At 68.3% G+C, this 54,316-nt stretch carries 57 protein-coding genes and 1 tRNA gene (1 of these 58 only partly in view); 39 read left to right on the top strand and 19 right to left on the bottom strand.

From position 1 onward, the window contains the following. Positions 1 to 402 precede the first annotated feature (402 nt). From AC07PR_RS22820 to AC07PR_RS22755, 14 genes are all read left to right on the top strand, one after another. A complete protein-coding gene (locus tag AC07PR_RS22820) occupies positions 403 to 2,799 on the top strand; it encodes a TonB-dependent receptor (protein ID WP_495136666.1) in 2,397 nt (798 codons plus the stop codon). 278 nt (positions 2,800 to 3,077) lie between these two features. Beyond that, a complete protein-coding gene (locus AC07PR_RS22815; RefSeq protein ID WP_495136665.1) occupies positions 3,078 to 4,016 on the top strand; it encodes an N-acetylglucosamine kinase in 939 nt (312 codons plus the stop codon). After that, positions 4,013 to 4,861 (top strand): N-acetylmuramoyl-L-alanine amidase, encoded by an 849-nt coding sequence (locus AC07PR_RS22810; protein WP_377158555.1) that lies wholly within the window; start codon positions 4,013 to 4,015, stop codon positions 4,859 to 4,861. Before AC07PR_RS22815 ends, AC07PR_RS22810 begins: the two co-directional genes overlap by 4 nt. 45 nt (positions 4,862 to 4,906) lie before the next feature. Then, complete coding sequence (locus AC07PR_RS22805) at positions 4,907 to 5,911, top strand: ABC transporter permease subunit (protein ID WP_431101098.1); 1,005 nt, start codon at positions 4,907 to 4,909, stop codon at positions 5,909 to 5,911. An 87-nt stretch (positions 5,912 to 5,998) separates the two neighbouring features. After that, positions 5,999 to 6,910: an ABC transporter permease subunit gene (locus AC07PR_RS22800; protein WP_377158557.1), complete on the top strand. Its 912-nt coding sequence runs from the start codon at positions 5,999 to 6,001 to the stop codon at positions 6,908 to 6,910. Next, complete coding sequence (locus tag AC07PR_RS22795) at positions 6,910 to 7,854, top strand: ABC transporter ATP-binding protein (RefSeq protein ID WP_377158559.1); 945 nt, start codon at positions 6,910 to 6,912, stop codon at positions 7,852 to 7,854. Before AC07PR_RS22800 ends, AC07PR_RS22795 begins: the two co-directional genes overlap by 1 nt. After that, positions 7,851 to 8,837, top strand: a complete 987-nt coding sequence (locus tag AC07PR_RS22790) for a peptide ABC transporter ATP-binding protein (RefSeq protein WP_495136664.1) — start codon at positions 7,851 to 7,853, stop codon at positions 8,835 to 8,837. The genes AC07PR_RS22795 and AC07PR_RS22790 overlap by 4 nt, the downstream gene beginning before the upstream one ends. A 235-nt stretch (positions 8,838 to 9,072) precedes the next feature. Next, positions 9,073 to 9,324, top strand: coding sequence for a type II toxin-antitoxin system prevent-host-death family antitoxin (locus AC07PR_RS22785; protein WP_483108452.1), 252 nt, complete (start codon positions 9,073 to 9,075; stop codon positions 9,322 to 9,324). After that, positions 9,311 to 9,643, top strand: a complete 333-nt coding sequence (locus AC07PR_RS22780; protein ID WP_495136663.1) for a type II toxin-antitoxin system RelE family toxin — start codon at positions 9,311 to 9,313, stop codon at positions 9,641 to 9,643. Before AC07PR_RS22785 ends, AC07PR_RS22780 begins: the two co-directional genes overlap by 14 nt. A gap of 94 nt (positions 9,644 to 9,737) precedes the next feature. Beyond that, positions 9,738 to 11,336 carry an ABC transporter substrate-binding protein gene (locus AC07PR_RS22775; RefSeq protein ID WP_377158563.1) on the top strand — a complete coding sequence of 533 codons (1,599 nt, stop codon included), beginning with the start codon at positions 9,738 to 9,740 and terminating at the stop codon, positions 11,334 to 11,336. 105 nt (positions 11,337 to 11,441) lie between these two features. Further along, positions 11,442 to 12,341, top strand: a complete 900-nt coding sequence (locus AC07PR_RS22770) for a LysR family transcriptional regulator (protein ID WP_431101093.1) — start codon at positions 11,442 to 11,444, stop codon at positions 12,339 to 12,341. Between the two features lie 40 nt (positions 12,342 to 12,381). After that, positions 12,382 to 13,020 carry a M15 family metallopeptidase gene (locus tag AC07PR_RS22765; protein WP_495136662.1) on the top strand — a complete coding sequence of 213 codons (639 nt, stop codon included), beginning with the start codon at positions 12,382 to 12,384 and terminating at the stop codon, positions 13,018 to 13,020. A gap of 18 nt (positions 13,021 to 13,038) precedes the next feature. Further along, a complete protein-coding gene (locus AC07PR_RS22760; RefSeq protein WP_495136661.1) occupies positions 13,039 to 14,091 on the top strand; it encodes a S66 peptidase family protein in 1,053 nt (350 codons plus the stop codon). Positions 14,092 to 14,160: 69 nt separating this feature from the next. Continuing rightward, positions 14,161 to 14,790, top strand: coding sequence for a hypothetical protein (locus tag AC07PR_RS22755; RefSeq protein ID WP_495136660.1), 630 nt, complete (start codon positions 14,161 to 14,163; stop codon positions 14,788 to 14,790). A gap of 13 nt (positions 14,791 to 14,803) precedes the next feature. On the opposite strand, the gene dacB is transcribed toward AC07PR_RS22755, so the two are convergent. Then, on the bottom strand, positions 14,804 to 16,237 hold the full coding sequence (dacB, locus tag AC07PR_RS22750) for a D-alanyl-D-alanine carboxypeptidase/D-alanyl-D-alanine endopeptidase (RefSeq protein ID WP_495136659.1): 1,434 nt from the start codon (positions 16,235 to 16,237) through the stop codon (positions 14,804 to 14,806). Between the two features lie 236 nt (positions 16,238 to 16,473). Between dacB and AC07PR_RS22745 the strand changes: the two genes are divergently transcribed. Then, positions 16,474 to 19,335, top strand: a complete 2,862-nt coding sequence (locus tag AC07PR_RS22745) for a TonB-dependent receptor domain-containing protein (protein WP_377158572.1) — start codon at positions 16,474 to 16,476, stop codon at positions 19,333 to 19,335. Here AC07PR_RS22745 and AC07PR_RS22740 read toward each other — a convergent pair whose 3' ends face one another. Continuing rightward, positions 19,336 to 19,752, bottom strand: a complete 417-nt coding sequence (locus tag AC07PR_RS22740; protein ID WP_483108446.1) for a helix-turn-helix domain-containing protein — start codon at positions 19,750 to 19,752, stop codon at positions 19,336 to 19,338. Continuing rightward, on the bottom strand, positions 19,724 to 20,128 hold the full coding sequence (locus tag AC07PR_RS22735) for a type II toxin-antitoxin system RelE/ParE family toxin (RefSeq protein ID WP_495136658.1): 405 nt from the start codon (positions 20,126 to 20,128) through the stop codon (positions 19,724 to 19,726). Before AC07PR_RS22735 ends, AC07PR_RS22740 begins: the two co-directional genes overlap by 29 nt. A gap of 166 nt (positions 20,129 to 20,294) precedes the next feature. Here AC07PR_RS22735 and AC07PR_RS22730 point away from each other — a divergent pair, with 166 nt between their 5' ends. Further along, positions 20,295 to 20,624, top strand: coding sequence for a hypothetical protein (locus AC07PR_RS22730; protein WP_495136657.1), 330 nt, complete (start codon positions 20,295 to 20,297; stop codon positions 20,622 to 20,624). Continuing rightward, a complete protein-coding gene (locus tag AC07PR_RS22725; protein ID WP_377158578.1) occupies positions 20,614 to 21,093 on the top strand; it encodes a hypothetical protein in 480 nt (159 codons plus the stop codon). Before AC07PR_RS22730 ends, AC07PR_RS22725 begins: the two co-directional genes overlap by 11 nt. On the opposite strand, the gene AC07PR_RS22720 is transcribed toward AC07PR_RS22725, so the two are convergent. The 5 genes from AC07PR_RS22720 to AC07PR_RS22700 form a co-directional block, all read right to left on the bottom strand. Continuing rightward, positions 21,083 to 21,991, bottom strand: a complete 909-nt coding sequence (locus tag AC07PR_RS22720; protein WP_495136656.1) for a S66 peptidase family protein — start codon at positions 21,989 to 21,991, stop codon at positions 21,083 to 21,085. The genes AC07PR_RS22725 and AC07PR_RS22720 overlap by 11 nt on opposite strands. Positions 21,992 to 22,043: 52 nt before the next feature. Further along, entirely contained in the window at positions 22,044 to 23,300 is a 1,257-nt protein-coding gene (locus AC07PR_RS22715; protein WP_495136655.1) for a serine hydrolase, read from the bottom strand. Between the two features lie 9 nt (positions 23,301 to 23,309). After that, positions 23,310 to 24,617, bottom strand: a complete 1,308-nt coding sequence (locus AC07PR_RS22710; RefSeq protein ID WP_495136822.1) for a D-amino acid dehydrogenase — start codon at positions 24,615 to 24,617, stop codon at positions 23,310 to 23,312. Next, positions 24,614 to 25,927 (bottom strand): pentatricopeptide repeat-containing protein, encoded by a 1,314-nt coding sequence (locus AC07PR_RS22705; protein WP_495136654.1) that lies wholly within the window; start codon positions 25,925 to 25,927, stop codon positions 24,614 to 24,616. The genes AC07PR_RS22710 and AC07PR_RS22705 overlap by 4 nt, the downstream gene beginning before the upstream one ends. A gap of 127 nt (positions 25,928 to 26,054) precedes the next feature. After that, complete coding sequence (locus tag AC07PR_RS22700; RefSeq protein WP_377158590.1) at positions 26,055 to 27,248, bottom strand: amino acid aminotransferase; 1,194 nt, start codon at positions 27,246 to 27,248, stop codon at positions 26,055 to 26,057. A 149-nt stretch (positions 27,249 to 27,397) separates the two neighbouring features. On the opposite strand from AC07PR_RS22700, the gene AC07PR_RS22695 reads away from it, so the two are divergent. After that, the gene (locus AC07PR_RS22695; RefSeq protein ID WP_431101080.1) at positions 27,398 to 27,799 is read left to right on the top strand and encodes a PaaI family thioesterase; all 402 of its coding nucleotides are present in this window, start codon (positions 27,398 to 27,400) and stop codon (positions 27,797 to 27,799) included. 136 nt (positions 27,800 to 27,935) lie between these two features. On the opposite strand, the gene AC07PR_RS22690 is transcribed toward AC07PR_RS22695, so the two are convergent. Beyond that, positions 27,936 to 29,243, bottom strand: a complete 1,308-nt coding sequence (locus AC07PR_RS22690; RefSeq protein WP_495136653.1) for a glutamate carboxypeptidase — start codon at positions 29,241 to 29,243, stop codon at positions 27,936 to 27,938. Between the two features lie 174 nt (positions 29,244 to 29,417). Between AC07PR_RS22690 and AC07PR_RS22685 the strand changes: the two genes are divergently transcribed. Continuing rightward, complete coding sequence (locus AC07PR_RS22685) at positions 29,418 to 29,735, top strand: putative quinol monooxygenase (RefSeq protein WP_495136652.1); 318 nt, start codon at positions 29,418 to 29,420, stop codon at positions 29,733 to 29,735. A gap of 22 nt (positions 29,736 to 29,757) precedes the next feature. On the opposite strand, the gene AC07PR_RS22680 is transcribed toward AC07PR_RS22685, so the two are convergent. Genes AC07PR_RS22680 through AC07PR_RS22670 form a run of 3 tightly spaced genes read right to left on the bottom strand, consistent with a single transcriptional unit; the run spans position 29,758 to position 32,358 of the window. Further along, positions 29,758 to 30,897 (bottom strand): DUF2332 domain-containing protein, encoded by a 1,140-nt coding sequence (locus AC07PR_RS22680; RefSeq protein WP_495136651.1) that lies wholly within the window; start codon positions 30,895 to 30,897, stop codon positions 29,758 to 29,760. 42 nt (positions 30,898 to 30,939) lie between these two features. Then, a complete protein-coding gene (locus AC07PR_RS22675; RefSeq protein WP_377158597.1) occupies positions 30,940 to 31,437 on the bottom strand; it encodes a glutathione peroxidase in 498 nt (165 codons plus the stop codon). A 60-nt stretch (positions 31,438 to 31,497) separates the two neighbouring features. Further along, positions 31,498 to 32,358: a DMT family transporter gene (locus tag AC07PR_RS22670; protein ID WP_495136650.1), complete on the bottom strand. Its 861-nt coding sequence runs from the start codon at positions 32,356 to 32,358 to the stop codon at positions 31,498 to 31,500. A 230-nt stretch (positions 32,359 to 32,588) separates the two neighbouring features. Between AC07PR_RS22670 and AC07PR_RS22665 the strand changes: the two genes are divergently transcribed. After that, positions 32,589 to 33,530: a hypothetical protein gene (locus AC07PR_RS22665; RefSeq protein ID WP_483108436.1), complete on the top strand. Its 942-nt coding sequence runs from the start codon at positions 32,589 to 32,591 to the stop codon at positions 33,528 to 33,530. Between the two features lie 151 nt (positions 33,531 to 33,681). Here AC07PR_RS22665 and lplT read toward each other — a convergent pair whose 3' ends face one another. Beyond that, positions 33,682 to 34,959 (bottom strand): lysophospholipid transporter LplT, encoded by a 1,278-nt coding sequence (lplT, locus tag AC07PR_RS22660; protein WP_483108435.1) that lies wholly within the window; start codon positions 34,957 to 34,959, stop codon positions 33,682 to 33,684. 219 nt (positions 34,960 to 35,178) lie between these two features. On the opposite strand from lplT, the gene alr reads away from it, so the two are divergent. From alr to AC07PR_RS22630, 6 genes are all read left to right on the top strand, one after another. Beyond that, on the top strand, positions 35,179 to 36,282 hold the full coding sequence (alr, locus tag AC07PR_RS22655; protein ID WP_483108434.1) for an alanine racemase: 1,104 nt from the start codon (positions 35,179 to 35,181) through the stop codon (positions 36,280 to 36,282). A 31-nt stretch (positions 36,283 to 36,313) separates the two neighbouring features. Further along, positions 36,314 to 36,721 (top strand): alternative ribosome rescue aminoacyl-tRNA hydrolase ArfB, encoded by a 408-nt coding sequence (gene arfB / locus AC07PR_RS22650; protein WP_377158606.1) that lies wholly within the window; start codon positions 36,314 to 36,316, stop codon positions 36,719 to 36,721. 36 nt (positions 36,722 to 36,757) lie between these two features. Then, positions 36,758 to 37,525 carry a hypothetical protein gene (locus AC07PR_RS22645; protein WP_495136649.1) on the top strand — a complete coding sequence of 256 codons (768 nt, stop codon included), beginning with the start codon at positions 36,758 to 36,760 and terminating at the stop codon, positions 37,523 to 37,525. Positions 37,526 to 37,617: 92 nt separating this feature from the next. Continuing rightward, positions 37,618 to 38,487, top strand: coding sequence for a PEPxxWA-CTERM sorting domain-containing protein (locus AC07PR_RS22640; protein WP_495136648.1), 870 nt, complete (start codon positions 37,618 to 37,620; stop codon positions 38,485 to 38,487). Between the two features lie 54 nt (positions 38,488 to 38,541). Next, positions 38,542 to 39,396, top strand: coding sequence for a PEP-CTERM sorting domain-containing protein (locus tag AC07PR_RS22635; protein ID WP_495136647.1), 855 nt, complete (start codon positions 38,542 to 38,544; stop codon positions 39,394 to 39,396). A gap of 69 nt (positions 39,397 to 39,465) precedes the next feature. Beyond that, positions 39,466 to 40,320, top strand: a complete 855-nt coding sequence (locus AC07PR_RS22630) for a PEP-CTERM sorting domain-containing protein (protein ID WP_495136646.1) — start codon at positions 39,466 to 39,468, stop codon at positions 40,318 to 40,320. On the opposite strand, the gene AC07PR_RS22625 is transcribed toward AC07PR_RS22630, so the two are convergent. From AC07PR_RS22625 to AC07PR_RS22610, 4 genes are all read right to left on the bottom strand, one after another. Beyond that, positions 40,310 to 40,708, bottom strand: coding sequence for a type II TA system antitoxin MqsA family protein (locus tag AC07PR_RS22625; protein WP_495136645.1), 399 nt, complete (start codon positions 40,706 to 40,708; stop codon positions 40,310 to 40,312). The two genes, AC07PR_RS22630 and AC07PR_RS22625, sit on opposite strands and share 11 nt — an antisense overlap. A gap of 1 nt (position 40,709) precedes the next feature. Beyond that, positions 40,710 to 41,006: a type II toxin-antitoxin system MqsR family toxin gene (locus AC07PR_RS22620; RefSeq protein ID WP_431101068.1), complete on the bottom strand. Its 297-nt coding sequence runs from the start codon at positions 41,004 to 41,006 to the stop codon at positions 40,710 to 40,712. Between the two features lie 196 nt (positions 41,007 to 41,202). Beyond that, on the bottom strand, positions 41,203 to 42,087 hold the full coding sequence (locus AC07PR_RS22615; protein WP_431101067.1) for a DMT family transporter: 885 nt from the start codon (positions 42,085 to 42,087) through the stop codon (positions 41,203 to 41,205). Positions 42,088 to 42,246: 159 nt separating this feature from the next. Continuing rightward, positions 42,247 to 42,879: a LysE family transporter gene (locus tag AC07PR_RS22610; RefSeq protein WP_431101066.1), complete on the bottom strand. Its 633-nt coding sequence runs from the start codon at positions 42,877 to 42,879 to the stop codon at positions 42,247 to 42,249. Positions 42,880 to 43,083: 204 nt separating this feature from the next. Here AC07PR_RS22610 and AC07PR_RS22605 point away from each other — a divergent pair, with 204 nt between their 5' ends. From AC07PR_RS22605 to AC07PR_RS22565, 9 genes are all read left to right on the top strand, one after another. Beyond that, positions 43,084 to 44,559 (top strand): sodium:solute symporter, encoded by a 1,476-nt coding sequence (locus AC07PR_RS22605; protein ID WP_495136644.1) that lies wholly within the window; start codon positions 43,084 to 43,086, stop codon positions 44,557 to 44,559. 25 nt (positions 44,560 to 44,584) lie between these two features. Then, complete coding sequence (locus AC07PR_RS22600; protein ID WP_495136643.1) at positions 44,585 to 45,529, top strand: hypothetical protein; 945 nt, start codon at positions 44,585 to 44,587, stop codon at positions 45,527 to 45,529. Positions 45,530 to 45,590: 61 nt separating this feature from the next. After that, positions 45,591 to 46,949 carry a DNA repair protein RadA gene (gene radA / locus AC07PR_RS22595; RefSeq protein ID WP_377158625.1) on the top strand — a complete coding sequence of 453 codons (1,359 nt, stop codon included), beginning with the start codon at positions 45,591 to 45,593 and terminating at the stop codon, positions 46,947 to 46,949. Positions 46,950 to 47,097: 148 nt separating this feature from the next. After that, entirely contained in the window at positions 47,098 to 47,505 is a 408-nt protein-coding gene (locus AC07PR_RS22590) for a hypothetical protein (protein WP_377158626.1), read from the top strand. A 52-nt stretch (positions 47,506 to 47,557) separates the two neighbouring features. After that, positions 47,558 to 48,481, top strand: a complete 924-nt coding sequence (locus tag AC07PR_RS22585; RefSeq protein ID WP_431101062.1) for a branched-chain amino acid transaminase — start codon at positions 47,558 to 47,560, stop codon at positions 48,479 to 48,481. Between the two features lie 64 nt (positions 48,482 to 48,545). After that, entirely contained in the window at positions 48,546 to 48,764 is a 219-nt protein-coding gene (locus AC07PR_RS22580) for a zinc-finger domain-containing protein (protein ID WP_067279675.1), read from the top strand. Between the two features lie 64 nt (positions 48,765 to 48,828). Continuing rightward, a complete protein-coding gene (locus AC07PR_RS22575) occupies positions 48,829 to 49,290 on the top strand; it encodes a YybH family protein (protein WP_377158630.1) in 462 nt (153 codons plus the stop codon). Positions 49,291 to 49,301: 11 nt separating this feature from the next. Further along, positions 49,302 to 50,276 carry a YheT family hydrolase gene (locus AC07PR_RS22570; RefSeq protein ID WP_495136642.1) on the top strand — a complete coding sequence of 325 codons (975 nt, stop codon included), beginning with the start codon at positions 49,302 to 49,304 and terminating at the stop codon, positions 50,274 to 50,276. 59 nt (positions 50,277 to 50,335) lie between these two features. Further along, positions 50,336 to 50,875: a DUF2946 family protein gene (locus AC07PR_RS22565; RefSeq protein WP_495136641.1), complete on the top strand. Its 540-nt coding sequence runs from the start codon at positions 50,336 to 50,338 to the stop codon at positions 50,873 to 50,875. Positions 50,876 to 50,931: 56 nt separating this feature from the next. On the opposite strand, the gene AC07PR_RS22560 is transcribed toward AC07PR_RS22565, so the two are convergent. Then, on the bottom strand, positions 50,932 to 51,540 hold the full coding sequence (locus tag AC07PR_RS22560) for a c-type cytochrome (protein ID WP_495136640.1): 609 nt from the start codon (positions 51,538 to 51,540) through the stop codon (positions 50,932 to 50,934). A 285-nt stretch (positions 51,541 to 51,825) separates the two neighbouring features. Between AC07PR_RS22560 and AC07PR_RS22555 the strand changes: the two genes are divergently transcribed. From AC07PR_RS22555 to AC07PR_RS22540, 4 genes are all read left to right on the top strand, one after another. Next, positions 51,826 to 51,900, top strand: a tRNA-Arg gene (locus AC07PR_RS22555). Between the two features lie 238 nt (positions 51,901 to 52,138). Then, on the top strand, positions 52,139 to 52,717 hold the full coding sequence (locus AC07PR_RS22550) for a hypothetical protein (protein WP_495136639.1): 579 nt from the start codon (positions 52,139 to 52,141) through the stop codon (positions 52,715 to 52,717). Further along, positions 52,707 to 53,012 (top strand): hypothetical protein, encoded by a 306-nt coding sequence (locus tag AC07PR_RS22545; RefSeq protein ID WP_431101054.1) that lies wholly within the window; start codon positions 52,707 to 52,709, stop codon positions 53,010 to 53,012. Before AC07PR_RS22550 ends, AC07PR_RS22545 begins: the two co-directional genes overlap by 11 nt. A gap of 50 nt (positions 53,013 to 53,062) precedes the next feature. Then, the gene (locus AC07PR_RS22540; RefSeq protein WP_495136638.1) at positions 53,063 to 54,088 is read left to right on the top strand and encodes an NAD-dependent epimerase/dehydratase family protein; all 1,026 of its coding nucleotides are present in this window, start codon (positions 53,063 to 53,065) and stop codon (positions 54,086 to 54,088) included. Here AC07PR_RS22540 and AC07PR_RS22535 read toward each other — a convergent pair. Next, a protein-coding gene (locus AC07PR_RS22535; protein ID WP_495136637.1) for a methyl-accepting chemotaxis protein crosses the window boundary here: on the bottom strand, positions 54,075 to 54,316 show its 3' portion. It continues 1,312 nt past the right edge of the window; only the last 242 of its 1,554 coding nucleotides appear in the window; the start codon falls outside the window, past its right edge — the gene reads right to left on this strand; it ends in the stop codon at positions 54,075 to 54,077. The two genes, AC07PR_RS22540 and AC07PR_RS22535, sit on opposite strands and share 14 nt — an antisense overlap.

The raw sequence follows: 54,316 nt of genomic DNA, 5'->3' as shown, positions 1-54,316 counted from the left end.
GCAAAGAGACTCACGCCCGTGCATCGCCAAGGCGGTTGCCGGAGCCTCCGGAATCCGCCCAGCAACAGGGCCCGCAAGCGCGAAAAGCCCCCCGCACGGCGGATTTCGCCGCATTGCTGGGGGCTGTCTCGACTGGTAGGCTTTTTGCTTGAGATGAAGGAGGAGCCGCGGCAAGACGGCTCCCGACACACGCGGGCTGGTACGAGCAGAGCTTGGCCGAGGATGTTTTCCTGGGCCGGAAAAACCAACGTAAAACGTTTGCGAGCTTGAGAAGTTCAGGACTTCGATGGACGAAAACGGTTGCGCGAAGAATCTGCCGACGGAGGGGCGGGAAGCCCTCCCCAGCTGCACCAGGGTTTCAGTTGTTAGTTCAGTTTGGTCTCGTCGCACAGGAGCGCAGGAATGAGTCAGAAGAATTGGTCGGGTTTCCGCAAAACCGCCTTGGCAGCCGCTGCGGCATTGGTCGCCGTCATGCCGGCCATGGCCCAGGAAGCCAAGAAGGACGCCGACACGTCCGCCGATGACGGCGCGCCGCGCGCCAAGGAAGACAAGGTCCGTCTGGGCACGATCACGATCGTGGGCAGCGGCGGCAAGCTGGCCGCCGGCCAGATGCTGAACGAGGACACGGCCAAGAGCCGTTCCACCGTCACCCGTGATTCCATCGACAAGAACCTGGCCTCGGGCAACCCGTTCCAGGCCCTGGCCCTGCTGCCGGGCGTCAACACCTTCAACTACGACGCAACCGGCCTGTTCGGCGGCGGCCTGACGGTCCGCGGCTTCGGCGCCGACCAGATGGGCATGATCATCAACGGCGTGCCGGTCAACGACTCGGGCGGCTACGCCGTGTACCCGCAGGAATACGCCGACCAGGAAAACCTGTGCACGCAATCGCTGGCGCAGGGCACCCCGGACGTGGACTCGCCCAACGCCGGCGCCACGGGCGGCAACGTCACTGTCACCAGCTGCGACCCGGAAGACAAGCAACGCATCCGTGTCAGCCAGGGCCTCGGTCAGCTGAGCTACACCCGCACCTTCCTGCGCTACGACACCGGCCGCTTCTTCAACAACAGCGCCAAGGTGTTCGTCAGCTTCTCGCACACCGAGGCTGACAAGTGGAAGGGCGAGGGCTCGGCCAAGAAGGACCACATCGACGCGGCCTTCCGCTGGGATATCAACCAGGACAACGTGATCCTGGGCTCGGTGCTCTACAACCGCGCGATCAACAACAACATCAACAGCATCAGCCTGGCCCAGATCCGCGCCAACGGCTACAACTTCGACTTCTCGACGAAGTTCCCCGGCCACCTGACCCCGGTGAACGGCACCGTCCAGAACGAAGCCGCCTCGGGTTACCTGCCTTCGCCGGCGTACTACAAGCTGGCCAACAACCCGTTCGAGAACGCGATCGTGTCGGTCTCGGGTTCGTTCAAGGTGGCCGAGAACACCTACCTGAAGGTCCAGCCGTACCTGTGGTACGGCTTCGGCAACGGTGGCGTGCAGCAGACCACGCTGGCGGAAACCAACACCTTCCTGAACCCGGCGACCGGCACCAAGGTCAGCATGGACCTGAACGGTGACGGCGACACGCGCGACACCATCATCGTCGGTCGCGCTTCGGTGACCCGCACCGTACGTCCCGGCGTCACCACCGAAATCAACACGCAGCTGGGCGACCACGCGCTGAAGGCCGGTGTCTGGATCGAGCGCGCCAACCACAAGCAGACCCAGCCGGGCGTGCGCGTGAGCGACGCAGGCGAGCTGTCCAGCGTCTGGCTGAACACCGACTACATCCTGCGTCCGGACGGCAGCCGCTATCAGGGCCGCGACTGGCAGACCATCAGCACTTCCGGCCAGTTCTACGCCAACGACAACTGGTCGTTCGCCGAGGACAAGGGCCTGCTGATGCTGGGCTTCCGCACCCCCTACGTGAAACGTGACGTCAAGAACTTCGCCAACGAAGGCGTGACGGCGGACTACAACTTCCAGAAGAGCTACAACGAGTTCCTTCCTCAGGTCGGCGTCCGCTACCAGATCACGCCGAGCCAGCAGATCTTCATGAACGTCGCGAAGAACTTCCGCGCGCCGCCGAACTTCGCGTTCACCGGCACGAACGTGAATGTCGCGAACAACGTCGCCACCCTGCGCTTGGCACCCAAGGCCGAGACCTCGATCAACACCGACATCGGCTACCGCTACCAGTCCAAGGACATCTCGCTGTCGGCGACGGTGTTCAACGTGGACTTCAAGGACCGCCAAGGCAACGCCTACGATCCGAACACCCTGAACAGCGTGTACACGAACATCGGTCGCGTGCGCACCCGTGGTCTGGAAATGGAAGTCGGCTCGGGCACGTTCAAGGGCTTCTCCGCCTACGGCTCGCTGACGCTGCAGGACAGCGAGGTGAAGAACGACCTCCGCCAGTCGGCCACCGTCACCCTGCCCACCAAGGGCAAGAAGATGACGCTGACGCCGGACGCCATCTTCGGCATGTCGGTGCAGTACACCTATGGCAGCTTCTACGGCCGCGTGAAGGTCAAGCGCACCGGCACGCAGATGGGCACGCTGGTGAACGACGAGGTCGTGCCGGCATACTGGGTTGGCGACTTCGACGCCGGCTACAACTTCGGCAACGTCAACGACTGGGTCAAGAACGTCCAGCTGCGCCTGAACGTCAGCAACATCGGCAATACCGCCTACCGCAACCCGAGCTCCGGCACGGTGCTGCAGGCCTCCAACACGGTGTTCTACTACCTGGGCGCCCCGCGCTTTGCGTCGGTCAGCCTGAGCGCCGACTTCTAAGTCGTCGCACCGAAGCGGCTCCGGCCGCTTCGCACGAAAACCGCGCCCTTCCGGCGCGGTTTTTTTTCGTCCGGCCGCCGGCGGTACAGGCCCCGCCGGGAAGCGATGCCTGACCCTCTCCGGCCCATGAGCCTGACTCATACCTGCCACGCGCATTGACAATGGCGAACGCACGGAGCCCCTCGTAAGCTCCGCGCGCCAACGCCGCCATGAGTCCGACGCCCTCCGCCACCGCCGATTCCCTCGCGCCTGACCGCCCAGCGCCGGTACGCGCGGGCATGTCATCCGGGCCGCTGGGACTGGGCCTGGACGCCGGCGGCACACAGACACGCTGGGCCCTCGCCCGCCCCGACGGCACCCTGGTCGCACGCGGCGAGGTCGGCGGATTCACCGCGCTGCTGCTGGACACCAGCGCCGGCCGCGTCGTGCTGACGCAGACGCTGCAATCGCTCGCCGCCGCGGTGCTGTCGCATGCGGCGCCCGGCGCCCTGCACGGGCTTCAGGCCGGCATCACCGGACTCGGCGAACCGGACGGCCCCGCCGGTCGGCAGCTGCGGGCGCTGCTCGCGCAACAGCTGGGCCTGGCGCCGGCGCAGATCCAGTGCGACAGCGACATCGCCCAGGCCTGGCACGCGCTGTTCCAACCCGGCGAGGGTTACCTCGTCTACGCCGGCACCGGCGCGATCGCGGCCTTCATCGACGAGGCCGGCACGCTGCACCGCGCCGGCGGCCGCGGTCCGCTGCTGGGCGACGAAGGCGGCGGCCAGTGGATCGCGCGCGAGGCGCTCGCGCTGGTCTGGCGCCGCGAGGACGAATCACCCGGCGCCTGGAACGATTCCCGGCTCGCGCAGCATCTCTTCGACGAACTCGGCGGCGCCGACTGGCCGACGACGCGCGCCTTCATGTACGGCGGCGACAGCGCGGCACGCCGCGGCTCGATCGGCCGTTTGGCGCTGGCCGTCGCGCGCGCCGCGGCGGATGACGACGCCGACGCGCTGGCCCTGCTGCATCGCGCCGGCCGCGAACTCGCCCGGCTGCCGCTGGCGCTCGTGCGCCGTCTGGGCGTGCGTCCCGTCAGCGCCGCCGGACGTGTGCTGCAATTGCATCCCGCGATCGAATCAGGCCTGCGCGACGCCCTGCCGCAAGACCTGTCCCTCACCGTTCATCAACCCGACACCGCTTTGGCCGCCGCGAGGCGGGCCGCGCTCGCCTCATGAAAACCAAGCTCCTGACCCTCGCCGCCGCCGCGCTGCTGGCGGCCTGCGCCACGCCCACGAGCACGTTGCAGATCGATCGCACCCACGTCTCCGAGAACCAGGACAGCCGCGCGCAGTTCCTGATCCTCCATTACACGGTGCTCGACTTCGACAAGTCGATGAAGGTGCTGACCACCGGCGGCAAGGTCTCGGCCCACTACCTGGTGCAGGAGAAGCCCTCCAAGGTCTACCAGCTGGTCGACGAGAACCGCCGCGCCTGGCACGGCGGCGTCAGCTACTGGGGCGGCGCGACCAACCTGAACTCGGCCTCGATCGGCATCGAGATCGTGAACCCCGGCTTCACCGAGACGCCGATGGGCCGCGTCTACGCGCCGTATCCGCAGGAACAGATCGACGACGTGATCAAGCTGGTCAAGGAGATCGTCGCGCGCCACGGCATCCGCTCGGACCGCATCCTCGGCCACAACGACATCGCGCCGGGCCGCAAGCAGGACCCGGGTCCGGAGTTCCCGTGGAAGCAGCTCGCCGACGCCGGCCTGATCGCCTGGCCCGACGCGACGCAGGTCCAGATCAAGCAGGCGATCTACCAGGTCGGGCCGGTGCCGGACGCCGTCTGGTTCCAGAAGCGGCTCGCGCAAGTGGGCTATCAGACGCCGCAGACCGGGATGCTGGACACCGCCACGCGCGAGGTGATCAGCACCTTCCAGATGAAGTACCGGCCCGCCGACTTCTCCGGGAACATGGACGCGGAGACGGCCGCGCTGCTGGAGGTCGTCACGACGCCCGGCGGCCTGCTGATGAAGAAGCCGCTGCCGGCGGACAGCCGGCCGCGTTCAGAGTATTGATGGTTCCCCGCTGACCCCGTCCCCGCACGCCCGCCGCCGCCCGCCTTGCTGAACTTCCTCCTCCGCCGCCTGGCCTCGTTGCTGCCGACCCTGATCGGCGTGACGCTGGTCGCCTTCGGCCTCATCCGGCTGGTGCCGGGCGATCCGATCGCGATCATGATGGGCGAGCGCGCGCTCGACGACGCCACCCATGCGCGGTTGATGCACGAGCTCGGCCTGGACCAGCCGCTGTGGCGCCAGTACGCGGACTACGTCGGCGGGTTGCTGCATGGCGACCTGGGACGCTCGCTGGTCTCGCACGAGCCGGTGTCGCACGAGTTCCTCGCGCTCTTCCCGGCCACGGCGGAACTGGCGCTCTTCGCGCTGCTGCTGGCGATCGTGCTCGGCATGGCGCTGGGCACCGGCGCGGCGCTGCGACGCGGCTCGCTGCTGGACCAGGGCGTGATGGGCGTGGCGACGGTCGGCTACTCGATGCCGGTGTTCTGGTGGGGGCTGATCCTCATCATGTTCTTCTCGGTGGGCCTGGGCTGGACGCCGGTATCGGGCCGCATCGCGGTCGAGTACGACGTCCAGCGCGTCACCGGCTTCATGCTGATCGACGCGGCCTTGCACGACGAAGCAGGCGCGTGGCGTTCGGCGCTCCGGCACCTGCTGCTGCCGGCGCTGGTGCTGGGCACCAGCACGATGGCGGTGATCGCGCGGATGACGCGCTCCAGCCTGCTGGAAGTGCTGCGCGAGGACTACATGCGCAGCGCCCGCGCGCGCGGCCTGTCGCCGGCGCGGGTGGTGCTGGTGCACGGCTTGCGCAACGCGCTGATCCCCGTGATCACGGTGATCGGATTGAAGGTCGGCAGCCTGCTGGCCGGCGCGGTGCTGACCGAGACCATCTTCAGCTGGCCCGGCATCGGCAAGTGGCTGATCGACGCGATCGCGCGGCGCGACTATCCGGTGGTGCAGGCGGGGATCCTGATCTCGGCCTGCACCTTCATCGCGGTCAACCTGCTGGTGGACCTGCTGTACGGCGTGGTGAACCCGCGCATCAGAAAATGAGCCCCCCAGTCGCTCCGCTCCTGCCCCCGAGGGGCGCAGTCCGCCTTGGGGCGGCCCGGCGGCGGACATGGCAGGGATGAGACGACCATGAGCGCCCTCCCCACCACGTCATCCGCCACGGCGGCGGTCGCGCCGCCCGGCCCCTTCGCCGAGTTCTGGCGCGGCTTCAGCGCCAACCGCGGCGCGCTCGTCGCGCTGGTCGTCTTCACGCTGCTCGCGCTGGCGGCGCTGCTCGCGCCCTGGATCGCACCGCACGATCCCGTCCGGCAGTACCGCGAGCACATGCTGACGCCGCCGATCTGGATGGACGGCGGACAGACCCGTTTCCTGCTGGGCACCGACGAGCTCGGCCGCGACCTGCTCTCGCGGCTGCTGCACGGCGCGCGCGTGTCGCTGGGCATCGGCCTGGCGTCGGTCGTGCTGTCGCTGATCCCCGGCGTGCTGCTGGGATTGCTGGCGGCGTTCCATCAACGCCTGCTCGCCCCGGTCGTCATGCGCGTGATGGACGTGATGCTGGCGCTGCCGGGGCTGCTGCTGGCGATCTGCGTGATCACCGTGCTCGGCCCGGGGCTGACGAACACGGTGATCGCGATCGCCGTCGGCAGCCTGCCGGAGTACGTCCGGCTCACCCGCGCCGCGGCGCTGGCGGAGCTCGGCAAGGACTACGTGACCGCCAGCCGCGTGGCCGGCGCGTCGACCTGGCGGCTGATGTTCTCGGCAGTGCTGCCGAACTGCCTGGCGCCGCTGATCGTCAACGCGTCGCTGAGCTTCTCGGCGGCGATCCTCGAGGCGGCGGGCCTCGGCTTCCTCGGCCTGGGCGTGCAGGCGCCGATGGCGGAGTGGGGCACGATGCTCTCGTCCGCGCGCGACTACATCGTCCGCGCCCCCTGGGTGGTCACGCTGCCGGGACTGGCGATCCTTCTCTCGGTGCTGAGCGTCAACCTGATGGGCGACGGGCTGCGCGACGCGCTCGACCCCCGCCTGAAGAGGGTCTCGTGATGCTGGAGATCCGCGACCTGCGCGTGCGCTTCGGCGCGTTCCCGGCGGTGGACGGCGTCGACCTCGACGTCGCGCCGGGCGAGGTGCTGGGCATCGTCGGCGAGTCCGGCTCCGGCAAGTCCGTCAGCATGATGGCGCTGATGGGATTGATCGATCCGCCCGGACAGGTGAGCGCGACCGCGCTGCGCTTCCAGGGTCAGGACTTGCTGGGCATGAGCGCCTCGCAGCGGCGCCGGCTGATCGGCAAGGACATCGCGATGGTGTTCCAGGACGCGTTGGCGAGCCTCAACCCGAGCTACACCGTCGGCCACCAGCTCGAGGAAGTGTTGCGCGCCCACCTGGGCCTGCGCGGCGCCGCGGCGCGCCAGCGCGCGACCGAGCTGCTGGAGCAGGTCGAGATCCCCGACGCCGCGAGCCGGCTGAAGGCCTATCCGCACGAACTTTCCGGCGGCATGAACCAGCGCGTGATGATCGCGCTGGCGATCGCGTGCTCGCCGAAACTGCTGATCGCCGACGAGCCGACGACGGCGCTCGACGTCACGATCCAGGCGCAGATCATGGACCTGCTGCTGCGCCTGCAGCGCGAGCAGGGCATGGCGCTGGTGATGATCACGCACGACCTGGCGGTGGTGGCGGAGATGGCGCAGCGCGTCGCCGTCATGTACGCGGGCCAGGTGGTGGAAACGGGCGCGTTGCCCGATGTCTTCGAGTCCCCGAAGCATCCGTACACGGCCGCGCTGATGGCGGCGATCCCGGAACACAACCGCGGCGCGCGCCGGCTGCAGGCGCTGCCGGGCATCGTGCCGGGTGCGCTGGACCGGCCGGCGGGGTGCCTGTTCTCGCCGCGCTGCCCGCGCGTGCAGCCGCGCTGCCGCGCGGAGCGTCCGGAGGTCGTCGACGGTGTGCGCTGCTTCTATCCCTTGATCGAGGAGGCCACCGCATGAGCGCCGTGCCAGACAAGCCGGTCGCTGCCGATGCGGCACCGCTGCTGGTGGCGCGCGATCTCGCCCGGCACTACCGCGTGAGCCGCGGCTGGCTCGCGCCGAAGGCGACGGTGCGGGCGCTCGACGGCGTGAGCTTCTCGCTGTCGCCGGGCAAGACGCTGGCCGTGGTCGGCGAATCGGGCTGCGGCAAGTCCACGCTGGCGCGGGCGCTGACGCTCATCGAGACGCCGACCTCCGGCGACCTGCGGATCCATGGCCGCGACGCCGCCGACGCGTCGGCGCGCAAGGCCTTGCGGCGCGACGTGCAGATGGTGTTCCAGAACCCGTACGCCGCGCTGAATCCGCGCAAGACGATCGCCTCCACGCTGGCCGAGCCGCTGGTGATCAACACGTCGCTGAGCCGCGCCGAGCGGCAGGAGCGCATCGAAGCGCTGGCCGCGAAGGTGGGGCTGCGCCAGGAGCATCTGCAGCGTTACCCGCACATGTTCTCGGGCGGCCAACGCCAGCGCATCGCGATCGCGCGGGCGATGGTGATGCAGCCAGGCATCGTCGTCGCCGACGAGCCGACGTCGGCACTGGACCTGTCGATCCAGGCGCAGATCCTGAATCTCTTCATGGACCTGCAGGAGGAGTTCGGGACCGGCTACGTGTTCATCTCGCACAACCTGGCGGTGGTGGAGCACGTGGCGGACGAGGTGATGGTGATGTACCTCGGCCGCGTGGTGGAGCACGGCGAGAAGCGCCGTGTCTTCGCCAAGCCGCTGCACCCGTACACGCAGGCGCTGATCAGCGCCACCCCGGCGCTGCGCCCGGCGGATCGCCGCCAGCGCATCCGCATCCACGGCGAGCTGCCCAGCCCGCTGAAGCCGCCGACGGGATGCGCGTTCCATCAGCGCTGCCCGATGGCCGTCGCGCGCTGCGCCGAGGTGCGGCCGGAATTGCGGGAGATCGATGGGCGGCTTGTGGCCTGCGATGTGATCTGAGGACTGATCACATCGAATGGAAGGCGTGAAAGCGACCTGCGCTTTCGAGTCAGCAATTCGGCTGGTTGAGGTGATTGCGGGCGACATCGGACAGGCGTGAAATTGCTGCCCACCATTCGTTGGAGCCTCCTCCATGTCATTCCGTCTGCCCGAGACCGCCTGGCCAGCAACGGGCCGCCCGTGCCCTCCTCCTTCAAGCACCCCGCCCATAATCGACTCGCCCCAAGGAGCCGATATGGACACGATCGAACACGAGCTGATCGTCAGCCTGACTGAATTCAAGAAGCAGACGAGCAACGTCTTGGAAGCAGCGAAACATCGACCTATCACGGTGCTTCGCGGTGGCAAGCCGGCCTTCTACGTGATGGACCCGATCCTGTACGAAGCGGTCATGGATGACCTGGCCGATCAGGCCACCTACCGGAAGACCATTGAGCGACTTTCCGACAAGTCACCGCTGGTCGAGGTGGACTTTGACGACCTCTGAAGAAAAGCCGCTGAAAGGGCACCGCTATGGCATCCGCTTCCATGTGGACGCATGGCGGGAGTGGCTGAATCTGGACGGCTCCGTGCGGAAGCTTCTCAAAGGACTGCTCGGCAAGCGATTGAACAAGCCGCACGTGCCCGGGTCTGCGCTTCATGGAGAACTGGCAGGCTTCTACAAGATCAAGTTGCTCAAGCAAGGCATACGCCTGATCTATCGCGTCGAGGATGGCATCCTGATCGTGATCGTCTTCTGCATTGGGAAGCGGGAAGACGGCCTTGCCTATGCGCTCACGCTCTCCCGGATCAGGCGGGCCAACTGATTCCACATAACCCAGTGTTATGGTCCAACCCGCCCATTTCAGTTGTGACCTGGGGAGCGGCGTTTCCACAATGCGCCGGCTTGCCCTCCTCCCGATGCGCTCAGTCCTCCCCCTCTCGCTGGCTCTGCTCCTGTCCGCCGCATTCCCCGCCGCTCACGCGGCCGGCGCCGCCGCGGTCAAGCCGCTCGTGTACTGCACCGACGCCAGCCCCGAGGGCTTCGACCCGGGGTTATGGGATTCGGCCAGCACGAACAACGTCAACAACCAGATGTTCCAGGGGCTGGTCCGCTTCGAGCGCGGCGGCACCGCGCTGCAGCCGGCTCTCGCCACCCGCTGGACCATCAGCCCCGACGCCCGCGAATTCACCTTCACGCTGCGCGAGAACGTCCACTTCCACACCCGGCCCTGGTTCACGCCGACGCGCACGTTGAACGCCGACGACGTGCTCTTCACCTTCGGACGTTTCCTCGACCGCGAGCACCCGTTCAACAAGGCCTTCCCCGCCAACTTCATCTATCCGCAGAACCTCGGCCTGGCCAAGGCGATCGCGAAGATGGAGAAGCTCGACGACCGCACCGTCCGCTTCACGCTGGCGCAGCCCAACGTCACCTTCGTCACCTGGTTCGCGATGGCCTTCGCCGGCATCCAGTCGGCGGAGTACGGCCAGCAACTGCTGCGCGACGGCAAGGCGTCGCAGATCAACCGCCTGCCCATCGGCACCGGTCCGTATCGCTTCCGCAGCTATGCGAAGGACGACGTCGTCCGCATGGAAGGCAACCCCGACTACTGGGGCGATCCGCAGAAGACGCAGAAGCTGATCTTCAGCATCAGCCGCGAGGCCCCGGTCCGCGTGCAGAAGCTGCTCGCGGGCGAGTGCCAGATCACCTCGCCGCTGCGCGACATCGACGTGGCCGCGATCGACCGCCATCCGGAACGCATCAAGCTCGAGAAGATCCAGGCGCTCAACATCTCCTACCTGTCCTTCAACCTGCGCAAGGCGCCGACCGACAACCGGCTCGTGCGTGAGGCGCTGGACATCGCCGTCGACCGCGACGCGATCTTCCGCGCGCTGTTCCCGCGCGGCGACGCGATGCAGGCGGTGAATCCGTTCCCACCCGCGATCCCCGGCTACAACCGGTCGATCAAGAACGAATACAACCCCGATCGCGCCAAGGCGCTGCTCAAGCAGGCCGGTTTCCCGAACGGGCTGGACCTCGACCTCTGGGCGCTGCCGGTCACGCGGCCCACGAATCCGAACGGCCAGCTGATGGCGCAGCTGATCCAGCAGGACTGGGCCCGCATCGGCGTGCGCGCGCAGATCCGCACCTACGAATGGGGCGAGTACCTCAAGCGCGCCAACGCCGGTGAACACACCGTCTACATGAGCGGCTGGTCCGGCGAGAGCGGCGACGCCGACGACTTCCTGACGCCCAACCTCAGCTGCGCCACCAACAAGTCCGGCGTGAAGTTCTGCAACCCCGAATTCGAACGCCTCATCGACGCCGCCCGCGCCACGGCCGATCAAGGCCAGCGGATCGCGCTCTACGAGAAGGCCCAGGAGATCTTCAAGCGCGAACGGCCATGGATCACGATGGCACACTCGACGGTGTACATCCCCACCAGCAAGGACTTGCGCGGCTTCAAGATGCAGCCGAACGGCGGGGTGGTCTTCGAGAACGTCTACCGTGAATAAGCCTCCCCTCCTTCTTAGCGCGCCGGCCCGAGCGCCGGGCCGCCCCACGCCGGGCCGGGCCCCCTCGGGGGGCCGGACGACGTCCCCGTCGGACGGGGGGCCGACATGAGGCTCCGTCACATTGAAGTCTTCCACGCGATCATGCAGGCCGGCACGATCAGCGGCGCCGCGCAGTTGCTGCACATCTCCCAGCCCGCGGTGACCAAGGTGCTGCAGCACTGCGAGCTGCAGCTCGGCATGCCGCTGTTCGACCGCGTCCGGGGCAAGCTCTACCCGACGCCGGAAGCGCAGCGGCTCTTCGTCGAGATCGACAAGCTCAACCGCGACCTCGTCGCGATCCGGCGCCTGGCTGCCAACCTGCGCAGCGGCGAATCCGAATCGCTGCGCCTGATGGCCACGCCGACGCTGGGCGCGTCGGTGATCCCCGCGGCGATGACGCACTGGGCGCAGGCCTTCCCGCGCAGCCGCTGCCAGCTCAGCACCAACCACACGCGCGAGATCGTCTCCGCGCTGCTGCTCGGCGAAGCCGATCTCGCGCTCAGCCTGCAGGACCCGCGTCACCCCGGCATCAAGGCCGAGGTGCTGGCCAGCGGCACGATGATGGCGCTGTGCCCCATGCACAGCCCCGAGGCGCAAGGCACCGGCCCGCTGCCGCTGGAGGAGATCCAGTCCGAGCTGATCGCGATGGCCGAGGACGACCCGCTCGGCCACATGCTGCACAACGCCAGCGAGGCCGAGGGCCGCCACCTCGACAGCCGCATCACCGTCCAGACCTACCAGCTCGCCCGCGCGCTGGTGGAAGCCGGCGTCGGCATGACCGCCGTCGATCCCTTCACCGCCGCCTCGGCCGACCGCACCCGCGTGAAGGTCCGCCCGCTGGCGCCGTCGATGAGCATCCAGCTGTACCTGCTGACCTCCGCCAGCGCACCGCTGGCGCAAGCGGCGCGCCGGCTGGTCACCTACCTGCGGGATGCCGCCCGCGCCAACCTCGAGAGCCTGGAGTGACGCGCCGCGGCGCCTGCTCCCTTTCCACGCCTTGCTTCGCATGACCCCGGACGACGCCGCCACCGCCACGCCACCGCCCATCCCCTGCGAGGAGATCGCCGCGCACACGGAGTTCCGCTCGCTGCTGACGATCCCCGGCATCGCGGTGGACCTGCGCTACGCGACGCCCGACAACTTCGTCGGCCGCAACGTCTATGGCGGACTGGACTGCGCCTACCTGCGCCGCGAATCGGCGGACGCCGTCGCGGAGGCCGCCGCGTTCCTTGGCCGCCACTGCCCCGGCGTGACGCTGGTCGTGCTGGACGCGCTGCGGCCGCAGCGCGTGCAGGAGGCGCTGTGGGCCGAGCTCGAGGGCACGCCGCTGACCCGGTACCTCGCGCATCCTGCGCGGCGCTCGATCCATTCGTTCGGCATGGCGGTCGACGTCACGCTGCTCGACGCCGAGGGCCGCGAGCTCGACATGGGCACCGGCTTCGACGAGATGACGCCGGCCTCGCACCCCGAGTTCGAGGCCGAGCAGCTCGCCGCCGGCGGCCTCACCGCCGACCAGCTCCGCCACCGCGGCTGGCTGCGCGCGGCGATGCGCCACGCCGGCTTCCAGACCATCAGCACCGAGTGGTGGCACTTCGACTTCGGCGACCGCGAACGGGTCCGCCGCGAGCTGCCGCTGGTGATCTGAGCGTCTTCCGGAGACTCCATGACCGCTTCCCGTCGCCAGATCCTGACCGGCGCCGCCACTGCGGCGGCCACCGCGCTCGGCGCGCTGCCAGCCGCACAAGCCCAGAAGGCCCTGCCCGAGCCGCTGCGCGCACGGCGGCTGAAGGTCGGTGACACGATCGGCCTCGTCAGCCCCGCCAACGCCACCTACGAGCGCGAGCCGCTGGAGATCGCCGTCGAGGCACTCGAGGCGCTCGGCTTCAAGGTCAAGCTCGGCGCCAACGTGCGCGGGCGCTACGGCCAGTTCGGCGGCACCGACGTCCAGCGCGCGGCCGACATCAACGACTTCTTCGCCGACGACGACGTGGCCGGCCTCCTGGCGCTGACCGGCGGCTCGGGCTGCAACCGCATCGTCGACAAGCTGAACTACGCGCTGATCCGCCGCAAGCCGAAGTTCTTCGGCGGCTTCTCGGACCTGACCAGCCTGGTCAACGCGATCCACCGGCAGACGGGGCTGATCACCTTCCACTGCCCGGTCGCGGGCTCGGAGTGGAACGAGTTCTCCCTCCAGCACTTCCGCGCCGTCGCGATGGACGCGCAGGCGGACCTGCTGCAGAACCCGCAGGGCGAGCGCGGCGCCAACCTGGTCCAGCGCGAGGACCGCATCAGCACGCTGCGTCCGGGCCTCGCCCGCGGGCCGCTGGTCGGCGGCAACCTGGCGGTGCTGAGCTCGCTGGCGGGCTCGCCCTTCTTCCCCGACACGCGCGGCGCGATCCTGTTCCTGGAAGAGGTCAACGAGTACATCTATCGCGTCGACCGCATGCTCTCGACGCTGCGCCTGTGCGGCGCGCTGGACCAGCTCGCCGGCGTCGTGCTGGGCAAGTTCACGCAGTGCGGACCGGGCGACGGCAACTTCGGCACGCTGACGCTGGACGAGGTCTTCGACGACTACTTCCTGCCGCTGAACGTGCCCGTCTACCGCGGCGCGATGATCGGCCACATCAAGCGCAAGTTCACCGTGCCGGTGGGCCAGCCCGCCGAGATGGACGCACGGGCCGGCACGCTGCGCCTGCTGTCGCCGGCGGTGCGCTGAAGGGTCGCGGATGACGCGGTGGGCCCAGCCCACTGACCGGGCGTCTCCACTCTTCCGAAAGGTGCTGTCATGGACCCGGCGGCCCCCGAATTCATCCCCGCGACACCGCCGGCCAGCCTGTGGGCGGACGGCACCGCGACCCCCGCCACAGCTGGCGTCTCAAGGACTCCTGATGAACTGGCGCAGGCTGCGCTCCATTGGGAAAGCACCTGGCGCATCGGGCTGCGGTGGGCCGCCGCGACGCTGACGACCGCCTATACGCCGCAGGTGCGAGAAGCGCTCCGGGGATGGGGACTGCACCTCGAGACCATGGCGAAAGGGGTGAAGGCGCGGGCGCAGGCCGGCAATGTGACGGGCATCGAAGAACGCCTCGCCCAGTTCGATCGGATCTGGTCCGCCAACCAGCGCATCCTCCTGAGCATCGGCAACAAGGATGGCCGGCCGATCGAACAGGTCGCCCAGGATCCCGCCCAGCAGGCGATGGTCTTTTTCCTGCACCACCGGAATGCGTTCTTCAACGCGTACGAGCAGGGCCGGTTCGACCCTGTGAGACAGCTGCCGCTGCCGGATCGCGACCAGTTCAACGCGCTCATGGACCGGTTGGAAAGCTGCAGCGATCCCGCCATCGGCGGCGATGTCCTGCGCCTGCTCGATCGCTATCTGCCGCAGGCCAGTCGCGCCCCGTGGCGTCGCTTCTGACCCGCCACGCGGATCAGCGCCGCGCCACCCAGTCCACCAGCGCGTCGATCGCCGGACGCGCCTTGGCCGCCTGATCGTCGTTGACGATCGCGACGACGATCCAGGTCTTGCCGGTCGAGTCCGGCACGAAGCCGGCCAGCGCCACGACGTCGCGCAAGGTGCCGGTCTTCATCCGCGCGCGGCCCTCGGCCGCGGTGCCCTTCATGCGACGGACCAGCGTGCCGTCGACGCCCGCCACCGGCAAGGTGGCCAGCAACTCGGGGCCGTGCGCGCCGCGGGCCGACGCCTGCAGCATCGCCGCCAGCTGCGCCGCCGAGGCGCGCTCGCTGCGCGACAGGCCGGAGCCGTTCTCCAGCGTCAGGCCGGTGGTGTCGATCTTCTGCGCGGCGAACCACTCGCGCACGACGCGTACGGCGGCCTCGCGGGTGTCCTCGCCGGGCTGCGCCGCCGAGGCGCCGAGCCGCAGGAACAGCATCCGCGCCAGCGCGTTGTCCGAGGACTTCAGCACCGGCCGCAGCAGCTCGGCCAGCGGGCGGTCGCGGTGCTGCGCCAGCACGCGGGCGCCTTCGGGCGTCGCGCCCTCGCGGATCTCGCCCGACAGCGTGCCGCCCAGCGAGCCCCACAGCTGCCGCAGCGCCTGGGCCGTCTCCCACTGGCGGTCCAGCACGTTCAGCGATTGCGAGACCTGGCACCCGCGCGGGAACTCGCCGGCCAGCACCAGTCGTCCGCCGCCGTCGGGCAGCGCCTCGAAGCGCGACGGCTTCCAGCCGTCGTCCCAGTCCTTGCACGGCTTGTCGTTCAGCCGGACCGCGCTGGCGTCGATCGCGAGCCCACCGAACTGCGGATACGGCCGCACCGTCAGGCCCCGGTCGTCGGACCAGAAGTCGTACTGCAGCAGGCTGCCGTTGAGGTGCAGCGCATCCGGAATGACGTTGTACGGGAACTCGGCCTGCTCGTCGAAACGCGGCGCGCCGATGTCGAGGCGCGCCGGGTTGAACAGGCCGCGATCGACGACGATGCCGCCGGCCAGGTCGCGCACGCCGTGGCGCTCGCGCACCTCGCGCAGCATCGCCCACAGCGCGGGCCAGTCGAGGTCCGCGTCGCCGCCGCCCTTGAGCACCAGCGGTCCGTCGAGGCGGCCGTCGCGCACCTCGCCCGCGGCCAGCAGCTGCGTCTGTCCCCGACTGTTGGGACCGAGCCGGTCCAGCGCCACCACCGCGGTGATCGTCTTCATCGTCGAGGCCGGCGCCATCGGCCGGTCCGCGTTCAGGCGCAGCCCGGTGCCCGGCGCGTCCAGCGGATAGGCCACCACCGCCAGCGAGGACGCCGGCACGCCGGCCTGTCGCAGCGCGGTCTCGACCGGCGCGGGCGGGGTGTCGACGAAGGTGGCGCAGCCGCTCGTCGCGAGCGCGGCAACCAGGAGCACGAAGGCGGGGATCGATCGCATGAGCAGCGACTGTATATTCCCGGCCCCGCTGCATTCCCGCAGGTTATACGCGCGAGACAAGCATTCATCGGGACGGAAACAACAAATGGGTGACGTTCCTATGACGGTGAAAACCGCTCGTGCTTGAAGATCATTCACAGCTCGCAACACAGCACCCCAAGGGTCGGCCGCGCATCGGACGACCCCAGTCGTTGGAGGCGTTCCAGGACGCCGGTCCGGTTAACAAGGAGAAGGTCGTGAAACTGAATCAACTCGCCCGTTGCCTCGTCGTGGTGGGCCTGGGCGCCCATGCGGCGGCCTGGTCGCAGGAAGTCCAGAAGATCGAGCGGGTGGAGATCACCGGCTCGAGCATCAAGCGCATCCAGGACGAGGGCGCGCTGCCGGTGCAGACCATCTCGCGCCGCGACCTCGACCGCCAGGGCATCGTGTCGGCCGAGCAGCTGATCGCCACGCTCTCGTCCAACGGCAACGGCCTGGACAACCTGGCCTCCAACGCGGACGTGGTCTCGGGCCAGTCCCGCGGCAACAACGGCGCGACCTCCGCCAACCTGCGCCTGCAGGGCGCCAACGCGACGCTGATCCTGCTGAACGGCCGCCGCATCGCGGCGCACGGCCTCAACGGCGGCGTCGTCGACCTGAACCAGATCCCGATGGCCGCGATCGAGCGCGTCGAGGTGCTGAAGGACGGCGCCTCGTCGACCTACGGCACCGACGCCGTCGGCGGCGTCATCAACTTCATCCTGCGCAAGGACTACACCGGCCTGACCGTCAGCGGCTTCACCGACGTGACGCAGCACGGCGGCGGCAACATCTACCGCGGCTCGGTGACCGGCGGCGTGGGCAACATCGACAAGGACGGCTTCAACGTCATGGCCGTGCTGTCCATGACGGACAACAAGCGCCTGGACGGCTCGCAGCGCGACTTCGTCAACAGCTTCCAGCCCGAGCGCGGCCTGTCCCCGGACACGCGCGGCACGCCGTTCGCGACGGTCTTCTTCTCGCCCACGATCACGCCGCCGGTCTACAACGGCGCCACCCTCACCAGCGCCAACATCCTGGACCTGCCGGGCGGCGCGGGTTGCGCCTCGCAACCCGGCATGGCGCCTTACGCCGAGAAGCTGTGGAACTCCGCCGCCGCGTCGCCGGCCAACCAGTTCGGTTGCGCCTGGGACTCGGGCAAGGCGGCGGTGATCCAGCAGCCGGTGAAGAACACCAACCTGGTCACGCGCGGCATGCTCAAGCTGGGCGAGCACACGCTGACCGGCGAGGTGCTGCTGGGCAAGTCGGAGTCGCAGAAGATCTTCTCCGCCAACCAGATCAGCAGCGGCAGCGCCACGGCGACGATCGGCCTGCCCAACGGCACGGCGGTGCCGAGCCCGTTCCGCAGCCTGGCCTATCCGTCGTCCGGCGCCAGCTACCAGACCGTGTGGAACGCGCTGGTCGGCGCCTTCCCGTCGCTGGCCTCGCAGGCCGGCAAGCCGCTGGCCTTCCGCTGGCGCTGCATGGAGTGCGGCTCGCGTGAATTCGAGACCACCACCGACACCGGCCGCTACCTGCTGAGCATGGACGGTCCGCTGCCCTTCCTCAAGGACTGGGACTACAAGGTCGGCGCGTCGCAGGCGTTCAGCAAGAGCAACTCGGTGCTGGGCTCCGGCTACCAGAACTGGGTCGGCCTGGCCAACCTGATCAACACCGGCGTGCTCAACCCGTTCCTGCTGGCCGGCCAGTCGCAGACGCCGGCCGCGCTGGCGGCGCTGGACGCGATCTCGGCGGAAGGCACCAAGCTCTACGGCGGCAAGTACACGACCGACGAGTACGACGCGACGGCGTCCGGCCCGCTGTTCAAGCTGCCGGCCGGCGACGTGATGGGCGCGGTGGGCGTGGACTACCGGATCGAGAAGTACCGCTTCGACGGCAACCAGACGGTCAACACCAACGACATCAACACCTGGATCTTCAACGCGCCGTTCGACAACGTGAACGCGCTGAACGGCGTGAAGCGCAAGGTGGGCGCGATCTTCGGCGAGACCATCATCCCGATCGTCAAGAACCTGGACCTGAACCTCTCGGTGCGCTACGACAAGTACACCGGCTTCGGCAGCACGACCAACCCGAAGGCCTCGATCCGCTACGCGCCGATCGACAGCCTGGTGTTCCGCGCGTCGTACAGCACCGGCTTCCGCGTGCCGACCTTCAACCAGCTGTTCAACGGCGTGACCGAGTCGCCGTACACCGGCGCCGGCGTGCCGGATCCGTCGACCTGCCCGACCAACGTGGTCAGCAACGCACCGGGCTGCCAGGCGGTCACCTTCAACACGCTGTTCGGCGGTCGCTCGGACCTGAAGCCGGAAGAGTCGAAGATGTCCAACATCGGCTTCGTGTGGCAGCCGGTGAAGGACTTCAGCGCCTCGGTCGACCTGTGGGACATCCGTCGTGACGGCCAGATCCAGAGCCTGACGCTGACGCAGATCCTGAACAACTACCAGCTGTTCCCGCAGGCCTTCCAGCGCGACGCCAACGGCGTGCTGCAGACGGTGGACACCCGTTGGGTGAACACCGGCGAGACGCAGACGCGCGGGCTGGAGCTGTCGATGCGCGGCAGCACGCCGATGAACGGCGGCCGCCTCAGCGCGGGGCTGGACGGCACCTACCTGCTGAAGAAGCGCTCCAAGCTGCTGGACAACGTGGCCTTCGGCCCGAGCGAGATCGGCCAGTTCACGCGGTCGAGCGAGCTGGGCATCCGCTGGAAGCACAGCGCGTACATCACCTACACGTATGGCGACTGGGCCTGGTCGCTGCGCCAGCAGTACAGCACCGGCTACTACGGCTACGTCCCGCCGGGCGTGGCCAACGGCAACGCGTCGGCGCCGGCCTTCGATCCGTGGGTCAAGCCCTACTACCTGCACCACGCGAGCGTGGCCTACAGCGGCATCAAGAACCTGACGGTCACCGTGGGCGTGAAGAACATCTTCGACCAGGACCCGCCGTTCGCGAACAGCTACGACACGAACACCGGTTCGGGCAGCTCGTGGGAGCCGCGTGTGGCCGACCCGCGCGGACGTTCGTTCACGCTGGGCCTGGACTACAAGTTCTTCTGATCAAGCACTGTCTGCCGCCTCGCGCGGCGGGCCTTCGGACACCAAGCCCGCCGGGAGACCGGCGGGCTTTTTCGTGATGCCGCCGAGTGCACGGGAACTCAGGGGAAAAACGTTCCTCATGCCCTGTTCCCGGATCGTGTGCAGCAGTCGGAGGACGGGTCCGGTGGGTCGGGTCATTCCCTGCTCATAGCGGCGCAGCAGACGCGCCGTCGTGTTGAGCATGTTGGCGAAGACATAGAGGTTCAGATCCTCCTCCTCCCGGATGGCGCGGACCTCCTCGGGCGTCAGGTCCCCAGGAGGCGCTATGCCGCCCCATCCCAGACGCTGCATGTGTTCGTCGCTCATCAGCCCGAGAGCGTGCATGCCTCGTCCGGTCTTCACCATTCGGTCAATCGAGTCGTACTTGCGCTTGCGCATCACAGTTCACCTCTTTCAAGAATCCTGAGTTGATGGCGGTTTCAAGATGGCCTGCGTCCATTGCGGAAAGGAAAACACTCATGGTCCTGCAGTTATGCAACTGCTGCTCATCCATGTTTGCGACGACGTTCTTGGCGTAGCCCTCAATGAAGAACCACGGAGCGCCTTGTCGATGGGCCAGGATCACGCGATACCCATCGCGCTTGCCGGCCCCGGATCGTGCGATCCGCTTCTTGAAGAGTCCACTACCGAGATTTGCATCGATCAGTCCGCGTTCCATTTCCGCCACGGCGCGGCAGAGGTCGGCGTCTCTGCATGGCCTGCTTGCGCATCCAACGTTGAAAGCCTTCGACCAGATAGACGGCATGCGCCACATCGACCTCCTCGCACTGTTGCGAGAGGAGTGAGTGACAGGTCATGCCCGGGACTGATTCGTCCTGAAGTCGGCCCTCCGATGGGGGAGATCCCGTCGTGTGGCGCCCGCGCCGCGCATTCCAATTTCTTGACGGAATCGGAGTGGTTGTCATCGGCGCGAGAACAAGATGCTCGACACGCTTCGTCATCAACCGGTCTATCGCATCGTCAAGACCCATCCGCCCTCGGGTCTCGACTTCCGCACGCATGCGGAACTCGGCATCGCCACGAAGGCAGATCCGTGTCGCCGACAAGCACTCTCGGTCTTCTCGTCCTGGCGAGAAGCACGACATCGCCAGATGAGCTCACCCCATCTCGGCGCTCACATTGCTATGGCGACGCTGACGCCCCTGCACGGCCCGATCAGTCGCCCCCACACCAGCGACCACATGGACTGGTGGCCATTCAACGACATGCTGGATGCCAACGATTTCGAGGTGACCGCCCATGACCATTGATCTCGACCTCGCCGCCAAACTTCCCGATGGATTGCTTCCGATCCCGCTCATCGAAGAACGCGTGTTGTACGAAGCCGAGCAACCCATCGTCTATCTGACGCGCAACAGTCATCGCCAGATCATGCTGGCCTATCTGGCAGGCGAGGACGCGCACTTCCGCTTCACGCTGCTGGCGCCAATCTCGGGGCGTGATCTGCGCCTGCTCGAGCAAGGACAATTGAGCATCCGTGATGCATTGACCGGCACCTGGATGTGGCTCCTGCGAGAGAGTCAGCTGACGGGCGAGTTTGGGCTCTGGGCAGTGAGCATCGATCAGATGCCGCGAGACCATCTCCCCGCACCGGGCACCCCGCTGCTGCCGGAACACGACTTGATCGAGTCGTCAAACGCGCCAGGAACTCATCGCACTTCGGTGGTGGCGCCCGCTGGTGCCACGGTGATCTGGGGCGTGCCGTCGCTCAAGCCCTGAGCGTTCTTTCGACCGGATCCAAAGTCACCGCCACGCCGATCGGCAATGGCAGGTTGGGCGTCGTATGGCCGCTCGGCCAGCCGGCGAGGACCGGGACGCCGAGGTCGCCGAAGTAGTCGGCGAGCACCTCGTCGGGCGTGTCGGCATCGGTGAAGCTGCCGAGCAGCACACCGGCGATGTCGTCGAACACGCCGCCCAGGCGCAGCTGGCACAGCAGGCGATCGATCTTGTACGGGTCCTCGCCGATGTCCTCGAGGAACAGGACCGCGCCGCGCAGGTCCGGCATGAACGGCGTGCCCATCAGCGCGACGAGCACCGCCAGGTTGCCGCCGCTCAGCACGCCGCGCACCGGCGTCGAGCCACGGTTCAGCGGATGCGGCGCGAGCGCAGGTCCAAGAGAGTCACCCGCACGAAGCCCGCGGCGCAGCCGCTCGGCCAGCGCGACGGCATCGGCCCAACCGGCGTCGCCCTTGTGCCAGTCCGAGGCCGGCATCGGCGCGTGCCAGCCGGCGACACCCAGTTGCTGTCGCAGCGCGTGCAGCGCGGTGAGATCGCTGTAGCCGATCAGCGGCTTCGGTGATCGACGCAGCAGCGCGCGATCGATGCGGTCGAGCAGGCGCAGGCAGCCGTAGCCGCCGCGCAGGCCGATCACCGCGTCGACCTGGCGGTCGTCCAGCGCTTCATGCAGGTCGGCCAGCCGTCGTCCATCGTCCGCCGCAAGATGACCGAGGAACGCCGGTCCATGGCAGCTCGGGAAGAGCTTGGCGCGAAAACCCAGCCGCTCGATCAGCGGCACCACGAGGTCGAGCGTGCCGTCCCGCGGCGGTCCGGCGGGGGCGATCACGCCGAGGCAGGCGCGCTCGGGCAACGGAGGCAGCAGGAAGGTGTCTTCAGCCATGAGCAGCGTTGAGGAACAACATCGGCGGCGCGCGCCAGGAACATCGTCGGAATCAGGATTCCAGCCACGCCGCCATCCGCGCGTCGATCGCGGCGCCGAGCGCCGGGATGCGCCAGGTCGTGGAGCAGCTGGGGTGCGGAGCGTAGCGCGAGCCGAGGTTGCTCAGCAGCGCGATCAGGTAATGCCGGCGCCGCGGCAGGATGCCGCGCACGATGCCCGCGTCGGACGTGTAGTTCTCGGTGTTGCCGGTCTTGTGGGCGAACCAGACCTCGCCCCCCGTGGCGAAACGGCGCAGGTCACCGGGCAACGACACCTCGCCCGCGTGCAGCGCGCCGTCGGGAAGCAGCCACCGGCCCGGCAGGCGCGCCGGCAGACCCGGCACCCAGCCGGGGACGCCGCCGAGCGCGCTGCTCGACAGCACCTGGTGCAGCGCCTGGTCCTGCAACGCATGCATGGCCTGGTTGCGGCTCTCGGCCGACAGCCGCGGCGCATCGGCGCGCAACCACGGCGCGCGCGGCGCCACCGGGTCCAGCCACCACAGCAGCCGCACCGTGTCCCACGCGGTCATCTGGATCTGACCCACGCCCGATCCCGAGCCGTTGCCCCAGCCGCCCTCCGCCGTCGTGTTGGCGAAGCGCAGCGTCGTCAGCCCGAGCGAGGCGAACAGCGTGTGCAGCTCGTTGCGCACCTCGCGCCCACCGTCGCGGCGGATGGCGCCGGCCGCGTGCATCAAAGTGACCAGCGCCGAGGTCGCCTCGTTGCTGCTCCACGTGACCATGTCGTAGGCCCAGTCGGACACCGCGCGCTCGCGGCCGTTGTAGGTCAACGGCTGCCACCAGCCCGCCCGGCCCTGGTCGACCAGACGGCCCACGCCCACCAGCAGCATCAGCTTGAGCAGCGATGCCGGGTACGGCGCCACCACGCGACCGCCGCCCTCGCCCACGTCGCCGGCCAGCGGTACCCAGTCCATCGCGGACCAGTCGGACGCCGGCCGCCAGGCGATCGAGTTACCCTCGGCATCGCGCTGATCTGCGAGATACCGGATGTTGCGCACGGCGCCCGCGCCCGCCGCGATATCGGCGACCAGGCCCTCGGGAAACTCACGCGAGAACAGCACGTTCGCCGCGACCGGTGCGCCCCGTTCCGGGAACGCGACCACGGCGAGGTCGATGCTTGGGGAATGCCGGATCGACCTGCCCTCGTCCTGCGGATCGCGCGTGGCGCCGAACTCCTGCGCCAGCACCGCGGCGCGCAGCGCTTCGGCGAGCGAGGCCGCGTCCAGCGCGACGGGCTTGCCGACCGTCGTCATCACGGCCCCTCAGGCGGCGCGGAGTTGCAGCCCGTCCAGCGCGATCGGGCTGGGCTTGCCGGAGATGAGGTCGGCCACGATGCGGGCCGAGCCGAACGAAAAGGTGAATCCCAGGGCGCCATGGCCGACATTCAGCCACAGCCCGCGCAGCGGCGTCTCGCCGAGCATGGGTGCGCCGCTCGGCGTCGCCGGGCGCAGGCCGGCCCAGGGCACGGCGTGCTCGTAGTCGGCCGCCCTCGGGAAGGTCTCGCGCACGTTGCGCTGCAGCGCCGCCAGGCGCTTGGGGTCGATGCTGGTGTCGTCGCCGACCAGGTCCACCATCGCCGCGACGCGCAGTTGGTCGCCGATGCGGGCGTAGAGCGTCTTGCGTTCGAAGTCCGTGACGCTGACCGTCGGCGGTCGATGCACGCCGTTGATTGGCGCGGACAGGCTGTAGCCCTTCAGCGGGTACAGCGGCAGCCGCACGCCGATGAGCTCCGCCAACGCCGCGCTTTGCAGGCCGGCGGCCAGCACGACGCCGTCCGCGACCAGATCCCCCTGGTCCGTCCTCAGCGCGACGACGCGGCCGCCCTCGACGACGAATCCGGTGGCACTGGCCTTCACCCGCCCTCGGAAATTCGGATGCCGCGCGAGCCGCTCGCCCAGTTGCACGCTGAGTGCATGGCAGTCGGCGACGGCCTCGCCGGACGTGAAGATGCCCCCGGCCAGCCATTGCGCGCCGCCGTCGCCGAGCGAGGGCTCGATCGCCAGGCACTCATCGCGGGTCAACGCCCGTTCCGGCCCGCCGGCGGGCGTGCGCGCGGCGACGCGGGCGAATTCCTCCGCCTTGCGGTACACGACCAGCTTGCCCGGCGTGCGCAGCGCAATGGCATCGAGCGCCGCGTGCCGCTGCAGTTCGCCGAAACATTGCTGGCTGAAGGCGCCCAGTTCGAGCAGCCGCTCGGTCGTGCGTTGATTCACCGGCCCGCGGCAATGCGCAAGGAACGAGGCCAACCAGCGCCATTGCGCGGTCGTGCCGTCGGGCTTGAAGCGCAGCGGGCCGTCCGGATCGAGCAGCCAGCGCAGCGCCTTCAGCGGCACGCCGGCATCGGCCAGCGGCGACACGTAGCGGTAGCTGAGCTGCCCGCCGTTCGCACGGCTGGCGCCGGTGGCGAGCGTGGCCTCGCGCTCCACGAGCGTCACCCGGTGCCCCGCCTCCGCCAGGGCCCAGGCGGTGGTGACGCCCACGACGCCCCCACCGATCACGACTAGCTGCTTCATCCCGGACGAAATCATTCTTGAATGGTCCGGGAGGTTACGGACTCGTGACGACGTCAGCCAATGAAAGCGGTGCCGCTACCCATAACCTTGTTGAATGCGCGCAAGGGTGATGCCTGCGGCTTCCGTGACGTGGCGGACTTCGCCGTCCCCCTGGGGCCTGGGTCGCTCCCCACCCAGCATCCCACGTTGGGACGTCCTGTGCGGTGGTCGATCGGGTGGTGCGGCGTCCATCCGGCATCGACCATGCACTGCCGGATCGCCTCCTTGATCAGATCCTCGCCGTGACTTCCCACGACAACGGTGGTCTGCCGGTTGATCACCTGCTCATTCAACAGATGACGGAAGATGGCCCGCGCCACCTCCGTGCAGACGCCCTTTCGTTCGTGCTCCGCGCCTGACTCGACGGCTCGACTGTGCAAGTCCAGCTTGTTGCTGTCCTTGTCGTAGCCCAGGCAGTGTTGGAAGGCCCCGCACGCGACGGCGTCTCTCAGATGCCTGCTTACCTGACGCCGATCGCCACCCTTCTCCAGCGCGGAGATCAGCGTGCTGTAGATGCGCGCATTCGGCTGGATGCCTTGCGCCAGCATGTGCTCGAAGCATCGGACGGCACCTTGCGTGTCGGCACGCCTGGCGTGCGCCAAGATCAGCGCGCCGTAGGTGAAGATGTCCGGCTCGATGCCGTCGCTCACCATCTGATCGACCCGGTCGCTGGCCCCTTCCGGGTCCGCAGCCTTCGCGTACGCCGAGATCAGCGCGTTGTACGTGACAGCGTTCGGCTCGACGCCGTTGTTCACCATGTGCTCGAACCAATCGGCGGCGCGTTTCGGGTCGGCGAGCCTTTCATGCGCCGAGATCAGCGTGCTGTAGGTGACCACGTCCGGCCTGATGCCCTTCTTGAGCATCTTCTCGAACCACTGGACGGCGCCGTCCGGGTCCATGGCCTTCACATGCGCCGAGATCAGCGCGTTGTAGATGAACCGGTTGGGACTGGCCCGAGCGTCGCCCGACCGACGAGCCGCCCGGTCCAGCTCCTCGAAGCAGGCCAGCGCGTCAACAGTCCTGGCGCCGCATTGGTGGATCGCCGTGACGGTCCGTTTCAGCGCGCTCAGCCCATTGCAGCGCCGGTCCAGGAACTCATCGATGATGCCCGCGTTGTGAGCCCGCCCGTGGCCTGAGCCCTGCTGCCTGCGCAAGGCGGCCGCGCCGGCGAAGGTGGCGGCATGGGGCACTGGCCGCTGTCTGCGAGGCCCTGCCGCCTGCCACGAGGAAGCGTCCGGTTCATTTGACAAACCACCATGAGGCTCGGCGGCATCGACATCCGCCGCCAGAGGAACTTGACGGACTGCGGACAACGGAAGGGGATACATGGGACATCCTGGTACGAGGGGTGCACGAAGTGCGCCTGCAAACCAAGAAAGTTCGTCCCGATCGTTCGCGAAACGAAAAGGGCAGCCTCCCGGCTGCCCTCCAAACATCCGGCACTGACGGGTCAGGTCATGCCAGGACGGCCGCCATCGCGTTCGCCGTCGCTTCGACGTTGCGCGTGTTCAGGCCCGCGATGCACATGCGGCCGGAACGCAGGATGTAGACGCCGAATTCCTCCCGCAGGCGGTCCACCTGTTCCGGCGTCAGGCCGGTGTAGCTGAACATGCCGCGCTGCTTCAGGAAGTAGTCGAAGTTGCGGCCCGGCACCTTGGCCGACACGACCTCGAACAGCGCGTTGCGCATCGCCAGGATGCGCTCGCGCATTTCCTCGACCTCGCCTTCCCACAGCGCGCGCAGCTGCGGGTCGCCCAGCACCTTGGCCACGACCTGGCCGCCGTGCATCGGCGGGTTCGAATAGTTGCGGCGGATCGTGAACTTCAGCTGCCCCAGCACGTTGGCTGCCTGCGCCGCGTCCGGACACACGACCGACAGCGCGCCGCAGCGCTCGCCGTACAGGCTCATGTTCTTGGAGAAACTGTTCGCGACGAAAAAGCTCAGGCCCGCCGAGGTCAGCGCCCGGATCGCGAAGGTGTCCTGCTCCAGCCCGTCGCCATAGCCCTGGTACGCCAGGTCCAGGAAGGGGATCAGCTCACGCTCCTGCAGGACCGGGATCAGCGCGTCCCATTGCGACTGCGACAGGTCCACGCCCGTCGGGTTGTGGCAGCACGCGTGCAGCAGCACGACGCTGCGGGCCGGCGCCTCCGACAACGCCTGCAGCATCGCGTCGAAACGCAGGCCGCCGGTCCTGGCGTCGTAGTACGGGTAGCTGCGGCACTCGATGTAGGAGCCCTCGAAGACCGCGCGGTGGTTGTCCCAGGTCGGGTCGCTCAGGTAGATCGCGCTGTCAGGGAAGTAGCGCTTGATGAAGTCCGCGCCGACCTTCAGGCCGCCGGACGAGCCCACGCCCTGGATCGTCGCGACGCGCTTGCTCTGCAGCGCTTCGCTGTCGGCGCCGAAGAGCAGCTTCTGCACCTCGGTGCGGAAGTTGGCCGCGCCTTCCATCGGCAGGTAGGGGCGCGCGCCCGCCTGTTCCACCACGGCCAGCTCGGCCCGGCGCACCGAGTCCAGCATCGGGATGCGACCATCGTCATCGAAGTAGATGCCGATGGACAGGTTGATCTTCTGCGTGCGCGGATCCTTCTGGAAAGCCTCGTTCAGGCTGAGGATGGGATCGCCCGCGTAGGCGTCGACGTGCTGGAACATGCTGGGAACTCCCCGTTGGACTATCGGCTCGCGTCATTATCCCCAGCCGCGCCCGCCCGCACCGGAACACCCCCCCTGCCGATGCGCCGATACAGGCCGACGACAATGCCGGCTTCGCATGACCTGATCCACCCGCTCCACAGAATCACATGATCAACGACTTCAACGCGCGCGGCGCCGCCTGCCTGCCCGGCCACATGGGCATCGAGATCGTCGAGGTCGAGAAAGGCCGCGTCTTCGCCCGCCTGCCGGTCACCCAGCAGGTGATGGCGCCCAACGGCTACCTGCACGCCGGCAGCGTCGTCACGCTGGCCGACACCTGCTGCGGCTACGGCTGCATCTCGTCGCTGCCCGAGGGCGCGCAGAACTTCACCACGGTCGAACTCAAGTCCAACCACCTGGGCACCGCCCGCGACGGCGTCATCGAGTGCACCGCCACCGCCGTCCACATGGGCCGCACCACCCAGGTCTGGGACGCGACCGTCACGCACAACGGCAAGACGATCGCGCTGTTCCGCTGCACGCAGATGGTCCTGTATCCGAAGGCCTGAACACGCCTGGTCCTGCCACCTGTGGCGCGCTTGGCCGCCATGGCATGGGGCCCCGGACGCAAGGTCCGAAACCCCACGCCATGCCGTCCCCGAACGACCGAGGACTGCGGGCTTCTCCGGGCCACCGAGGGCTGCGTCAGAGCGCCTTGCCGCTGCCGATCGCCATCACCAGACGCGTGACCAGCACCAGCTTCGGCGCGATGGCGTCGACGACGACGTACTCGCTGTCGCTGCTGTGCGCGCCGTAGCCGCGCACGCCCAGGCCTTCGATCACCGCCGCCTTGGTCGCCATGGCTGCGTAAGCGGCATCGGTGCCGCCGCCGGTTGAACGGTCGCGCACGACGAGCTCCAGCTTCTGTTCGTCAGCCAATGCCTTGACCTTGGCGGCCAGCGCGCGCGACGCGTCGTTCGGCTGCAGTGGCGGGCGTCCACGGACGAAGCTCAAAGTCACTTCGGCGTCCGGGATCAGCTTGTTCTGGATGCGCTTGCGCAGTTCGGCTTCCATGCCGTCGAAGTCGGCGAAGCGGTCCGCGCGCGCGTCCCCCTGGGCCTCGGCTCGCTCGGGAATCGCGTTGCGGACCGAGCCCGCCTTGGACATCGTCCAGTTCAGGTGCAGGCCGCGCTTCGGATCGGACAGGTCGCGCGTCTGCAGGATCTGATGCGACAGCTCGGTCAGCGCGTTGATGCCCTTCTCCGGCGCCGCGCCCGCGTGCGACGAGCGACCCTTGACCTTCAGGTCCACCGAGGCGATGCCGCTGGTGGCCAGGCGCACCGTGTCCGGCGATGTCGGGGCGCCGCCGCCTTCGAAGGACAGCACGGCGTCATGCTCGCCGCCGAGCTTCGTGATCAGCGCATTCGAGCCGGGGGACCCGATCTCCTCGTCGCCGTTGATCAGCACAGTGATCTCGGCGTAGTCCTTGAAGCCGACCGACTTCAGCATCGCCAGCGCATGGAGGATGGTGGCGACGCCCTGCTTGTCGTCGGCGATGCCCAGCCCGTAGGCGTGGTTGCCGTCGATGCGGAAGGGTTGCTGCTTCAGACCGCCGCGCTGGTAGACGGTGTCCATGTGCGCGATCAGCATCAGGCGCTTGCCGTTGGCGTTGCCGCCCTTGAACGACGCCCGCACGATCTGGCCGACCTTGGCCGGACCGTCGCCCGCGTCCGAGGTCGGCGAGGCGATGATCGTGTCCGGATCGATCAGCTGGACCTGCCCGCCGAGCTCACGCAGGCGCTGCGCGATGACGCCGGCGATGCGGTCCAGGCCCTGGCGGTCGGAGCTGCCGGACTCGATCTCGACCAGCTGCTGCAGCGTCTTCATCAACGCGGGCTGTTCCTTGGCGGCGAGCGCGTTGAGCTCGGGCACCGTCTGCGCCTGGACGCCGAGGGCGGTCATCGCGGCCAGGGCCAGCGCTGCGCGGCGCAAGGTGGGAAGGGTAGCGAGCATTGGCGAAGTCTCCAGATCGTTCTTGAAGGAACCGCCCCCTCGGGAGCGAAGGAAGGGCCGATCCTATCGGGGTCGCGTTCTTGCGTCCGGGTTGAAAGTGTTTCGTGTGCGAGGGGCTGTCGCGTTGGACGCGGGGCGCCTAGCATTCGCCGCTTTCCTTCCCTGGAGCGCCCCATGAGCCTGACGGACCCCTCTTCCCCCCGCCCGCTGACGATGATCGCGGTGCTGACGGCCGCACCCGGCCGTCGCGACGACCTGCGGGCCGCCCTTGCCGGACTGGTGGCGCCGACACGGCTGGAGCCGGGTTGCCGGGATTACCGCCTCTTCGAAATGCTCGACGAGCCCGGTACGTTCCAGATGCATGAGGCGTTCGACGGCGAGGCCGCGTTGGAGGCCCACCGCGCCACGCCGCATTTCCGCGCGTTCGAGCGGCAAGCCGGGGAACTGCTCGGCGCGCCGTTGCGTCTGGTGAAGCTGACGGCCGTGGCTTGAGGTCGGAGCGACGGGGAGTCGCTCAAGCCGAGCGGACGCCCTCGGCGTCCAGCCATTCGATCCACCGTCCGTGCGGATGCGACCAGGCGAGCGGCTCGGTGCGAACCTCCCCGCCGTCGCGCCATTGCAGCGTCCACAGCGTGCCGCTGCCGGGCGATTCCCCGGCCGGGCAGTCCGGTGGCGACGGGAGCGGCGCGAGCTTGCCCACTTCGCCGCTGATCCAGGCCAGACCACGCTCGCGCACCAGCCGACCGATGCGCTCGACATGCGTCTTGAACGCCGCGGCGTCGAAGTAGGCCAGCACCCAGACGTTGAAGATCACCGGCGTGACGCCGGCGGGCAGCTCATCGAGCCAGCGCTCCAGGACCGAGAGCCCATCCTCCGATTGCACCAGCGGCAACGGATGCCGTCGTGCATCGGAGAGGGCGCGGTCGAGGCGCTCGCGACGCGCGGCATCGCCCGGCCAGAGACACGCGCGGAGCCACCGGGCCGCCGCGTCGTCGGCGGGATCGATGGGATGCAGGTCGACGCCCATGCGGCGGCTGGCCCGCCAGCGTGACGCACCGAGCAGCGCGGCGGGGCGCTCACCCCGCCAGGCGCTGCGGATCAACGGCGCATCGGCGCGCTCGCCGGGCGTCGCCTGGACCCCATCGTCGTAAGCGTAGCGATCGACGCCGAGGATCAAGCCTGCGCTGCAGCCGAATTCGAACAACGCCAGCTCGACCGGCTGGTCGTCGGTGCCGCCCAGCCGCGTGGCGAGCGTCTGCAACGCGGGCCGCAGCACGGCGCAGCGGCCGGTCTCGTTGGTCTGCGTCGTGCGCGAGCGGATCAGCGCACGCAGCGCGGCATCCTCCCGATGGACGAAGTCCCTGAGCAGCGGTCCCAGGTCGCCGTCTGGACGCCGCGTGCCGCCGACGCTCGCGTAGTACGCGGGCAGCGGGTGCGGCGCGCCCGCGAGGATCCGGTCGTGCAGCGCGGCCAGCAGCAGCACCGGCTTGCGTTGCGTCTGCGGCGCCTCGAGCAGCAGGGCCATGAGCTCCGGATCCGCCGCGATGATCGCGGCGAGCGCCTGGTACAGCGCGTCGTCCGCGCCGTCGGTCTCGGCAAACCGGGTGAAGTGGTGGGCGATGCGCCCCAAGGCTTCGCGGTCGGCGTCGTGCATGTCGTCGATGAGGTGGAAGGCGGAACGCCCCCGCCGTGAGGCTCAGTCCGCCAGCGCCGCCTCGATCTCCCCGCGGATCGAGTCCGGCGAGTCGTTCGGGGCGAACCGCTTCAGCACCTGGCCGTCGCGGCCGACCAGGAACTTGGTGAAGTTCCACTTGATCGCCTGCGTGCCCAGGATGCCGGGCTTCTCGCCCTTGAGCCATTGCCACAGCGGGTGCGCCTCCCCGCCGTTGACCTTGATCTTGGCCATCATCGGGAAGCTCACGCCGTAGTTCAGCTGGCAGAACGACGAGATCTCCTCGTTGCTGCCCGGGTCCTGGCCGCCGAATTCATTGCTGGGGAAACCGACGACCACCAGCCCGCGCGCCTGGAAATCGCGCCACAGGTCCTCGAGCCCCTTGAACTGCGGCGTGAAGCCGCATTCGCTGGCGGTGTTGACGACCAGCAGCACGCGGCCGCGGTACTGCGACAGCTCGACCGGTTCACCGGCGATGCTGACGGCGTCGAAGTCGAACGCAGTCTTGCCATTGGCGCTCATGGGGGACCTCCTCGTTGCGGACCGGTTGGACCGGGGTGCATCCTAGCGCGGCGGCACGGATCAGGCGCGACGGCGTTCCAGTGCCGCCAGCATCGCCGCGGCCAGGATCGCGGCGCCGCCCGCCGCGGTCTTGCCGTCCAGCGTGCCGCCGCCCAGCAGCAGCGCCGAGACCGCCGCCACCGGCACCTCCGTCAGCATGACCACCGCCGTCACGTTGGCCGGCAGCCGCGCCGCCCCGTATTGCAGCGACAGGTTGGAGACGAAGAACAGCAACGCCATCCCCGCCAGCGGCAGCAACCAGGCCGCGCCCGGCAGCGACGGCCACGGCGCGAGGCCCTGGCCGGCCATGGCCGTCGCGGACAGGCCCGCCACCAGCACGCCGCCGGCGAACATGGCCAGCGCCCGCGCGCCGGAGCTGCGGGCGGCTTCGCGGCGCAGCATCACGTTGTTGAACGCGAAGGTCATCCCCCCGAGCAGTCCGAGCACGTCCGGCAGGCTGGACGGCACCGGCCAGCCGCCCTCCGACGGCGCCAGCACCGCCAGCGCGCCGCCCAGCGCCAGGGCGATCCGCAGACCGGCCGACGCCGTCAACGGCTCGCCCAGGACCAGCCGCGCCAGCAGCACCGCCCAGAGCGGCATCAGGTAGAAGAGCAGCACCACCCGCACCACGTCGCCGGTCGACACCCCCCAGTTGAACGCGGTGTTGGTGATCCCGGCCGCCAGCGTCACCACCCACAGGCCGGGGGAGCGCAGCCATTCCGCCATCGCCCCGCGCTGGCTGGCCAGCACCACGATCAGCGACAGGACGTACAGGATCACCGTCGTCCACAAGGGGTGCATGCCGGCCCCCTCGAACTGTCGGAACGGCCACCAGGAGAGCCCCCAGATGGTGGCGTTGAGCATCAGGGCGAGGATCGGCATTCGGGAACTGGGGACAGACGAAGGAACGGGGGGGACGCCCAAGAGGTGGGGCTTGTGCAACAGTCCCCCCGACGGGGCTTGGATCCGGGCTGCGGACCGGCCAACAATGCCCAGGGTTTGTAGCATGGCGCAAGGACTGACCCTGACCTCCAATCGGGGCGCCGTGCGCCTGTCATGCACGCGGCCTACCCTGTCGCGTGTGACCCGTCCACCAAAGTAGGGAGAGCTTCTTGGATCACCTGGCCTGTTTCGCCCCCGAGGATTTGCAGTCCAAGCCCGGGCCCGACCTGCAGACTTATCACTGGCGGCTGCTGGCTCAAGGAGACTCCTGGTTCTCGACCGCCCAGGCCAAGCTCAGCGCGCACGCGAACCTGCTTCAGGAACTGGTGCTGACCAAGGCCGCCGTCGCGATCAATTGCGCCGGACAGCGCGAAAGCCTGTCCAAGGTGGTTGAACTGGCGTCTTCCCCCGACTTCGTGCGCCTGCTCACCGCGCCCGAGGCGCCGGTCTGGGACGGCATCCTGCTGTCCGTCGGCGGCAACGACCTGATCCAGGCGGCCCAGACGCCGACGCAGATCGACGGCGTGGAAGTGCCGCTGCATCTGCGGCTGCTGCGCAACCAGACCGAATGGGGGCCGCCGTCCGCCGGTGTCGGCCGCTACTTCTCGGAGCCCGGCTGGGCCACCTACGCCGAGTACCTGAAGGCCAACCTGCGCCACCTGCTGACCTTGCGCGACCAGGGGCCGTCCGCGGGCAAGCCGGTCTTCATCCATTGCTACGCAGTGCCGATGCCGCGCCCGGCCGGCGCGGAAGACGCCGGCCACGGCCCGTGGCTGTATCCAGCGCTCAAGGCCTACGCGATCCCGGCGGCCGACTGGGCGGCGGTCAGCCGACTGATGGTCATGCACCTGGCGCTGCTGCTGAAGACGCTGATGGCGGACAAGGAGCAGTTCCCGGGGCTGTTCGTGTTCGACTCGACCGCCGTCCCCCTGGCCGCGGCCACGCCGGGCGCCAGCGGCATCAGCGGCGACTGGCACAACGAGATCCATCTCAACCACAGCGGCTGCCTGAAGATCGGCCGCGCCTGGTCGGAGCACATCGACCAGGTGCTGACCACCGGCGGCATCGTCGTCGCGGCGCCGCCGACCGGGCGCGGGCGCGCGCGGCGCTGAGGGCTTCAGGACTGCCACCGCCGCTGGCCCTCACCCCTGCCCACTCCCGCAAGCGGGAGAGGGAGAGGGAGTAAGAATGAACGCCACAAACGACGACGGCCCCGCGAGGGGCCGTCGTCGTTTGAGCGGAAACCTCCGCCCGGCGTCGCGCTCAGTGCTTGTCGCTGCGCGCGATGGCCAGCAGGCGGTTGAGCTCTTCGGCGTGCTCGATCTTGTTGTGCGCGTGCCAGCGCCCGACCACCCACATGATCCCCGCCACCAGCAGGCCGAAGATCGTGATCGATCCGAAGGCCGAGGTGCCGAAGCGCGTCAGCATCGTGTACAGCGCGCCCAGGCCCAGGATGCAGGCCTGCTCGTTGAAGTTCTGCACGGCGATCGAGCGGCCCGCGCCCATCAGGTTGTGGCCGCGGTGCTGCAGCAGCGCGTTCATCGGCACGACCAGGTAGCCGCCGATCCCGCCCAGCACGATCAGGAAGGGGATGGCCAGCCAGAGGTTGTTGATGAAGTTCAGCACCAGCATCAGCAGGCCCATGCCGATGCCCAGCGGGATGACGCTGGTGGCCTTGTCCAGCCGCACGACCATCGAGGCCACCACGGCGCCGACGGCGGTGCCGATCGCCACCACGCCGGCCAGCGCCGACGCCTGCGTCGTGCCGTAGCCCAGCGCCGCCGCGGCCCAGGCGAAGACGATGTAGCGCATGTTCCCCGACACGCCCCAGAACAGCGTCGTCATGCCGAGCGAGATCTGGCCCAGCTTGTCCTGCCAGAGCCGCGAATTGCAGGCGGCGAACTCGCGCACCAGGTCGGTCGCGTTGTGCGCGATCGGCTGCAGCGGGGACTCCGTGCGGGGGATGCGCAGGTTGAAGAGCGCGGCGATGAAGTACAGCACCACCATGAAGGCGATGGCCGCCTCGGGCGGCGTGTCGATGCCGGTGTCGATGAAGGGGACGTCGATGGCCAGCAGCCACGCCGACGCCTTGTCGCCGATCAGTTGGCCGCCGAAGACGGCGCCCAGGATGATGGAGGCGATGGTCAGGCCCTCGATCCAGCCGTTGGCCTTCACCAGTTGGGACGGCGGCAGGAGCTCGGTCAGGATGCCGTACTTGGCCGGCGAATAGGCGGCGGCGCCGAGACCGACGATCGCATAGGCGATCAGCGGGTGCACCCCCACCAGCATGCTCAGGCATCCCAGCACCTTGATGGTGTTGGAGATGAACATGACCTTGCCCTTGGGCACCGCGTCCGCGAAGGCGCCGACGAAGGGTGCGAGCACCACGTAGAACAGCGCGAACATGGGCACCAGCGCGGCACGCTGCCACTCGGCGGCGCCGCTGGTGCGGAGCAGTTCAACGGCGGCCACGAACAGCGCGTTATCAGCCAGCGAGCTGAAGAACTGCGCTGACATGATGGTGTAGAAGCCTTTTTTCATCGACCCGGCATACCTGGAACTGCGGTGAACACGCTGGGTCCACGGGGTGGGGAAAGGCAGCGCTGCGGCGGGTTTATAGCATGCGCTCGTTTTCGTAACAGCGCTTCACGGGACAGTGTCCCTGTGCTATCCAGCACCGCTTTTCCGTCTCCCGGACGCCCTCCCCCTCGCGCCGCGCGGGAGCGTGAACCCGTTCATGGCGCGGCACAATGGGCGACCATGCCGCGTCCGATCGAAGCCCTCATCCACCAGCCCGCGCTGGCCCACAACATCGCCCGCGCCCGCGCCTGCGCGCCCGACGCGCAGGTGTTCGCGGTGGTGAAGGCCAACGCCTACGGCCACGGCATCGAGCGTGCGTTCGACGCGCTGCGCAGCGCCGACGGCTTCGCGATGCTGGACCTGGACGAGGCCCAGCGCGTGCGCGATCTCGGCTGGCGCGGCCCGATCCTGCTGCTGGAAGGCTGCTTCGAATCGCGCGACCTGGAACTGTGCTCGCGCCTCAAGCTCTGGCACGCGGTGCACCACGAGCAGCAGGTCGACTGGCTGGCCATGCACAAGACCCATGAGCCGCACCGCGTGTTCCTGAAGCTCAACAGCGGCATGAACCGGCTGGGCTTCACGCCGAGCGCCTTCCGCGGCGCCTGGACGCGGCTGAACGCGCTGCCGCAGGTGGACGAGATCTCGCTGATGACGCACTTCTCGGACGCCGACGGTCCGCGCGGCATCGCGCACCAGATCGCCGTCTTCAAGGAGGCGACGGCCGACCTGCCAGGCTCACGCACGCTGAGCAACAGCGCCGCGATCCTGCGTCACAGCCAGGACCCGGCGGTGCGGGCCGACTGGGTGCGCTCAGGGATCATGACCTACGGCAGCGCGCCGGACTTTCCGGAGCACGACATCGCCCACTGGGACCTGAAGCCCACGATGACGCTGCGGGCCAAGGTGCTGGCAGTGCAGCACCTGAAGGAAGGCGACAGCGTCGGTTACGGCAGCAGCTTCGTGGCGCAACGCGCGATGCGCATCGGCACGGTCGCCTGCGGCTATGCGGACGGTTATCCGCGTCACGCCGTGCACGGCACGCCGGTGCTGGTCGGCGGCCGGCGCAGCGCGACGATCGGTCGCGTGTCGATGGACATGCTGGCGGTCGACCTGAGCGATCTTCCCAACGAAGGCATCGGCAGCGAGGTCACGCTGTGGGGCCAGGGTCCCCACGGCTCGGTGCTGCCGATCGACGAGGTGGCCCGCGCGGCCGGCACGATCGGCTACGAGTTGATGTGCGCGGTGACCCGGCGCGTGCCGGTGCACGTCGAGACGCTGGGCTGAGGCCCGGCGATCGTCCGGCTCCGTCGGCGTCATGCACCTGGACTGGACGCCGGCCGACTGGGAGCTCGAGATCTCCGCGATCCGGGCCAGCGGTCCCGGCGGCCAGAACGTCAACAAGGTCAGCAGCGCGGTGCACCTGCGCTTCGACATCCGGCGCTCCACGCTGCCGGCGCTGATCAAGGAACGCCTGCTGGCGCTCAGCGATCAGCGGATCACGGCCGAGGGCGTCGTGGTGATCAAGGCCCAGGAATCACGCAGCCAGGAGCAGAACCGTGCCGATGCGATCGCGCGCCTGGTCGCGCTGGCGCAGAGCGTGGCGCACACGCCGAAGACGCGTCGGGCGACGAAGCCGACCTACGGCTCGCAGAAGCGCCGCCTGGAGGCCAAGAGCCAGCGCGGCGACATCAAGGCCGGGCGCGGCAAGGTCCGCGGCGACTGAGCCGGCCGGGACCGCAAGATCGATGAGGGAGAGGACATGTTCAAGGCATTGCGGATCCTGATCCTGCTCGGGATCCTGTTGACGGTGGCGGTGACCACGCTGGTCGGCCGCTGGCAGGCCCAGTCCTGGAAGCGGCCGCAGGTCGTGACGCTGTATCCGATCAACGCGTCGGGCGACGCCGTGACGGACCTCTATCTGGAGCGACTGGACGCCGCCGCCTTCGCGGGACTGGCGCCCTACTTCCAGCGGGAGGCGGCCCGGTACGGCGTGTCCTTGTCCGAGCCGGTGCGGATCGTGCTGGGCAGCCGTGTACGTGTCGCGCCACCCGCGGTGCCGCGCGACGCGGGGCCGCTGTCGGCGATCTCGTGGAGCCTGCGGATGCGCTGGTGGGCCTGGCGCCAGACGCCGCCGAGCTCGCCGGTGCCGGACGTGAAGCTCTTCCTGATGTACCACCCGCCGGACTTCGCCGGCGCGCTGCCGCATTCGATCGGGCTGGAGAAGGGCCGGCTCGGACTGGTGCACCTGTTCGCGTCGAAGGGACAGCAGGCGCAGAACGAGGTCGTCATCGCGCACGAGGCGCTGCACACCTTCGGCGCGACCGACAAGTACGACCCGTCGACGCTGGCGCCGGTGTTCCCCGAGGGCTTTGCGGAACCACGCCAGGAGCCCCGACATCCGCAGACGGCGGCCGAGCTGATGGCCGGCCGCATCCCGGTACGTGAGGGCGAGCAGCGGATCCCATCGGGCCTGGGCGAGACGGTCATCGGTCCAGCGACGGCGGTGGAGATCGGCTGGGTGAAGTAAGCGGGCGTTGCGGCCCCCTCCATTCGAGGGGGCCTGCCGACGCTTTGCAAAGCTGACATGGAGAAAATCCCGCCCGAGAGGGAAGGAACTCCATGAACAAGAAGATCGGCGGGCTGACGCTCGCCCTGGCGGCCGTCACGAGCATGGCCGCTTCACCGGCGCGCGCGGAGCGCTTCGAAGCCACGTTCACCGGCACGCTGACGCGGATGCAGTCCACCGTCGGCTGCCAGGACTGGGAAAGGATCGTCTGCGCATCGCGGCAGGATCTGTCGCCGGTGGCGCCGATCACCTTCACCCGCTCCTTCGTGTTCGAGGTGGGCGGCCCGGGGATGAGCACCGCCGTCGGCACGGGCGTCTTCGAGCCCTCCGTCGACTGGTACGGCCGCCCCATGCGCTACGAGCTGGGCGACCAGGCGATGGGCAGCCTGACGAGCAGCGAGCCGGTCTCCGGGGCGCTGATTCCGGCCGGTGTCCTGGCGCACGCACAACTCACGGCGCCGGCTGCCATCGACGGCAGCTACGTCAGCACCTTCCACATCCGGGACATCAGCACCTACCTCGATGCGGCCGGCGGAGAGTCCCGGGCGGACCTGTGGGGCGCCAACGAGAGCGTCGGCTGGACGACCGCGAGCGGGCAGAACGTGAGCCTGATGTTCCAGTTCATGCAGGCGATGCCGTTCGCGGTGACCCAGCAGAACCTGTCCGAGGCGATGTCGGTGAGCGATTTCATCGCGCGCATGAACCAGGACTTCTGGTGCCAGGGCTGCACGCAGACGCTGATCGTCTCGGCGACGGTGGCGGGCGGCGGCACCATCAGCGATTACCTGTTCCACGGCTCGATCGGCGCCTTCAGCGTGCGACAGCTCGGCGCCTCAGCGGTGCCGGAACCGGCGACCTACGCGCTGATGCTTGCCGGCGTGGCAGTGGTCGGCTTTGCCGCGCGGCGTCGCAAGTCGGGCTGACGAACGACATCGCGACGCGACGCGCGAATCGATCACCACAAGAGGGAGGATTCCATGAAGAAGCAGTGGATGGCCGTCGCGCTGAGCGCCGGTCTCAGCCAGATGGCGATGGCGACGACCTACAAGGTCGACTTCGAGGGCAGCCTGCTCATCGGCAGCAAGACGGTCAATTGCCCGCAGGAGTCCATCGACTGCGACGGCTTCGTCCAGGACCTGAACGTCCAGCGCCAACCCTTCTCGATGAGCTTCACCTTCGAAATCGGGGCGTCACCAGGGCGGTCCAATCTGTTCACCTCACACGTCGCATCGACCGATCCGATCTCGGGTCGCAGCATCGACTCGTGGTCGGCCACCGAGCGTTATGCCAACTGGGCGACGGGTGACGCCAAGGCGTCTCAGGTCCCCGTCCTGCCCTCAGCCTCGCCGAACCCCTTCGACGGCGCCGCGGGCGTGACGCATCAGGTCTTCACCTCGGCGATGCGGAGCCGGAACGTCCGCGCGTGGACCGACAACCAGCAGGTGATCAGATCCTCCGAGGGCTGGGGCTTGAGTAGTTCCGAACTCTGGATGGATGCCTCCGGCGCCGGCTACCAGACCTTCGTGGCACTCAGCGGGAGTACACCCTTCAGCGGCGGCACGGTCGACAACTACGATGACCTCGAGCCGATCGCCTACTACCTGGACATGTTGAAGCAAGGCATGACCTGCCAGACATGTGTCCAGCTGCAATGGTTCGACAACCTGTACTCCACCGATGGTCTGTACAGCGGCGTTCGCATCGACGGCCGCGGTCGCCTCGTGTCGATCACCGAGATCACCGCGGCGGTGCCGGAGCCGTCAACCTACGCGCTGATGCTGGCCGGCGTGGTCGCGATCGGATTTGCCGCCCGCCGACGCAAGGCGGGCTGAACGGCCACGACGCAACGAGTCGGTGGCTCAGTCCACAAATAGGGAGGAACTGCGATGAAGAAGCGTTGGATGTTGGTCCTGCTGAGCGCGGGACTTTTCGAGGCGGCGATGGCGGACGTGCTCGTCACGGTACAGGGTGCCAACTTCATGGGCGAGAAGACCGTCGATTGCCCTGGGACCTCGGTGGACTGTGCGGGCCATGTGACGGACATCAGCCTGAGCGGACCGCTGTCCGTGAACTTCAACATCGCGTTCGGTGCCACACCGGGCCAGACGACCTTCGTCACGCGGACCACGAGCTTCACCGATGTCGTGACCGGTCGCGCGTTCAGTGTCTTCAGCGCCACGCAGCGTTATGCGCAGTGGGTGACGGCCGATCCGGCCGACGGACAGAACCCCACCCTCCCCGATTCCCCCGCAAACCCGCTGGAGGGGGATGCCTCCGCCACGCTCAGTGTCCTCAACTCGGCTTACCGCAACCGAAGCATCAGTGTCTGGGCCGATACCGGTGAGGTCTTCCGGTCCACCCAGAGTTGGACACTGCAGAGTCAGCAAACCTGGCGCGGTGACGGCGTCTCCGGTTATCAGCGTCGGCTCTCGCTCAACGGGTATGACAGCGGGTTCATGGCCACCCTCGACAGCTACGATGATCTCGAATCCGCGGACTACTTCGTCGATCTGCTCACGCGCAGCCAGGATTGCGTCAATTGCGTTGGCATCCTGATGCAGGACTGGCACACGGGCGTCGACGAGACCTTCAACTCCGTCTACCTGGCGGCCGGCGGCCAGCTCACGTCGATCACCGGAAGCACGGCGGCGGCGGTCGTGCCGGAACCGTCGACCTATGCGCTGATCCTGGCCGGCGTGGCGGGGATGGGTGTTGCCGCCCGGCGCCAGCGCGCCGCTGCGACGATCAAGCCCTGATCTCTTCCAGCAGATCCGGGTGGCGGTCGAGCAGCCTCAGCAGCTTGATCAACGCCAGCGGCGGCTGAGTCTTGCCGGTCTCGTAGCGGGAGAAGGCGTTCACGCCACCGCCGAAGATTTCTCCGGCTTCGCGCTGATCCAGCGCGAGCCTCTTTCGGACCTCCGAGATGAAAGACGGATCGACCTGCGACGCATTCACCTGCTTCGAGAATGCGCTCACCGCGCGCATGACGCGCCCAGACTCGTCCATGTCCATCGTCACCTCATCGCAAGATGGGCAGAAGTCTCCGGTAACCGCGGTAATGATCGTGGACATGCCCTTGTAGACATGCTCAATATCTCGGGTGTCGCGTACCGTCTTCGCGAATCCGCAGGCCGGACATTTCATTTCACAACTCCTTGAATGAGACGAGCACAACTTCCTCGGCCACGCTCAACTTCAGGTAGATCCGACCTCGAAGCGTCGTAGGCCGATAGACGTCTTGCCACTCGCGATGATCGTGATACGTGGTCATGCTCTTGTAGAAGTCACCCTGGCCCAGCGCCAGCACCACGTCGGACATCTGTTCCTCGTCGAAGCCCAGGGCCTCAGCTCCGAGGGACGCCGAGAGCGTTGCTCGAATGCGCCCTTGTGACACCAGTTGCTTGACCGTGGCCAGCGGGTAATGCGCCTTGTGCTTTTCCATCGAATATTAACCTAGTTGGTTAGTGACGGAAATCCGCATTGGCGCTCCGTCATCGAGGGCGAAGCGTGTGATCGAATGAGGCGCGAGACCTTGCGATTGCGCAAGACCTGGCCCCGCTTCCCGCTTCAGCGGGAAGCCTTCAGCGAGGCATCAGGAAGAAATCAGGAAGAATTTCGAACCGAACGAGAGAAGCCGCTCACCGCTGCGGCCTTGTCGCCACGTAGATGCTGCCGAGGCACAGCACCATGCCGGCGAGCGCCAGCATCGTCGGCCGCCAGCCTTCAAAGATCGCGGAGATCCCCAGCGCGATCACCGGGATCACCACGCCGGTCAGCGCCGCGCGCGCCGTGCCCTGACGTTGCGCCAGCTTGAAGTACAGGACGAAGGCGATCACCGAGCCGAACACCGCCAGGTACAGCAGGCTGAACACGTATTCCGGCGTCCACGCGAAGTTCAGGCCCTGCCCCGTCGTCACCGACGTGACCAGCAGGAACACCGCCCCGTAGCCCATGCTCCACGCCAGCACCGGCACCAGCGGCAGGCCGCGGCGGGTCAGGGTCAGCGTCAGCACGTTGCCGATGCACGCGGCCAGCACGGCCGCCAAGCCGATCGCCAGGCCGTAGGCCGCCGTCGGGCGGGCGCCCGTCGAGGCGATCTCCGGCCAGAAGATCATCACCACCCCCGCCACCGCGCCCGCCGACACCGCCAGGAAGCGGCCCGTCACTCGCTGGGCGAAGAAGATCCGGCCCGACAGCGCGTTGCCGAACACCATCAGACAGAACAGCACCGCCACCAGCCCGCTGGGGATGTGGCGCTCCGCCTCGTAGACAGAGTAGTAGTTACCGCTGTACTGGACGATCCCCGTCGCCAGCATCAGCCCGTGCGCCGACCACGGCAGCTTCAGCGACAGCTTCTGCCAGCGTGCAAAGCCGGCCAGCATCAGCGCCGCCAGGCCGAAGCGCCAGCCCACCGAGTTCAGGATCGGCACGCCCGAGGCGAGCTGATAAAGGATCACGTGCCAGGTGCTGGCCCAGATCAGCGTCGGGCCCCAGAACAACCAGCGGTCGGAAACGGTGGACATGATGTGCGGCAGCGATCTGTACCGGTCGCCCACGTGGGGAAGCATTCAGCGGGCCGGTGAAAACGACGAGGCCGCCCTTTGGGGGCGGCCTTCGGTGGGGAGCGACCCTTGTCGGGACCGCTCAGGACGAGCCGGAATCCGGCGCTTCGGTGAGGCGCTTCAGTCGGCCGCCTTCTTGAAGGTTGCCAGCAGCGCGCCGGCACCGACGAACAACGAGCCGAAGATCCGGTTCATCGCCTTCAGGTGCGATTCCGAGCGCAGCGCCCGCAGCACGCGCGCCGCGAGCAGCGTGTAGCCGGCCATCACGACGGCGTCGGTGAAGGCCAGCGTCGCGCCGATCACCGCGTACTGCTGCGGCAGGCTCTGGTGCAGGTTCAGGAACTGCGGCACCACGGCCAGCAGGAAGACCGTCCCCTTGGGGTTCACCGCGTTGATGCCCCAGCCGCGCAGCACCAGCTCACGACGCGACACCTGCCGGCCTTCGGCCTGCTCGGCCACCAGCGGCCTGGCCGGCGAACGCCACTGCTGGATGCCGAGGTACACGAGGTAGGCCACACCGGCCCACTTGACCACCGCGAAGGCTTGTTCCGACGCCGCGATCAGCGCGCCCAGTCCGGCGCCGACCACCACGATCTGGGTCAGGATGCCCAGGATCAGGCCCATGGTCATGAAGTAGCCGCGCTGGAAGCCGTGATTCAGCCCGGCGCTCATCGCCGCAATGGCACCGGCGCCCGGGGACAGGCTGATGGCCCAGGAGGCCGCGAAAAACCCCAGCCAGACTGACAACTCCATGATCGACTCCTTCGAAGGAGCCGAGGTTGTAGCACGCCACCTCTGCGCCGACGAAGGTCAGGGGCAACGCGGCTCCGTGCCCATCGGCCTTGCGGGCCACCACCATTCCCCCTGGAGGGTGGGCTGGCGGGCATCGGCCCGGGTTATGCCCCCCGGCACATTCGGAATGCCGCCCGGACGGCGGCGCTCCAATAATCCCGCGCCATGTCCGCCTCCGTCCTGCTCGTCGTCGTCATCGCCTACTTCTCGCTGCTGCTGGCGGTGGCGTGGTGGACGTCGCGCCGCGCGGACAACGACAGCTTCTTCATCGGCAACCGCAACAGCCACTGGGGGCTGGTCGCCTTCGGAATGATCGGCACCTCGCTCTCCGGGGTGACCTTCATCAGCGTGCCGGGCTCCGTCGGCGCCGGCGCGTTCAGCTACTTCCAGATCATGCTGGGCCAGTTCGCCGGTTACGCGGTCGTGGCCTTCGTGCTGCTGCCGCTCTATTACCGGCTCAACCTCAGCTCCATCTACCGCTACCTCGGCGCGCGCCTCGGCGTCGCCGCGCACCGTACCGGCGCGGGCTTCTTCATCCTGTCCCGCACCCTCGGCGCGACCGCCCGGCTCTACCTGGTCGTGCGCATCCTGCAGGACCTGGTCCTGTCCCAGTTCGGCATGCCGTTCTGGCTCAGCGCGCTGCTGGTGCTCGTGATGATCCTGCTCTACACGCTCGAGGGCGGCGTCAAGACCATCGTCTGGACCGACACGCTCCAGACCACCGGCATGCTCGGCGGCCTGGTGATCTGCGTGGTGTTCCTGCTCCATGCGCTGGGCCTGGACCTGATGTCGGGCTGGCAGCAGATGCGCGCGGCCGGTCTGGCCGACGTCTTCGTGACCGACCCGATGAGCGCCTCGCACTGGGCCAAGCAACTGCTCGCCGGCGCGGCGATCGCCGTTGCGATGACGGGCCTGGACCAGGAGATGATGCAGAAGAACATCTCGGTCAAGCGCCTGGCCGACGCGCAGAAGAACATGATGGTGATGGCGGCCATCATGACCGTCGTCGTGCTGCTGTTCCTGTTCCTCGGCGGCCTGCTGACGATGTATGCGCAGCAGCAGGACATCAGCGCCCACGGCGACCGGCTCTTCCCCGCCGTCGTGATGGGCCACCTGCCGGCCTGGGTGCAGCTGATCTTCGTGATCGCCCTGATTTCGGCGCTGTTCCCGAGCGCCGACGGCGCCATCACCGCGCTCACCTCCAGCACTTGCATCGACCTGATCGGCCTGCAGGAGCGCCGCGACTGGGACGAGGCCCGCAAGCGCCGCGTCCGCAAGACCGTGCACCTCAGCTACGCCCTGCTGTTCCTGCTGCTGACGCTGGGCTTCCGATGGCTGGACGACCCCAGCATGGTCAACCTCATCCTCAAGCTGGCGGGCTACACCTACGGCCCGCTGCTGGGGTTGTTCGCCTTCGGCATCCTCACGACGCGAACCTTGCGGGCGGGCATCCTGCCGTGGGTCGCACTCGCGGCCCCCGCGCTGTGCTGGGTCATCGACGCGCATCAGGCCACCCTCTTCGGGGACTACCGGATGGGGCTGGAGCTGCTGCTGGTGAATGCCGCGCTGACCTTCGGCGGGCTCTGGGCCGGTTCGCGTTCTTCGATGGGCGGCATCGAGCGTTCCGCAGTGGCGGACTGACACCCGCCCGCTATCCTGCGGCGACATGCCCACGCCGCACGTTCCGCCGCAACCCCTGCCGCGCGCCGATCACTCCCGTCAGGCCCATCACGCCTCGGCGCCCCTGACGTTCGCCCAGCGCCACCACGCGCGTCTGCACTGGATCCAGAGCCTGCGGCACCGGCTGCGCGGCCAGTTCCTCCTGCGGCTGCACGTCTTCGTCATCGCGCTGCTGATGCTGGGAGCGCTGATGCTGGGCGGTGCCGGACTGAGGGCGCTCGGCGTCGAAGCGCTGGCCTGGCGCTACGCGCTGCTGCTGCCGATCAGCTACCTCTTCTACCTGGGTCTGCTGCGCCTGTGGGCACTGGCACTGCTGCGTGGCGACGGATCGCCGCTCGAGGCCACACCGGACCTGCTGGATCTCGGCATCCGACTGACCGGCAACCTGGGACGCCCGACGCCACCCGTGCCGTTCCGGACCGGCGGTGGCGGCAACTTCGGCGGCGGCGGGGCTTCCGGAGACTTCTCCACAAGCGCATCCACATCCTTGTCCACCGACTTGCCAACATCCTTGTCCACAGGTTTTCCAGTGGACTTGCCAACAGCTTCTCCCTTGGACTTGTCCCCAGCCGGCGATGCGCTCGGCGCCGCTGGCGACGCCGTGGGCGGGCTGGACGAGAGCGCCCTCGTCGCCGCGCCCGTGCTGCTGATCGTCGGGATCGGCGCGGCACTGGGCTTCTGCGTCTTCGGGCTGTTCGGCGTGGAGGTGCTGTTGGCGGTGTCCGTCGAACTGGCGCTGGCGAGCGTCGCGGGCGGCATGGCCTGGCGGCGCCTGCACGAAGAAGGCTTCTGGCGATGCGCGGTCCGGCGCACCTGGCTGCCGGCCCTGTCGCTGGTGGTGGTGGGCGTGCTGCTGGGGGCGGCCGTCGACCGCTGGATCCCCGCCGCCGACTCGCTGCCGCATGCCTGGCAACTGATCCGGTTGAAGTAGCGGCGAGGGCGGGCGGGCTCCTGCCGCGAGCGGGTCGGGCCGGCGGCGACAATCCCGCCCCATGGCTGCTCAGAAATCCCACTACGTCTGCTCCGAATGCGGCGCCACCAGCGCCAAGTGGCTGGGCCGCTGCCCGTCCTGCAGCGCCTGGAACACCCTCGTCGAAACCGCCGCGGAACCCGCCGCCGGCAAGAACCGCTTCCAGGCGCTGGCCCGCAGCCAGCCCGTCGCGACGCTGTCCGAGATCGAGGCCCGCGACTTCGAACGCACCCCGACTTCGCTGGAAGAGTTGGACCGCGTGCTGGGCGGCGGCATCGTCACCGGCGGCGTGGTGCTGATCGGCGGCGATCCGGGCATCGGCAAGTCGACGCTGCTGCTGCAGGCGGTCGACGCGCTGTCCCGGCAGATGAAGGTCCTCTACGTCACCGGCGAGGAGTCCGGCGCGCAGGTCGCGATGCGCGCCCGCCGTCTGGGCCTGGACGGCTCCCAGGTGCGCGTGCTGGCCGAGATCGGCCTGGAGAAGATCCTCGCCACGATCGAGGTGGAGCAGCCCGACTTCTGCGTCATCGATTCGATCCAGACGATGTACTCCGAGCAGCTGTCTTCGGCGCCCGGCTCGGTCGCGCAGGTCCGCGAATGCGCCGCGCAGCTGACCCGCACCGCCAAGTCCGGCGGCTGCGCGATGGTGCTGGTCGGCCACGTCACCAAGGAAGGCGCGCTGGCCGGACCGCGCGTGCTGGAGCACATCGTCGACACCGTCCTCTACTTCGAGGGCGACACCCACAGCAGCTACCGGCTGGTCCGCGCGATCAAGAACCGCTTCGGCGCGGTCAACGAGATCGGCGTCTTCGCGATGACCGAGAAAGGCCTGAAGGGCGTCACCAACCCGAGCGCGATCTTCCTGTCCACGCACGGCGAGCCGGTGCCCGGCTCCTGCGTGCTGGTCACGCTGGAGGGCACGCGGCCGCTGCTGGTGGAGCTGCAGGCGCTGGTCGACGGCGGCGGGCCCAGCCCGCGCCGGCTGTCGGTGGGCCTGGAGCGCGACCGCCTCGCCATGCTGCTGGCGGTGCTGCACCGGCACGCGGGCGTCGCGACGATGGACCAGGACGTCTTCGTCAACGCCGTCGGCGGCGTGCGCATCAGCGAGCCGGCGGCCGATCTGGCCGTGCTGCTCGCCATCCAGAGCTCGCTGCGCGGCAAGCCGCTGCCCAAGGGCTTCTTCGCCTTCGGCGAGGTCGGCCTGGCCGGCGAGGTCCGCCCCGCGCCGCGCGGCCAGGAGCGGTTGAAGGAAGCCGCCAAGCTGGGCTTCTCGATCGCGGTCGTGCCGCAGGCCAACGCGCCGAAGAAGCCCATCGACGGCCTGACGGTCCACCCGGTCGCCCGCATCGAGGACGCCATCGAGATCCTGCGCGGCCTGTGACGCCGCACGGGCCGGCGATGGCGACGGCAATGGCGATGGCGGCATCCGCAATCGCCACACCCCTCGCCGCGGCGGCGCGACGACAATCGCGGGTTCCGCCCGGCCACCCCGCCCGGCACCCGGCTTCACCCCTTCGGAGTTCCCCCGCATGAACCGCCTCGCCGGCATCCTGCTCGCCCTCGCCGCCATCGTCCTCGGCACCTACTTCTTCGGCTGGAAGGGCGCCATCCTGGGCACGTCCGCCGTCATCTTCTACCTGCTGCTGCAGTTCTCGCAGCTGATGCGCGTCATGCGCACGGCCCAGAACTCGCCGCTGGGGCACGTCTCCAGCGCCATCATGCTGAACTCGAAGCTGCACGCCGGGATGAAGCTGATCGACCTGATCCGGATGTGCAAGTCGCTGGGCATCAAGGTCGGGCAGGACACCTACCGCTGGACCGACACCGGCGGCGACGCGGTGGACGTGGTCATGGAACGGGGCGTCGTCGCGCGATGGACGCTGATCCGCGCCCAGGAGCCGGAATCGGCCGCCCCCGCCGACACACCGGCCGCATAAAATCCCCGACTTCGCAGCACCCGGCCCATTCGCGGCCGACAAAGGAAGACTCATGTCTCTGGACGATCGCGACGGCAAGATCTGGATGGACGGCGAGCTGGTGGACTGGCGCGACGCCAAGATCCACGTCCTGACGCACACGCTGCACTACGGCTGCGGCGCCTTCGAGGGCGTGCGCGCCTACCAGACCGACAAGGGCACCGCCATCTTCCGGCTGCGCGAGCACACCGAGCGCCTGTTCAACAGCGCCAAGATCCTGCGCATGAAGATCCCGTTCTCGATCGAGCAGGTCGAGGAAGCGCAGAAGGCCGTCGTCCGCGAGAACCAGCTGGCCAGCTGCTACCTGCGTCCGCTGACCTGGATCGGCAGCGAGAAGCTGGGCGTCAGCCCCAAGGGCAACAAGATCCACCTGATGGTCGCCGCCTGGGCCTGGGGCGCCTACCTGGGCGAGGAAGGCCTCAAGCGCGGCATCCGCGTCAAGACCAGCAGCTACACCCGCCACCACGTCAACATCACGATGACGCAGGCCAAGACGGTGTCGAACTACACCAACTCGATCCTGGCCAACATGGAAGCGACCGAGGACGGCTACGACGAGGCGCTGCTGCTGGACGCCTCGGGCTTCGTCTCCGAAGGCGCGGGCGAGAACCTCTTCGTCATCAAGAACGGCGTCGTCTACACGCCGGACCTGTCGGCGGGCGCGCTCAACGGCATCACCCGCAACACGATCTTCGCGATCTGCGAGGACCTGGGCCTGAAGCTGGTCGAGAAGCGCATCACCCGCGACGAGGTCTACATCAGCGACGAGGCCTTCTTCACCGGCACCGCCGCCGAAGTCACGCCGATCCGCGAGCTGGACCGCATCGAGCTGGGCAGCGGCAGCCGCGGCCCGATCACCGAGAAGATCCAGTCGGCCTTCTTCGACATCGTCAACGGCCGCAATCCCAAATACGCCCACTGGCTGAGCGTGGTCTGAACGGGCGGCCTCTGCCTCCCGCCCACCGGACCGCCAGCCTCCGCAAGCTTTCAAGAACAAGATCATGAGCGCCAACACCACCACGCCCAAGGCCACCGTCGAAGTCACCGCCCAGGACCTGCAAGGTCCGGGCGTCGTCTTCTGCCCGAACCCCAAGATGCCGCTGTGGAGCAACCATCCGCGCGTCTTCATCGACCTGAGCCACACCGGCGAAGGCGCCTGCCCGTACTGCGGCACGCTGTACAAGCTGAAGGCCGGCGAGCACCTGCCTTCCGGCCACTGAGCCACGACGGCCGACCGTCCCCCGATCGGCCGACGCCCGCTCCCTTGAACAAGGAACGAGACCCATGGTGCGCAAGCCTCAGACCGCCCTGCTGCTGGCCTCTCCCGAGGACACCGAAGCGCAGTTCTACGAGGCCCTGCAGGCCGGCGACCTGGAGCGGCTGATGGCCGTCTGGGGCGACGAGGACGAGGTCTGCTGCGTGCATCCCGGCGGGCCGCGCGTCGTCGGCGCGGCGGCGATCCGGGCGAGCTTCGAGCAGATCTTCGCCAGAGGCTCGATCCCCGTTCATCCGGAGTGCCAGCGCAGGCTCGTCAACGGCGAGACGGCGATCCACCAGGTGCTGGAGCGCGTCGAGATCACCGACGAGGACGGCGTGCAGAGCGCGTGGGTCGTCGCGACGAATGTCTACCTGAAGACGGCGCTGGGCTGGCGCATGGTCGCGCACCATGCCAGTCCGGGCACCTCGCAGGACGTGAAGCAGGAGCTGTCGATCGTGTCCGCGGGCGCGCCGACGACGCTGCATTGAGAGGGTTGTCCATGCAGTACCAGGCGCCTCCCTGGTTGCCCGGAGGCCATGCCCAGACGATCTGGCCCGCGCTGTTCGCGCGGCGCTACGACGGTCCCCCGCCGCAATTCCGCCGCGAACGCTGGCAGACGCCGGACGGCGATTTCGTCGACGTCGAGCACCTCGTCGATGCCGCGGACTCGCCCGCCGAGCGGCCGTTGCTGGTCCTCTTCCACGGCCTCGAAGGCTCGGTGGAGAGCCAGTACGTGCAGGCCTTCGCGGCGATGGCCCAGCGACGGGGCTGGGCCTTCGCGATGCCCTACTTCCGGGGGTGCTCGGGCGAGCTCAACCTCGCGCCGCGCGCGTACCACTCGGGCGACTACCTCGAGATCGGCTGGATGCTGGAGCAACTGCGCGCCTCGCATCGCGGCCCGATGATCGCCGTCGGCATCTCGCTCGGCGGCAACGCGCTGCTGCGCTGGGCGCAGGAAGCCGGCGAGAGCGCCGCGTCCACAGTGAAGGCCGTGTGCTCGGTCTGCTCGCCGCTGGACCTGACGGCCGCCGGCCATGCGATCGGCAAGGGCTTCAACGGGCTGGTCTACACGCGGATGTTCCTGCGGACGATGATGCCCAAGGCCATGAGCAAGCTGAAGCAGCATCCGGGCCTGTTCGACGCCGAGCGGATGCGGCGCGTGCGCAACCTCTACGAGTTCGACAACATCTTCACCGGGCCGCTGCACGGTTTCCGGGACGTCGACGATTACTGGCTGCGCGCGTCCGCCAAGCCGCATCTGGCGCGCATCCGCATCCCGGCGCTGGTGCTGAACGCGCGCAACGATCCGTTCGTGCCGGCACACAGCCTGCCCGAGCAGAGCCATGTCGGCGCGCATGTGACGCTGTGGCAGCCGCGCGAGGGCGGGCATGTCGGCTTCCCGTCGGGCCGGCCGCCCGGCCACGTGCGCACGATGCCGGAGCGCGTGACCGACTGGCTCGCGACGCGGCTCTGAGCCGCACGCGCCCACCCACAGCGGCCCGCCTCGCGGGCCACGACCGGAAAGGAACGCTCATGGACGCGATCGTCGAAGCCGCGCTGAAGAAGTGGCCCAACGTGCCGCACTGCTACGGCTGGCTGGCGCTGGACGCGCGCGGCGACTGGTACATGCGCGATGAGCGCATCCAGGCTGCGGGCCCGTTTCCGGCGGTGAAGGGCAGCCGCATCGTGCACGACAAGCTGATCGGCTTCATCGACCGCAACTACGCCTCGGACGACCAGGGCGCCTGGTTCTTCCAGAACGGGCCGCAGCGGGTCTACGTGGAGTTGGAGGCCGCGCCCTGGATCTGGCGCCTGCAGCCGGATGGCCGCGTGCTGAGCCATACCGGGCGCGAGGCGCAGGTCGTCGGCGCGGTGCTCGATGAGCGGGACCGGCTGTTCCTCGAGACGGATCTCGGCCTGGGACTGGTCCACACGCAGGACATGGGGCCGGCCGCGGACGCGCTGGAGGCAGGCCACTGGGCGATGTCGAACGCCACGCACGCCGAGCTGATCGCCCGTCATGGGGTGTTGCTGGCGCCCCTCGACCCGAAAAGGGAGTCAGGCAAGTCCTGACCCTCCATGAAAAAGCCGACCCGCGGGTCGGCTTTCGTGTCTCTGGCGGGCGCGGTTTACTGCGACGCGGCGGAGGCCGGAGCGGCAGGCACGGAGGCACCGGCGTCGGCGCCGGAAGCGGCCGCCGCGGGCAGCTTCGGCTCGTCGAACTTGGCGCCGCCCTGGTTGGCCATGTAGACGACGGCGCGGGAGATCTCGAAGTCGCTGAAGTCGCCGCCGCCTTGCGGGCCCATGTTGCCCTTGCCCTTGAGGGCGGAGTGCACCAGGGTGTCGAAGCCGGTCTTCACGCGCGGGCCCCAGGCGTCATGGTCGCCGAGCTTGGGCGCGCCGGCCGCGCCGGTGGCGTGGCAGGCCGCGCACTGGCCCTGGAAGACCTGTTCGCCGGTCTTCATGGCTGCGGGGTTCGTGAGGTCCTTGAGCTCGATCGAGCCCACGGGCTGGATGCGGGCGGCGACGGCCTGCGCCTCGAGGCCGGTGCCGCCGGCGCCGGGCTTGATCTCGCTGGACACGTAGTTCGCGAGCATCACGATGATCACGATCGGAATGACGAAGGCGAAGAAGACGGCGACGACCAGTTGCTTGGGTGTCTTGATCGGGCCCTCGTGGGCGTCGTGTCCTTCGGCGTGCGTGTCCTGGGCGTTGGCGTGGTCCTGGGTTCCGCTCATGAATTCCTCGTGGATCGAATCGAATACGGCAGAAGCGAGTCCGAGTTTCGAAGGGGGTGTCGGATGACGTGGCGCCCTGGGAAAACCGGACCGGGGAACAGCAAATCGGCGCAGTATAGCCAGCCCCCTGTCGCCCCACCCTGGGGCTTTCGTCAAGGTCGGCACGTTGGTGGGGCAGGTGTTGCGCGAGGGTCGCGCAGGTGTTCGCGATGGTTCCGTTTTGCCGGGACGCGTGCGGTCGGGTCGGGGAGGGTCAGAAGAAGGCTAGAATGCGCGCTTCCCGCGGCGACCGTGGTGAAGTGGATATCATTGGGCCCTCCGAAGGCTTAGTCGCAAGTTCGATTCTTGCCGGTCGCACCAGAATACCGAGAAGCCGGTTGTCACGAGCGTGGCAACCGGCTTTCTGCTTTCTGGCGTGGCACGGCGCGCCCCCCCGTCGGCGGGACCGCCGACACGCAAATTCGCTCATGCGGGTGCCGCCATTTGTGCGATTGATCCGCGAACGGATTTCCCTAGAGTTCCTCACCTCTGCTCCAGCGCGACCGGCCAGGTCAGCGCCTCGCTGGAGCTGGCTTCACGCCCGCCAAGAGGTCTTCGGATGGAATTGCTCAAAGAGAACTGGATCAGGCTCGCCTACGGCGTTGCCAGCATCGGCATCGTGTGGGCCGCGTATCACTTCCGCGCCGAAGTGCTGGCGGACAAGGACAGCTTCGACCGCTTCAGCTACATCGGCGGTGTCGCGACCTTCATCGGATTGTTGATCACGGTGTCCGAGGTACTGCAAGCGATCAGCATTTCCAAGGGCATCCGCGCCGAGGCTCGGGCGCTGCTCGCCGAAGCGCGGAAGGTGGATCGCGCAGCGCTCCTGAGCGAGTGCCTGTTGTTGATCGACCGCATCAATGACGACCTCATCGACAACCGGAGGTCCACAGCCCTGCAATGCGTCCAGCAGGCTCGGCGGTCATTCTTGCGGGCCGTGCCGCCTGGCCCTGAGACCGACGAGTTGTCCATCGGGCTCGTGGGACTTGAGGCGCATCTTCAGGACGCCATCCGATCCAACGATCGAGACGAACGTCTCTCCAAACGCGTTCTGACCGACATCCAGGAGCGTTCCCTGGATGTGAAACAAGCCCTTGAACAACTGATATCCGGAAGGAGCAAACCCCATGTTTCCTGAGAAGGTCCGACACTTTGTGTCCGAGCTCGTGCAGCGCACTGAAGCCGGAGAGCTCCCGTGGACGTACGACTATTTCGACGCTGTCTTCTGCACGGCAAAAAACTTCTCCGCGAGGCTGCTCTTCTCCCAGAACTCGCGGGAGTCTTGCACCCAATTCGTCCTGGTCTATCGCGACGCCGAAGACAACCTCTACGACTTCTGCGTCACAAGCCTTGCCAGTGACATCACCGATTACCACCTCGCGAAGCAGCTCTTCGACACGGCCCGCGCCAGCGGGATGGCGCTCCCGTTCTGACATCCCGAAAGATGGACACTGAGGTCACTCCCACCAAGGAACAGAACGCCATGCGCCTCCTCATCCTCGGCGGCACCGTCTTCCTCGGTCGCCACGTCATCGACGCCGCGCTGGCGCGCGGTCACACGGTCTCGATGCTGAATCGTGGCCGGCACGGCCCGGGTCTGTTCCCGGAGGTCGAGCGCGTCATCGGCGATCGCGACGGCGACATGAGCGCGCTGCGCGGTCGCGAGTTCGATGCGGTCATCGACTGCACCGCCTTCAACCCCGCGCAGATCGAGCGCACCGTCGCCGCGCTCGACACGGGCGCGCCGCACATCGTCCTCGTGTCCTCGATCTCGGCGTACGGCGTGTTCCCGCCGCATCGCGTCTTCGACGAATCAACGCCGCTTGCTGAAGGCAACGAAGGCTACGGTCCGCTGAAGGCCCGTGCCGAGGAAGCACTCGCCCGCGCCCTGCCCGACCGCCACGCGATCGTGCGCCCGGGGTTGATCGTCGGCCCGCATGACCCGACCGGTCGATTCACCTATTGGCCGACGCGCGTCGCGCGCGGCGGCGAGGTGCTCGCGCCGGGGCGGCCCGAGCGGCCGGTGCAGGTCATCGATGTCCGCGACCTCGCCGCGTTCTGCGTGACGCTCGCGGAGTCACGGACCACCGGCGCGTTCAACGCGGTCGGCCCGCCACTGCCGATGCAGACGCTGCTCGACGCTTGCCTGCAAGCCGCGCCGGGCAGCGATGCCCGCTTCCACTGGAAGCCGGACGCCATGCTGCTCGTGCTCGGCGTGGCGCCGTGGACCGGGCTGCCGCTGTGGCTGCCCGAAGAGGATCCGACCCACGGCGGCATGCTGCTGGGCGACGCATCCCGCGCCGTCGCCGCGGGTCTCATGACCCGGCCCATCCAGGAGACGGCCGCCGACACCCTCGCCTGGGCGAAAGCACCGCGCGAGGCGGGCTGGGATGCCAGCAAGCTCGTCACGACGCTGTCGCCGGAGCGCGAGGCCGAGATCCTCGCCGGCCACTCCGCCACGAGCCGGCCGAGCGGCCCGGGCGGCTCCGGCCACATCACGTCAACCTGAACACCCCGATCGCCGTCGACAGACGCAGCGACTGGTCCTTGAGGCTCTCCGCCGCGGAGGCCGCTTCCTCGACCAGCGCCGCGTTCTGCTGCGTCATCTGATCCAGCTGACCCACTGCGGCGTTCACCTGATTGATGCCGTCGCTCTGCTCCTGCGACGCCGCGCGGATCTCGGCAATGATGTCCGTCACCCGCTGCACGCTGGTCACGATGTCGTTCATCGTCGAAC

Source organism: Roseateles sp. GW821-FHT09H11 (genome assembly GCF_059415845.1).
The sequence above is the reverse complement of the archived record's forward strand: the minus strand, read 5'-3'. Positions and strand labels throughout refer to the sequence as shown.

Excerpts from the sequence above, each read along its gene's own strand:
- AC07PR_RS22590 (WP_377158626.1), top strand. The coding sequence starts at position 47,098 with ATGAACCGCCTCGCCGGCATCCTGCTCGCCCTCGCCGCCATCGTCCTC.
- AC07PR_RS22550 (WP_495136639.1), top strand. The coding sequence starts at position 52,139 with ATGGAATTGCTCAAAGAGAACTGGATCAGGCTCGCCTACGGCGTTGCC.
- AC07PR_RS22800 (WP_377158557.1), top strand. The coding sequence starts at position 5,999 with ATGAGCGCCCTCCCCACCACGTCATCCGCCACGGCGGCGGTCGCGCCG.
- alr (WP_483108434.1), top strand. The coding sequence starts at position 35,179 with ATGCCGCGTCCGATCGAAGCCCTCATCCACCAGCCCGCGCTGGCCCAC.
- AC07PR_RS22695 (WP_431101080.1), top strand. The coding sequence starts at position 27,398 with ATGATCAACGACTTCAACGCGCGCGGCGCCGCCTGCCTGCCCGGCCAC.
- AC07PR_RS22560 (WP_495136640.1), bottom strand. The coding sequence starts at position 51,540 with ATGAGCGGAACCCAGGACCACGCCAACGCCCAGGACACGCACGCCGAA.
- AC07PR_RS22725 (WP_377158578.1), top strand. The coding sequence starts at position 20,614 with ATGACCATTGATCTCGACCTCGCCGCCAAACTTCCCGATGGATTGCTT.
- AC07PR_RS22620 (WP_431101068.1), bottom strand. The coding sequence starts at position 41,006 with ATGGAAAAGCACAAGGCGCATTACCCGCTGGCCACGGTCAAGCAACTG.
- AC07PR_RS22715 (WP_495136655.1), bottom strand. The coding sequence starts at position 23,300 with ATGACGACGGTCGGCAAGCCCGTCGCGCTGGACGCGGCCTCGCTCGCC.
- AC07PR_RS22720 (WP_495136656.1), bottom strand. The coding sequence starts at position 21,991 with ATGGCTGAAGACACCTTCCTGCTGCCTCCGTTGCCCGAGCGCGCCTGC.
- AC07PR_RS22675 (WP_377158597.1), bottom strand. The coding sequence starts at position 31,437 with ATGAGCGCCAATGGCAAGACTGCGTTCGACTTCGACGCCGTCAGCATC.
- AC07PR_RS22615 (WP_431101067.1), bottom strand. The coding sequence starts at position 42,087 with ATGTCCACCGTTTCCGACCGCTGGTTGTTCTGGGGCCCGACGCTGATC.
- AC07PR_RS22610 (WP_431101066.1), bottom strand. The coding sequence starts at position 42,879 with ATGGAGTTGTCAGTCTGGCTGGGGTTTTTCGCGGCCTCCTGGGCCATC.
- AC07PR_RS22795 (WP_377158559.1), top strand. The coding sequence starts at position 6,910 with ATGCTGGAGATCCGCGACCTGCGCGTGCGCTTCGGCGCGTTCCCGGCG.
- AC07PR_RS22685 (WP_495136652.1), top strand. The coding sequence starts at position 29,418 with ATGAGCCTGACGGACCCCTCTTCCCCCCGCCCGCTGACGATGATCGCG.
- AC07PR_RS22765 (WP_495136662.1), top strand. The coding sequence starts at position 12,382 with ATGACCCCGGACGACGCCGCCACCGCCACGCCACCGCCCATCCCCTGC.
- arfB (WP_377158606.1), top strand. The coding sequence starts at position 36,314 with ATGCACCTGGACTGGACGCCGGCCGACTGGGAGCTCGAGATCTCCGCG.
- AC07PR_RS22640 (WP_495136648.1), top strand. The coding sequence starts at position 37,618 with ATGAACAAGAAGATCGGCGGGCTGACGCTCGCCCTGGCGGCCGTCACG.
- radA (WP_377158625.1), top strand. The coding sequence starts at position 45,591 with ATGGCTGCTCAGAAATCCCACTACGTCTGCTCCGAATGCGGCGCCACC.
- AC07PR_RS22580 (WP_067279675.1), top strand. The coding sequence starts at position 48,546 with ATGAGCGCCAACACCACCACGCCCAAGGCCACCGTCGAAGTCACCGCC.
- AC07PR_RS22755 (WP_495136660.1), top strand. The coding sequence starts at position 14,161 with ATGGACCCGGCGGCCCCCGAATTCATCCCCGCGACACCGCCGGCCAGC.
- AC07PR_RS22645 (WP_495136649.1), top strand. The coding sequence starts at position 36,758 with ATGTTCAAGGCATTGCGGATCCTGATCCTGCTCGGGATCCTGTTGACG.
- AC07PR_RS22820 (WP_495136666.1), top strand. The coding sequence starts at position 403 with ATGAGTCAGAAGAATTGGTCGGGTTTCCGCAAAACCGCCTTGGCAGCC.
- AC07PR_RS22770 (WP_431101093.1), top strand. The coding sequence starts at position 11,442 with ATGAGGCTCCGTCACATTGAAGTCTTCCACGCGATCATGCAGGCCGGC.
- AC07PR_RS22565 (WP_495136641.1), top strand. The coding sequence starts at position 50,336 with ATGGACGCGATCGTCGAAGCCGCGCTGAAGAAGTGGCCCAACGTGCCG.
- lplT (WP_483108435.1), bottom strand. The coding sequence starts at position 34,959 with ATGAAAAAAGGCTTCTACACCATCATGTCAGCGCAGTTCTTCAGCTCG.
- AC07PR_RS22785 (WP_483108452.1), top strand. The coding sequence starts at position 9,073 with ATGGACACGATCGAACACGAGCTGATCGTCAGCCTGACTGAATTCAAG.
- AC07PR_RS22790 (WP_495136664.1), top strand. The coding sequence starts at position 7,851 with ATGAGCGCCGTGCCAGACAAGCCGGTCGCTGCCGATGCGGCACCGCTG.
- AC07PR_RS22635 (WP_495136647.1), top strand. The coding sequence starts at position 38,542 with ATGAAGAAGCAGTGGATGGCCGTCGCGCTGAGCGCCGGTCTCAGCCAG.
- AC07PR_RS22810 (WP_377158555.1), top strand. The coding sequence starts at position 4,013 with ATGAAAACCAAGCTCCTGACCCTCGCCGCCGCCGCGCTGCTGGCGGCC.
- AC07PR_RS22730 (WP_495136657.1), top strand. The coding sequence starts at position 20,295 with ATGCTCGACACGCTTCGTCATCAACCGGTCTATCGCATCGTCAAGACC.
- AC07PR_RS22690 (WP_495136653.1), bottom strand. The coding sequence starts at position 29,243 with ATGCTCGCTACCCTTCCCACCTTGCGCCGCGCAGCGCTGGCCCTGGCC.
- AC07PR_RS22775 (WP_377158563.1), top strand. The coding sequence starts at position 9,738 with ATGCGCTCAGTCCTCCCCCTCTCGCTGGCTCTGCTCCTGTCCGCCGCA.
- AC07PR_RS22625 (WP_495136645.1), bottom strand. The coding sequence starts at position 40,708 with ATGAAATGTCCGGCCTGCGGATTCGCGAAGACGGTACGCGACACCCGA.
- AC07PR_RS22705 (WP_495136654.1), bottom strand. The coding sequence starts at position 25,927 with ATGTATCCCCTTCCGTTGTCCGCAGTCCGTCAAGTTCCTCTGGCGGCG.
- AC07PR_RS22630 (WP_495136646.1), top strand. The coding sequence starts at position 39,466 with ATGTTGGTCCTGCTGAGCGCGGGACTTTTCGAGGCGGCGATGGCGGAC.
- AC07PR_RS22545 (WP_431101054.1), top strand. The coding sequence starts at position 52,707 with ATGTTTCCTGAGAAGGTCCGACACTTTGTGTCCGAGCTCGTGCAGCGC.
- AC07PR_RS22740 (WP_483108446.1), bottom strand. The coding sequence starts at position 19,752 with ATGCGCAAGCGCAAGTACGACTCGATTGACCGAATGGTGAAGACCGGA.
- AC07PR_RS22760 (WP_495136661.1), top strand. The coding sequence starts at position 13,039 with ATGACCGCTTCCCGTCGCCAGATCCTGACCGGCGCCGCCACTGCGGCG.
- AC07PR_RS22700 (WP_377158590.1), bottom strand. The coding sequence starts at position 27,248 with ATGTTCCAGCACGTCGACGCCTACGCGGGCGATCCCATCCTCAGCCTG.
- AC07PR_RS22680 (WP_495136651.1), bottom strand. The coding sequence starts at position 30,897 with ATGCACGACGCCGACCGCGAAGCCTTGGGGCGCATCGCCCACCACTTC.
- AC07PR_RS22605 (WP_495136644.1), top strand. The coding sequence starts at position 43,084 with ATGTCCGCCTCCGTCCTGCTCGTCGTCGTCATCGCCTACTTCTCGCTG.
- AC07PR_RS22585 (WP_431101062.1), top strand. The coding sequence starts at position 47,558 with ATGTCTCTGGACGATCGCGACGGCAAGATCTGGATGGACGGCGAGCTG.
- AC07PR_RS22540 (WP_495136638.1), top strand. The coding sequence starts at position 53,063 with ATGCGCCTCCTCATCCTCGGCGGCACCGTCTTCCTCGGTCGCCACGTC.
- AC07PR_RS22575 (WP_377158630.1), top strand. The coding sequence starts at position 48,829 with ATGGTGCGCAAGCCTCAGACCGCCCTGCTGCTGGCCTCTCCCGAGGAC.
- AC07PR_RS22600 (WP_495136643.1), top strand. The coding sequence starts at position 44,585 with ATGCCCACGCCGCACGTTCCGCCGCAACCCCTGCCGCGCGCCGATCAC.
- dacB (WP_495136659.1), bottom strand. The coding sequence starts at position 16,237 with ATGCGATCGATCCCCGCCTTCGTGCTCCTGGTTGCCGCGCTCGCGACG.
- AC07PR_RS22570 (WP_495136642.1), top strand. The coding sequence starts at position 49,302 with ATGCAGTACCAGGCGCCTCCCTGGTTGCCCGGAGGCCATGCCCAGACG.
- AC07PR_RS22815 (WP_495136665.1), top strand. The coding sequence starts at position 3,078 with ATGTCATCCGGGCCGCTGGGACTGGGCCTGGACGCCGGCGGCACACAG.
- AC07PR_RS22735 (WP_495136658.1), bottom strand. The coding sequence starts at position 20,128 with ATGTGGCGCATGCCGTCTATCTGGTCGAAGGCTTTCAACGTTGGATGC.
- AC07PR_RS22670 (WP_495136650.1), bottom strand. The coding sequence starts at position 32,358 with ATGCCGATCCTCGCCCTGATGCTCAACGCCACCATCTGGGGGCTCTCC.